The 56,218-nt window shown below is 72.2% G+C and carries 51 protein-coding genes and 1 tRNA gene; 34 read left to right on the forward strand and 18 right to left on the reverse strand.

Going from position 1 to position 56,218, the window contains the following annotated elements:
- Positions 1–206: 206 nt before the first annotated feature.
- From AB0912_RS10955 to kynU, 7 genes are all read left to right on the forward strand, one after another.
- Positions 207–1,001, forward strand: a complete 795-nt coding sequence (locus AB0912_RS10955) for an aldose 1-epimerase (protein WP_366698203.1) — start codon at positions 207–209, stop codon at positions 999–1,001.
- Positions 1,002–1,010: 9 nt separating this feature from the next.
- Positions 1,011–1,559: an orotate phosphoribosyltransferase gene (gene pyrE / locus AB0912_RS10960; RefSeq protein WP_366697998.1), complete on the forward strand. Its 549-nt coding sequence runs from the start codon at positions 1,011–1,013 to the stop codon at positions 1,557–1,559.
- Positions 1,560–1,719: 160 nt separating this feature from the next.
- Entirely contained in the window at positions 1,720–2,742 is a 1,023-nt protein-coding gene (gene fbaA, locus AB0912_RS10965; RefSeq protein WP_366698000.1) for a class II fructose-bisphosphate aldolase, read from the forward strand.
- Positions 2,743–2,812: 70 nt separating this feature from the next.
- Entirely contained in the window at positions 2,813–4,549 is a 1,737-nt protein-coding gene (locus tag AB0912_RS10970) for an MFS transporter (RefSeq protein ID WP_366698002.1), read from the forward strand.
- Between the two features lie 81 nt (positions 4,550–4,630).
- Positions 4,631–5,044, forward strand: a complete 414-nt coding sequence (locus AB0912_RS10975) for a DUF3151 domain-containing protein (RefSeq protein WP_366698004.1) — start codon at positions 4,631–4,633, stop codon at positions 5,042–5,044.
- Between the two features lie 168 nt (positions 5,045–5,212).
- On the forward strand, positions 5,213–6,058 hold the full coding sequence (locus tag AB0912_RS10980; RefSeq protein WP_366698006.1) for a tryptophan 2,3-dioxygenase: 846 nt from the start codon (positions 5,213–5,215) through the stop codon (positions 6,056–6,058).
- Complete coding sequence (gene kynU, locus AB0912_RS10985) at positions 6,051–7,280, forward strand: kynureninase (protein WP_366698008.1); 1,230 nt, start codon at positions 6,051–6,053, stop codon at positions 7,278–7,280. The genes AB0912_RS10980 and kynU overlap by 8 nt, the downstream gene beginning before the upstream one ends.
- Positions 7,281–7,469: 189 nt before the next feature.
- On the opposite strand, the gene AB0912_RS10990 is transcribed toward kynU, so the two are convergent.
- Positions 7,470–8,087 (reverse strand): TetR/AcrR family transcriptional regulator, encoded by a 618-nt coding sequence (locus tag AB0912_RS10990; protein WP_366698010.1) that lies wholly within the window; start codon positions 8,085–8,087, stop codon positions 7,470–7,472.
- A gap of 195 nt (positions 8,088–8,282) precedes the next feature.
- Here AB0912_RS10990 and AB0912_RS10995 point away from each other — a divergent pair, with 195 nt between their 5' ends.
- From AB0912_RS10995 to AB0912_RS11010, 4 genes are all read left to right on the forward strand, one after another.
- Complete coding sequence (locus tag AB0912_RS10995; RefSeq protein WP_366698013.1) at positions 8,283–9,203, forward strand: alpha/beta hydrolase; 921 nt, start codon at positions 8,283–8,285, stop codon at positions 9,201–9,203.
- A 303-nt stretch (positions 9,204–9,506) separates the two neighbouring features.
- Complete coding sequence (locus tag AB0912_RS11000; RefSeq protein ID WP_366698205.1) at positions 9,507–10,781, forward strand: histidine kinase; 1,275 nt, start codon at positions 9,507–9,509, stop codon at positions 10,779–10,781.
- Positions 10,778–11,491 carry a response regulator transcription factor gene (locus AB0912_RS11005; protein WP_366698015.1) on the forward strand — a complete coding sequence of 238 codons (714 nt, stop codon included), beginning with the start codon at positions 10,778–10,780 and terminating at the stop codon, positions 11,489–11,491. Before AB0912_RS11000 ends, AB0912_RS11005 begins: the two co-directional genes overlap by 4 nt.
- Positions 11,492–11,593: 102 nt before the next feature.
- Positions 11,594–12,835 carry a cytochrome P450 gene (locus AB0912_RS11010; RefSeq protein ID WP_366698017.1) on the forward strand — a complete coding sequence of 414 codons (1,242 nt, stop codon included), beginning with the start codon at positions 11,594–11,596 and terminating at the stop codon, positions 12,833–12,835.
- 415 nt (positions 12,836–13,250) lie between these two features.
- Here AB0912_RS11010 and AB0912_RS11015 read toward each other — a convergent pair whose 3' ends face one another.
- Positions 13,251–14,117, reverse strand: a complete 867-nt coding sequence (locus tag AB0912_RS11015) for a diacylglycerol kinase (protein WP_366698019.1) — start codon at positions 14,115–14,117, stop codon at positions 13,251–13,253.
- 200 nt (positions 14,118–14,317) lie between these two features.
- Here AB0912_RS11015 and AB0912_RS11020 point away from each other — a divergent pair, with 200 nt between their 5' ends.
- Entirely contained in the window at positions 14,318–15,601 is a 1,284-nt protein-coding gene (locus tag AB0912_RS11020; protein WP_366698021.1) for an adenylosuccinate synthase, read from the forward strand.
- A gap of 9 nt (positions 15,602–15,610) precedes the next feature.
- On the opposite strand, the gene AB0912_RS11025 is transcribed toward AB0912_RS11020, so the two are convergent.
- Together AB0912_RS11025 and AB0912_RS11030 are read right to left on the reverse strand one after the other, a co-directional pair.
- Entirely contained in the window at positions 15,611–15,868 is a 258-nt protein-coding gene (locus tag AB0912_RS11025; RefSeq protein ID WP_366698023.1) for a DUF397 domain-containing protein, read from the reverse strand.
- A complete protein-coding gene (locus tag AB0912_RS11030) occupies positions 15,865–16,704 on the reverse strand; it encodes a helix-turn-helix transcriptional regulator (RefSeq protein ID WP_366698207.1) in 840 nt (279 codons plus the stop codon). The genes AB0912_RS11025 and AB0912_RS11030 overlap by 4 nt, the downstream gene beginning before the upstream one ends.
- A 123-nt stretch (positions 16,705–16,827) precedes the next feature.
- On the opposite strand from AB0912_RS11030, the gene AB0912_RS11035 reads away from it, so the two are divergent.
- Complete coding sequence (locus AB0912_RS11035) at positions 16,828–17,271, forward strand: hypothetical protein (protein WP_366698025.1); 444 nt, start codon at positions 16,828–16,830, stop codon at positions 17,269–17,271.
- Here AB0912_RS11035 and AB0912_RS11040 read toward each other — a convergent pair.
- The 3 genes from AB0912_RS11040 to AB0912_RS11050 form a co-directional block, all read right to left on the reverse strand.
- Positions 17,264–17,914: a hypothetical protein gene (locus AB0912_RS11040; protein ID WP_366698027.1), complete on the reverse strand. Its 651-nt coding sequence runs from the start codon at positions 17,912–17,914 to the stop codon at positions 17,264–17,266. The two genes, AB0912_RS11035 and AB0912_RS11040, sit on opposite strands and share 8 nt — an antisense overlap.
- A 111-nt stretch (positions 17,915–18,025) precedes the next feature.
- The gene (locus AB0912_RS11045; protein WP_366698029.1) at positions 18,026–18,721 is read right to left on the reverse strand and encodes a GntR family transcriptional regulator; all 696 of its coding nucleotides are present in this window, start codon (positions 18,719–18,721) and stop codon (positions 18,026–18,028) included.
- A 232-nt stretch (positions 18,722–18,953) separates the two neighbouring features.
- Entirely contained in the window at positions 18,954–20,309 is a 1,356-nt protein-coding gene (locus AB0912_RS11050; RefSeq protein ID WP_366698031.1) for an aspartate aminotransferase family protein, read from the reverse strand.
- Between the two features lie 403 nt (positions 20,310–20,712).
- On the opposite strand from AB0912_RS11050, the gene AB0912_RS11055 reads away from it, so the two are divergent.
- Positions 20,713–22,920, forward strand: coding sequence for a serine/threonine-protein kinase (locus tag AB0912_RS11055; RefSeq protein WP_366698033.1), 2,208 nt, complete (start codon positions 20,713–20,715; stop codon positions 22,918–22,920).
- A 125-nt stretch (positions 22,921–23,045) separates the two neighbouring features.
- Positions 23,046–24,578: a substrate-binding domain-containing protein gene (locus AB0912_RS11060; protein WP_366698035.1), complete on the forward strand. Its 1,533-nt coding sequence runs from the start codon at positions 23,046–23,048 to the stop codon at positions 24,576–24,578.
- 104 nt (positions 24,579–24,682) lie between these two features.
- On the opposite strand, the gene AB0912_RS11065 is transcribed toward AB0912_RS11060, so the two are convergent.
- Positions 24,683–25,420 carry an SLATT domain-containing protein gene (locus AB0912_RS11065; protein WP_366698037.1) on the reverse strand — a complete coding sequence of 246 codons (738 nt, stop codon included), beginning with the start codon at positions 25,418–25,420 and terminating at the stop codon, positions 24,683–24,685.
- Between the two features lie 276 nt (positions 25,421–25,696).
- On the opposite strand from AB0912_RS11065, the gene AB0912_RS11070 reads away from it, so the two are divergent.
- The 7 genes from AB0912_RS11070 to AB0912_RS11100 all read left to right on the forward strand — a co-directional run bounded on the left by AB0912_RS11070 (position 25,697) and on the right by AB0912_RS11100 (position 32,681).
- Positions 25,697–26,041, forward strand: coding sequence for a YbaB/EbfC family nucleoid-associated protein (locus AB0912_RS11070; RefSeq protein ID WP_366698039.1), 345 nt, complete (start codon positions 25,697–25,699; stop codon positions 26,039–26,041).
- A 96-nt stretch (positions 26,042–26,137) separates the two neighbouring features.
- Positions 26,138–26,737 (forward strand): recombination mediator RecR, encoded by a 600-nt coding sequence (recR, locus tag AB0912_RS11075; RefSeq protein ID WP_351419838.1) that lies wholly within the window; start codon positions 26,138–26,140, stop codon positions 26,735–26,737.
- Entirely contained in the window at positions 26,730–27,389 is a 660-nt protein-coding gene (locus AB0912_RS11080) for a DUF5063 domain-containing protein (RefSeq protein WP_366698041.1), read from the forward strand. The genes recR and AB0912_RS11080 overlap by 8 nt, the downstream gene beginning before the upstream one ends.
- 245 nt (positions 27,390–27,634) lie before the next feature.
- Positions 27,635–28,927, forward strand: a complete 1,293-nt coding sequence (locus AB0912_RS11085) for an aspartate kinase (RefSeq protein ID WP_366698043.1) — start codon at positions 27,635–27,637, stop codon at positions 28,925–28,927.
- Entirely contained in the window at positions 28,924–29,982 is a 1,059-nt protein-coding gene (locus tag AB0912_RS11090; RefSeq protein ID WP_366698045.1) for an aspartate-semialdehyde dehydrogenase, read from the forward strand. Before AB0912_RS11085 ends, AB0912_RS11090 begins: the two co-directional genes overlap by 4 nt.
- A gap of 519 nt (positions 29,983–30,501) precedes the next feature.
- Positions 30,502–31,170, forward strand: a complete 669-nt coding sequence (locus AB0912_RS11095) for a SigE family RNA polymerase sigma factor (RefSeq protein WP_366698047.1) — start codon at positions 30,502–30,504, stop codon at positions 31,168–31,170.
- 542 nt (positions 31,171–31,712) lie between these two features.
- Complete coding sequence (locus AB0912_RS11100; protein WP_366698049.1) at positions 31,713–32,681, forward strand: hypothetical protein; 969 nt, start codon at positions 31,713–31,715, stop codon at positions 32,679–32,681.
- Between the two features lie 179 nt (positions 32,682–32,860).
- Here AB0912_RS11100 and AB0912_RS11105 read toward each other — a convergent pair whose 3' ends face one another.
- Positions 32,861–33,739: an SURF1 family protein gene (locus AB0912_RS11105; protein WP_366698051.1), complete on the reverse strand. Its 879-nt coding sequence runs from the start codon at positions 33,737–33,739 to the stop codon at positions 32,861–32,863.
- A 188-nt stretch (positions 33,740–33,927) separates the two neighbouring features.
- On the opposite strand from AB0912_RS11105, the gene AB0912_RS11110 reads away from it, so the two are divergent.
- Positions 33,928–35,757 (forward strand): prolyl oligopeptidase family serine peptidase, encoded by a 1,830-nt coding sequence (locus AB0912_RS11110; RefSeq protein ID WP_366698053.1) that lies wholly within the window; start codon positions 33,928–33,930, stop codon positions 35,755–35,757.
- 182 nt (positions 35,758–35,939) lie between these two features.
- On the opposite strand, the gene AB0912_RS11115 is transcribed toward AB0912_RS11110, so the two are convergent.
- Positions 35,940–38,027, reverse strand: coding sequence for an NAD-binding protein (locus AB0912_RS11115; RefSeq protein ID WP_366698209.1), 2,088 nt, complete (start codon positions 38,025–38,027; stop codon positions 35,940–35,942).
- 328 nt (positions 38,028–38,355) lie between these two features.
- Here AB0912_RS11115 and AB0912_RS11120 point away from each other — a divergent pair, with 328 nt between their 5' ends.
- The 3 genes from AB0912_RS11120 (at position 38,356) to AB0912_RS11130 (ending at position 40,628) form a co-directional block, all read left to right on the forward strand.
- Positions 38,356–38,829: a carboxymuconolactone decarboxylase family protein gene (locus AB0912_RS11120; protein ID WP_366698055.1), complete on the forward strand. Its 474-nt coding sequence runs from the start codon at positions 38,356–38,358 to the stop codon at positions 38,827–38,829.
- Between the two features lie 382 nt (positions 38,830–39,211).
- Positions 39,212–40,111 carry a nuclease-related domain-containing protein gene (locus AB0912_RS11125; protein ID WP_366698057.1) on the forward strand — a complete coding sequence of 300 codons (900 nt, stop codon included), beginning with the start codon at positions 39,212–39,214 and terminating at the stop codon, positions 40,109–40,111.
- Positions 40,112–40,193: 82 nt separating this feature from the next.
- Complete coding sequence (locus AB0912_RS11130; protein WP_366698059.1) at positions 40,194–40,628, forward strand: VOC family protein; 435 nt, start codon at positions 40,194–40,196, stop codon at positions 40,626–40,628.
- A 105-nt stretch (positions 40,629–40,733) separates the two neighbouring features.
- Here the strand turns inward: AB0912_RS11130 and AB0912_RS11135 are convergent, their stop codons facing one another.
- Positions 40,734–41,720 carry a CU044_5270 family protein gene (locus tag AB0912_RS11135; protein ID WP_366698060.1) on the reverse strand — a complete coding sequence of 329 codons (987 nt, stop codon included), beginning with the start codon at positions 41,718–41,720 and terminating at the stop codon, positions 40,734–40,736.
- On the reverse strand, positions 41,717–42,316 hold the full coding sequence (locus AB0912_RS11140; RefSeq protein ID WP_366698062.1) for a sigma-70 family RNA polymerase sigma factor: 600 nt from the start codon (positions 42,314–42,316) through the stop codon (positions 41,717–41,719). Before AB0912_RS11140 ends, AB0912_RS11135 begins: the two co-directional genes overlap by 4 nt.
- 482 nt (positions 42,317–42,798) lie before the next feature.
- Here AB0912_RS11140 and AB0912_RS11145 point away from each other — a divergent pair, with 482 nt between their 5' ends.
- Entirely contained in the window at positions 42,799–43,941 is a 1,143-nt protein-coding gene (locus AB0912_RS11145) for a hypothetical protein (RefSeq protein WP_366698064.1), read from the forward strand.
- Positions 43,942–44,094: a hypothetical protein gene (locus AB0912_RS11150; protein WP_366698066.1), complete on the forward strand. Its 153-nt coding sequence runs from the start codon at positions 43,942–43,944 to the stop codon at positions 44,092–44,094.
- A gap of 94 nt (positions 44,095–44,188) precedes the next feature.
- Here the strand turns inward: AB0912_RS11150 and AB0912_RS11155 are convergent.
- From AB0912_RS11155 to AB0912_RS11165, 3 genes are all read right to left on the reverse strand, one after another.
- Positions 44,189–44,262 (reverse strand) — tRNA-Pro (locus AB0912_RS11155).
- Positions 44,263–44,290: 28 nt separating this feature from the next.
- Positions 44,291–45,091, reverse strand: a complete 801-nt coding sequence (locus AB0912_RS11160; RefSeq protein ID WP_366698068.1) for a Pr6Pr family membrane protein — start codon at positions 45,089–45,091, stop codon at positions 44,291–44,293.
- Positions 45,092–45,540: 449 nt separating this feature from the next.
- On the reverse strand, positions 45,541–46,467 hold the full coding sequence (locus AB0912_RS11165; RefSeq protein ID WP_366698070.1) for a metallophosphoesterase: 927 nt from the start codon (positions 46,465–46,467) through the stop codon (positions 45,541–45,543).
- A 267-nt stretch (positions 46,468–46,734) separates the two neighbouring features.
- On the opposite strand from AB0912_RS11165, the gene AB0912_RS11170 reads away from it, so the two are divergent.
- A complete protein-coding gene (locus tag AB0912_RS11170) occupies positions 46,735–47,199 on the forward strand; it encodes a GatB/YqeY domain-containing protein (RefSeq protein ID WP_366698072.1) in 465 nt (154 codons plus the stop codon).
- Between the two features lie 285 nt (positions 47,200–47,484).
- On the opposite strand, the gene AB0912_RS11175 is transcribed toward AB0912_RS11170, so the two are convergent.
- Positions 47,485–49,812, reverse strand: coding sequence for a transglycosylase domain-containing protein (locus tag AB0912_RS11175; protein ID WP_366698074.1), 2,328 nt, complete (start codon positions 49,810–49,812; stop codon positions 47,485–47,487).
- A gap of 406 nt (positions 49,813–50,218) precedes the next feature.
- On the opposite strand from AB0912_RS11175, the gene AB0912_RS11180 reads away from it, so the two are divergent.
- A complete protein-coding gene (locus AB0912_RS11180) occupies positions 50,219–50,557 on the forward strand; it encodes a WhiB family transcriptional regulator (RefSeq protein ID WP_366698211.1) in 339 nt (112 codons plus the stop codon).
- A 397-nt stretch (positions 50,558–50,954) separates the two neighbouring features.
- Here the strand turns inward: AB0912_RS11180 and AB0912_RS11185 are convergent, their stop codons facing one another.
- Together AB0912_RS11185 and AB0912_RS11190 are read right to left on the reverse strand one after the other, a co-directional pair.
- The gene (locus AB0912_RS11185) at positions 50,955–52,442 is read right to left on the reverse strand and encodes an ArsA-related P-loop ATPase (protein ID WP_366698076.1); all 1,488 of its coding nucleotides are present in this window, start codon (positions 52,440–52,442) and stop codon (positions 50,955–50,957) included.
- Positions 52,439–53,416: an ArsA-related P-loop ATPase gene (locus tag AB0912_RS11190; protein ID WP_366698078.1), complete on the reverse strand. Its 978-nt coding sequence runs from the start codon at positions 53,414–53,416 to the stop codon at positions 52,439–52,441. The genes AB0912_RS11185 and AB0912_RS11190 overlap by 4 nt, the downstream gene beginning before the upstream one ends.
- Before the next feature lie 164 nt (positions 53,417–53,580).
- Between AB0912_RS11190 and AB0912_RS11195 the strand changes: the two genes are divergently transcribed.
- The 4 genes from AB0912_RS11195 (at position 53,581) to AB0912_RS11210 (ending at position 56,128) form a co-directional block, all read left to right on the forward strand.
- Positions 53,581–53,742: a DUF4177 domain-containing protein gene (locus AB0912_RS11195; RefSeq protein WP_075033571.1), complete on the forward strand. Its 162-nt coding sequence runs from the start codon at positions 53,581–53,583 to the stop codon at positions 53,740–53,742.
- Positions 53,739–54,209, forward strand: coding sequence for a RidA family protein (locus AB0912_RS11200; RefSeq protein WP_366698080.1), 471 nt, complete (start codon positions 53,739–53,741; stop codon positions 54,207–54,209). Before AB0912_RS11195 ends, AB0912_RS11200 begins: the two co-directional genes overlap by 4 nt.
- Positions 54,210–54,431: 222 nt before the next feature.
- A complete protein-coding gene (locus AB0912_RS11205; protein ID WP_366698082.1) occupies positions 54,432–55,301 on the forward strand; it encodes an NUDIX hydrolase in 870 nt (289 codons plus the stop codon).
- On the forward strand, positions 55,298–56,128 hold the full coding sequence (locus AB0912_RS11210) for an MBL fold metallo-hydrolase (RefSeq protein WP_366698084.1): 831 nt from the start codon (positions 55,298–55,300) through the stop codon (positions 56,126–56,128). The genes AB0912_RS11205 and AB0912_RS11210 overlap by 4 nt, the downstream gene beginning before the upstream one ends.
- Positions 56,129–56,218 lie beyond the last annotated feature (90 nt).

Consider the following 56,218-nt stretch of genomic DNA (forward strand, 5'->3'; position numbering starts at 1 on the left):
CCCGGTCCGGAGGCCCTCACCCCCGACCCCCGGTCCGGAGGCCCTCACCCCCGACCCCCGGTCCGGAGGCCCTCACCCCCGACCCCCGGTCCGGAAGCCCTCACCCCCGGCCCCGGTCCGGAAGCCCTCACCCCTGACCCCCAGTCGGCCAACCCTCCCCGGGTCCGCCCCCACCCCCCACCCCGACCAGTAGGGTCGGGCCCGTGGTGAGTAACGGAGAGATCGCGTTGGCCGCGGGTGACGCGGAGGTGGTTGTGGCGCCTGGGAACGGGGGGCGCCTTGGGAGTTTGCGGGTCGGGGGTGTGGAACTGCTGCGGCAGGGGGCCAAGTTCGGGTGCTTCCCGATGGTGCCGTGGTGCGGGCGGATTCGGGACGGGCGGTTCCTCGACGGGGCGACCGTCCGGCAGATGCCGCTCAACTCCCCGCCGCACGCCATCCACGGCACCGCCCGCGACGGCGCCTGGCGCACGGCCCGCGTCGCCGCCGACGAGGCCGTGATCACGTACGACCTGGTGGAACCCTGGCCGCACCCCGGCCGGGTCACGCAGGCCTTCGCCCTCACCGGGGACGCGCTGACGGTCACGCTGTCCGTGGAGACGTACGGGGACTCGTTCCCCGCGCAGGTCGGCTGGCACCCCTGGTTCAACCGGAACCTGGGCGACGGCGGCGCGGACGCGCGGCTCGACTTCCTGCCCGCCTGGCAGGAGGAGCGCGGCGACGACCACCTGCCCACCGGCCGCCGCGTCGACCCCCGGCCCGGCCCCTGGGACGACTGCTTCGGCATGCCCGACGGCGTCGACGTCACCCTCACCTGGCCGGAGCGCCTGGAGCTGAAGGTCACCAGCCGCGAGCAGTGGGCCGTCGTCTACGACGAGCAGGAGGCCGCCGTCTGCGTGGAACCGCAGACTGGCCCGCCGAACGGCCTCAACACCCTCCCGCGCCTGGTCACCCCCATCGAGCCCCTCGAAGCCGCCATGACCTGGACCTGGCGGCGCCTCTAAGCTGGCGGCATGAGTGACGTACGCGGCGCGCTGCTGCAGCAGATCAAGGACAAGGCCGTGGTGCACGGCAAGGTGACCCTCTCCTCGGGTCTGGAAGCCGACTATTACGTGGACCTGCGCCGGATCACGCTGGACGGCGAGGCCGCCCCCCTCGTCGGTCAGGTCCTCCTCGACCTGACCGGGCACCTCGACTACGACGCGGTCGGCGGCCTCACCATGGGCGCCGACCCCGTCGGCACGGCCATGCTGCACGCCGCCGCCGCGCGCGGCCGCAAGGTCGACTCGTTCGTGGTCCGCAAGGCCGCCAAGGCGCACGGCCTGCAGCGCCGCGTCGAGGGCCCGGAGATCAAGGGCCGGCGCGTCCTCGTGGTCGAGGACACCTCCACCACGGGCGGCTCCCCGCTCGAAGCGGTCCAGGCGGTCCGGGAGGCGGGCGCCGAGGTCGTCGCCGTCGCGACGATCGTGGACCGCGCCACCGGCGCCGCCGAGAAGATCGAGGCGGGCGCCGGAGTCCCGTACCTCTTCGCCTACTCCAAGGACGAGTTGGGCCTCGGCTGACGACGCCCGCCCGGGACCCCGCCGGACGCGGGGTCCCGTATGCCGGACGCGGGGTGCGGCACATCCGGGCACGTCTGGAAAGATGGGGCCGACGATGACGTCGCCCCAAGTCCGTACGGCAGCAGCAGTACGCAGACCCGCACATACAAGGAGCGGACAGATGCCCATCGCAACCCCCGAGGTCTACGCCGAGATGCTCGACCGGGCGAAGGCAGGCAAGTTCGCCTACCCGGCCATCAACGTGACCTCGTCGCAGACCCTGCACGCTGCGCTGCGCGGCTTCGCGGAGGCGGAGAGCGACGGCATCATCCAGATCTCCACCGGTGGCGCGGAGTTCCTGGGCGGCCAGTACAACAAGGACATGGTGACCGGCGCCGTCGCCCTCGCCGAGTTCGCGCACATCGTCGCCGCCAAGTACGACATCACGGTCGCGCTGCACACGGACCACTGTCCCAAGGACAAGCTCGACGGCTACGTACGCCCGCTGCTGGAGGTCTCCGCCGAGCGCGTCGCCCAGGGCCGCGACCCGCTGTTCCAGTCGCACATGTGGGACGGCTCCGCCGAGACCCTCGCCGACAACCTGGCCATCGGCCAGGAGCTGCTCGCCAAGGCCGCCGCCGCGAAGATCATCCTCGAGGTGGAGATCACCCCCACCGGCGGCGAGGAGGACGGCGTCAGCCACGAGATCAACGACTCGCTGTACACGACCGTCGAGGACGCGCTGCGCACCGCCGAGGCCCTCGGCCTGGGCGAGAAGGGCCGCTACCTGCTGGCCGCGTCCTTCGGCAACGTGCACGGCGTGTACAAGCCGGGCAACGTCGTGCTCCGCCCCGAGCTGCTCAAGGACCTCCAGGAGGGTGTCGCCGCCAAGTACGGCAAGGCGAACCCGTTCGACTTCGTCTTCCACGGCGGCTCCGGCTCCACCGCCGAGGAGATCGCCACCGCGCTGGAGAACGGCGTCGTGAAGATGAACCTCGACACCGACACCCAGTACGCCTTCACCCGCCCGGTCGTGGACCACATGTTCCGCAACTACGACGGTGTCCTGAAGGTCGACGGCGAGGTCGGCACCAAGTCGAAGTACGACCCGCGCACCTGGGGCAAGCTCGCCGAGGCCGGCATGGCCACGCGCGTCACCGAGGCCTGCGCCGCGCTGCGCTCCACGGGCACCCGCCTCAAGTAGCGGTCGCCGGTCGTCCACGGAAGGGCCCGGTACCCGGCGCGGTACCGGGCCCTTCCGTATGCTCCGAGGTATGGCTGTGCCCGAGCGGGACGACGCGTCGGCCGTGCGGATCGCCTCCCCGGCGGGGAAGTGGGTCCTGCTGACCACGGTGCTCGGCTCCAGCATGGCCCTGCTGGACTCGACGGTCGTCAACGTCGCCCTGCCGGCCATCGGCCGCGACCTGGACGCGAGCCTCGCCGCGCTCCAATGGACCGTCAACGGCTACATGATCACGCTGGCCGGGCTGATCCTGCTCGGCGGCTCGCTCGGCGACCGGTTCGGGCGCCGGAAGGTCTTCGTCATCGGCGTGGTGTGGTTCGCCGCCGCCTCCCTGGCCTGCGGACTCGCGCCGAACGTGGACGTGCTCATCGCGGCCCGGGTCCTCCAGGGCGTCGGCGGGGCGCTGCTCACCCCCGGCTCGCTGGCGATCATCCAGGCCTCCTTCCATCCGGACGACCGGGCGCGGGCCGTCGGCCTGTGGTCGGGGTTCGGGGGCGTCGGGGCCGCCGTCGGGCCCTTCCTCGGCGGCTGGCTGGTGGACGGGCCGGGCTGGCGCTGGGTCTTCCTGCTGAACATCCCCGTCGCGCTGCTCTGCGTGCCGGTCGCCCTGCGGCACGTCCCCGAGTCGGAGGGCACCGGCGCCATGGGCGTCACAGGCGGTACGGGTGTCGGCGGTGGTACGGAGGCCGGCGGCGGTACGGGTGTCAGCGGTGGTACGGCGGCCGGCGGCGGTACGGGCGTCACCAGTGCCGCCGGTGGCACAGGCGTCCCCGGTGCCACAGGTGCCGCAGGTGGCACAGGCGTCCCGAGTGCCACAGGTGCCCCGGGTGCCCCGGGTGTCCCGCCGCACCGCCGGTTCGACGTGCTCGGCGCGGTCCTCTGCGCGCTCGCCCTCGCCCTCGTGACGTACGCGCTGATCGAGGCGCGCGGCGGCTCCGTGCTCGTGCCGGTGACCGCCGTGGCGGGGGTGGCGGCGGGGGCGGCCTTCGTACGGGTGGAGCGGCGCCGGCCCGATCCGATGATGCCGCCGGACATCTTCGCGTCCCGCCAGTTCACCGCCGTGAACCTGGTGACCCTGTGCGTCTACGCGGCGTTCGGCGGCTTCTTCTTCCTGACCGCCCTCCAGCTCCAGGTGGTCGCCGGTTACTCCGCGCTCGGCGCCGGTACGGCCCTGCTGCCGACCACCGTCCTGATGCTGCTGTTCTCCGCCCGCTCCGGCGAACTCGCCCAGCGGATCGGGCCGCGTATCCCGCTCACGGCGGGGCCGCTGCTGTGCGCGGCCGGGATGCTGCTGATGCTGCGGGTGGGCGAGGACGCCTCGTATCTCGCGGACGTGCTGCCCGCGCTGCTGGTAATGGGCCTCGGGATGGTCACCCTGGTCGCGCCGCTGACCGCGACGGTGCTGGCCTCGGTGGACACCGGGCGGGCCGGTCTGGCGAGCGGGATCAACAACGCGGCGGCGCGCGCGGCCGGGCTCGTCGCGGTGGCCGCGCTGCCGGTGCTCACCGGGATGAGTTCGGAGGCCTACCGCTCGGCGGACGCGTTCGACGCGGCGTTCCGGCGGGCGATGCCGTTGTGCGCGGGAGTGCTGGTGGTCGGCGCGGTGCTGGCGTTCACGACGGTGCGCCGTCCGACGCCGGGCTGCCGCCGCCCCGAGTGCCACACCCACGGCTCGGTCCTGGCACCCCCACTGGAACCCCGGCACGCCTCCCGGGACACTCTCGGAACCCCGGGCCCGGCGGCTCCCGGCACCGGCGCGACCCCCTGACCCGGCCCCGGCTTTCCCGGGAGGACGTCCGCCCCGCCGCCGAGGACGGCCGACGGGACCGTATGGGCCAGACTGGAACCCATGACGATTCACGAGAACCTCCTCGGGGGACCGCCCCCGACCCATCTGCCCGACGATCCGGAGCCGCGTGAGCTGCTGGCGAGTGGTGCGGCGCCCGCCGATGTCGCCGCCAAGTACCCCACCTCCTCACTCGCCTGGGCGCAGCTCGCCGACGAGGCGTTCGAGCGGGGCAGCGTCGTCGAGTCGTACGCCTACGCCCGTACGGGCTACCACCGTGGTCTGGACTCCCTGCGCCGCAGCGGGTGGAAGGGGCACGGGCCGGTGCCCTGGGAGCACGAGCCGAACCGCGGCTTCCTGCGCGCCCTGCACGCCCTCGCCCGCGCCGCGCAGGCGATCGGCGAGCAGGAGGAGTACGAGCGGTGCAGCCAGTTCCTGAAGGACTCCTCGCCGACGGCGGCCCAGACGCTGGGCTAGCAGGAGCCGCCCGCCGGGGGCGGCGCTGACGCGGGTCCGCCTGGTGTGACCAGGCGGACCTTGCGGTTTCGGGGCACGATTGTGGAGGATGCCCGATGGGGACCGGGGCCCCCGTGTCGGTAACGGCAGGGGCGGACCGCTACCCGGAGCACATTGCAGGAGACAGCGATGTCCCACCAGGCTCAGCCCGCGCCGGCTCAGGAGCCCGAGACCCCGCATCTCGACTTCCAGGGCACGACCCCGTACGAGGACTACGTACAGGCCGACGTGCTCACCCACCTCCAGCACACCCTCTCCGACGACCCCGGAGAGATGGTCTTCCTGGTGACGACCCAGGTCATGGAGCTGTGGTTCACGGTCATCGTCCACGAGTGGGAGACGGCCGCGCGCGCCCTGCGCTCGGACGACATCCCCGTCGCGGTGGCCGCCCTGAAGCGTTCGGTACGGGAGCTGGAGGCGCTGAACGCGTCCTGGCGGCCCCTCGGACAGCTCACCCCCGCCCAGTTCAACTCCTACCGCTCGGCCCTCGGCGAGGGCTCCGGCTTCCAGTCCGCGATGTACCGCCGCATGGAGTTCCTGCTCGGCGAGAAGTCCGCGTCGATGCTCGTCCCGCACCGGGGCGCCCCGAGGGTGCACGCCGAGCTGGAGAAGGCGCTGCACGAGCCGAGCCTCTACGACGAGGTGCTGCGCCTCCTCGCCCGGCGCGGCCACCCGGTCCCGGCCGCCGTGCTGGAGCGCGACGTGTCCCGGCGCTACGAGCCCTCCCCCGAGGTGGAGGCCGTCTGGACGGCGCTGTACGCGGGCGAGGAGAGCGACGAACTCGCCCGTCTCGGCGAGGCGTTGACGGACGTGGCCGAACTGGTGTGGCGCTGGCGCAACGACCATCTCGTGGCCACCCGCCGCGCGATGGGCTCGAAGACCGGCACGGGCGGCTCCGCCGGGGTCGCCTGGCTGGAGAAGCGCGCGCAGAAGAACGTGTTCCCCGAGCTGTGGACGGCGAGGTCCCATGTCTGAGCGAGCCCCCGAGTCCCTGGCCGAGCGCGCGGCGGCGCTGGACGCCGCCGACGAACTCGGCAAGCTGCGCGAGCGGTTCGTCCTGGACGACGTGGTGTACCTGGACGGCAACTCGCTGGGCGCGCTGCCGGTGGACGTGCCTGGCCGGGTCGAGGACGTGGTCCGCCGCCAGTGGGGCGAACTGCGCATCCGCTCCTGGGAGGAGAGCGGCTGGTGGACGGCGCCGGAGCGGATCGGCGACCGGATCGCCCCGCTCGTCGGCGCCGCGCCCGGCCAGATCGTGGTCGGCGACTCGACCAGCGTGAACGTCTTCAAGGCCCTGGTCGGCGCGGTCCGGCTGGCCGCCGAGGGCCGGGACGAGATCCTGGTCGACGCGACGACGTTCCCCACCGACGGCTACATCGCCGCGTCCGCCGCCCGCCTGACGGGGTGTCAGCTGCGGCCGGTGGAACCGTCCGAGGTCCCCTCCGCCCTCACCTCCCGCACGGCGGCGGTCCTCCTCAACCACGTCGACTACCGCACCGGCCGGCAGTACGACCTGCCCGGTCTCACGGCGGCGATCCACGCGGCCGGCGCGCTCGCGGTCTGGGACCTGTGCCACAGCGCGGGCGCCCTGCCGGTCGGCCTGGACGAACACGGCGTGGACCTGGCGGTCGGCTGCACCTACAAGTACCTGAACGGCGGCCCCGGTTCACCGGCGTACCTGTACGTGCGCGCCGGTCTCCAGGACCGTTTCGACTCCCCGCTGCCCGGCTGGAACTCGCACGCCGAGCCCTTCGGCATGAGCCCCGCCTACGAGCCCGCGCCGGGCGCCCGGCGCGGCCGGGTCGGCACGCCGGACATCCTGTCGATGCTGGCCCTGGAAGCGGCACTTGAGGTGTGGGACGGCGTCTCCGTCGAGGCCGTCCGCGCCAAGTCCCTCGCGCTGACGGACTTCTTCCTGGAGTGCGTCGCCGCGTACGTCCCCGAGGGCCGCGTCGAGCCGGTGACCCCGTCCGCCCACGCGGAACGCGGCAGCCAGGTCGCCCTGCGCTGCGCGGACGCCGGCCCCGTGATGAAACGCCTCGTCGCCCGGGGCGTGGTGGGCGACTTCCGCCACCCCGACATCCTCCGCTTCGGCTTCACGCCCTTGTACGTGGGCTTCGCGGAAACGGAACGGGCGGCACGGATCCTGGCGGAAGAACTGGCCGAGGCTGAAGAACCCAGCCGAGAGCCCAGCTAAGGATCCAGCCAAGAACCCAGCCGAGAACGCAGCCAAGGATCCGGCCGAGAACGCAGCTCCTCCGGCGAGAAATCCAGCCCCTCCGGCGTTTGAGGAGCGGGGTCCGGGGCGGAGCCCCGGGGGTCGGGAAGGGTAGGGGCGGCGGGGGCGAAACCCCCCTCGCCCGCCCCAGCCCGGGGCCACCGATACTCACCCGCGTACGACGAACACCCCCGCCTGAGCGGCGGCCACCGCCGCACAGGCAGCCCCCTCCGCATCGGCGACACCCGGCACCACCCCCCGGGTGAGCAACCCGTAATACAGCGGAGCGGAAACCGCCCGGACGACCGCCGCCGCATCCGTCCCCTCCGGCAACTCCCCCCGAACAACGCCCTGTTCGACACAGGGCGCCCACTCGGCGACCCGCACCTCGTAGAACCTCCGCACCGCCTCCGCGGTCCGCGCGTCACAGGCCCCCGCGGCGATCACGGCCCGGAACAGCGCCCCCTGCCGGGGATCGGCAAGCGTCCGCCGGACGAGATCGGCGTTGGCCCGCAGATCGCCGAGCACGCTCCCGGTGTCCGCGCGGGGCACCGACTGCTCGGCCATGTCCCCGAGGAGATCGGCGACCAGCGCGGACACGGTCCCCCAGCGCCGGTAGACGGTCGTCTTGCCGACGCCGGCCCGCCGGGCGACGTCGGCGAGGTCGAGATGGGCGAAACCCCGCTCGGCGAGCACGTCGCCGGCGGCCCGCAGGACGGCCGCGCGGACACGGGCGGTGCGCCCGCCGGGACGTACGGTGCCGGGCTCGGCGGACTCGGCGGACATGTCGGTCTCCTTCGCGGATCACGGACGGGCGGCGCGGGTGCGGACCGCCAGCGTAACGAAACGGCAGAACCGTTTAACCCTCACCGAGCGTGACAACCCCGTGTCGGCGCACGTCACCGGCCTGATACCGTCCCGGCCAACGGCCGAATTCTTCCCTGGTCCGCCAAATCCGTTTCGCCGCTGAGAGGTTGGAGCATGCAGGACGACGCCGCACCGCGGGACCGCTCCGAGGCCGAAGAGGCGTCGGCCTTCTCCCACCCGGCCGTGGACCCCGACGTCACCCTGGCGTACGGCGACCACCCCGACCAGGTGATCGACTTCTACGCCCCGCGCGACCCCGCCCCCGGGATTCCGGTGCCGCTCGTGGTCGTACTGCACGGGGGCGCGTGGCGGGCGCCGTACGACCGGCGGCACGTCACCCCGTTCGCGGACTTCCTGGCCCGGCGGGGGTTCGCCGTGGCGAACGTCGAGTACCGGCGCGGGGAGGCTGTGCCGGCCGGGTCGGGCGGGCCGATTCCCGCGCAGGGCGGGCCGGTGACCACCGGGGACCCCGTGGCCGGGCGCTGGCCGGAGACCTTCGACGATGTGGCCGCCGCGCTGGACGCGGTGCCGGGGCTCGCGCGGGAGGCGGTTCCCGAGGCCGATGTCCGTCGCACGGTGGTCGTCGGGCACTCGGCCGGGGGGCAGCTCGCGCTGTGGGCTGCCGCGCGGCATCTGCTGCCCGAGGACGCCGTGTGGCGGACGGAGCGGGCCGTGCAGTTGCGGGGGGTGGTGGCGCTGGCTCCCATCGCGGACTTCGAGGTCGCCGAGAAGCTGGGGGTGTGTGGCGGGGCCGCGGGGCAGTTGCTTGGCGGGGAGGGCGGGTTCGCGGCGCGGGTGCCGTACGCGGACCCGGTGCGGCTGCTGCCGACCGGGATCGCCACCACCCTGGTGCAGGGGCGGGAGGATGTCGTGGTGCCGGAGGCGGTGGCCGAGGCCTACGCCGACGCGGCGGCCAAGGCCGGGGAGGTGGTCGGCCTGACGCTCCTGGAGGGCGTCGGTCACTTTCCCCTCATCGACCCGGCGGCCGACGCCTGCGCGGTAGTCGCCGAGGAGATCGCCCAACTGGCCTGGTAGTTCCCCCGCGGCCCGGGACAGCCTTTCTTCGCCCCCTCCGCCCCTACCCGTCCCGAACCCGGGGGCTCCGCCCCCAGACCCCCGCTCCTCGAACGCCGGAGGGACTGGACTTCTCCTCCGCCCCCAGACCGCCGCTCCCGGAGGGGCTGGAATAGCGCGCCCGTGTAGTACCTGAGGTGGAGGGTGCGGAACCCTTCTTGGAGGGGACGACCGGGGCGGCGTCCGGGGCCTACCGTTTCGGGCGTGACCGAGACCAGTTACTCCAGCCCCGAGTACCGCCTCCTCGCGGACCTCCGGCAGGACATGTTCCGCGACGCGTTCGCCTACCGTCCGCTCCCCCCGATGCGCACGGACGGCCCCTTCACCCGCCGCCTCTCCGGCCCCCTGCGGACGTACGCGGCCTGGACCCCGCACGCCATGGTGGCGGCGGCCGGTGCGATAGCCATGGCCGCCGGATACGCCGACGCCGACGGGACCGGCGGCTTCGGGCCGCTGCTGTGCGGCCTGCTGGCCCTGCTGCCGGTGCTGACCACGCTGGTCCGCCCGATCGGCGCGTTCTGGTTCTCGCTCGCGGCGGCCCCGGTCGTCTCGGTGTTCGGCGGCGCGTGGACCGACTGGCCGTGGGCGCCGGGGAGTTTCGTCGCGCAGGTGACGGTGATGACCGTCGTGGCGCTGCGCAGCCGCCCCCGGGTCGCCGCGTGGATGTGGCTGCTGACGGCGGCCTACAGCCTGCTGGCGGAGGCCGTGTTCGGCGGCGGCGGAGACTACAACGGCTCCAACACCTTCCCGGTGCTGTTCGTCTCCGCGCTGGCCCTGCTCGTCGTCTCGGTGCGCACCATCCGCCGGGCGGCGGAGCGGGAGGTGACCGCGCAGCAGTCGGAGACGGCGCAGGAGCGGTCGCGGCGCACGCTGCTGGAGGAGCGCACGACCATCGCGCGCGAGCTGCACGACGTCGTGGCGCACCACATGTCGGTGGTCGCGATCCAGGCGGAGGCGGCCCCCTACCGGGTGCAGAACCCGCCGCCTGAGCTGGAACAGGCCTTCGTGACGATCCGCGAGAACGCGGTCGCCGCGCTGACCGAACTGCGCCGGGTGCTGGGCGTGGTGCGGGCCGAGGACTACGAGGCCCCGGACGCCCCGCAGCCCACCCTCGCCGACCTGGACGCGCTGCTCGCCAACGTGCGGGAGGCCGGCCTGACGGTGGACAAGGCGGTCACCGGGGCCGTGCGCGAGCTGCCGCAGGGGGTGGAGCTGTCGGCGTACCGGATCGTGCAGGAGGCGCTGAGCAACGCGCTGCGGCACGCGCCGGGTGCGGCGGCCCGGGTGGAGATCGGTTACGTGCTCGGCGGGCTCGGCCTGCGGATCGTCAACGGCCCCGCGCCGGTGACGAGCCTGGCGAAGTCCCCGCTGGAAAGCTCCTCGCACGGCGCGGGTCACGGCATCACCGGCATGCGCGAGCGGGTCACCATGCTGGACGGCGAGATGACGGCGGGCGCGACGGCCGACGGGGGCTACGAGGTGACGGTGTTCCTGCCGGTGCCGGCCCCGGCGGCGCCCTCGGCGGAGGAGACGGGATGACCGGCGACACGACGGGCGGCACGCCCGGCGCGACGAGCGCCGGCGGCCCGATCCGCGTGCTGATCGCGGACGACCAGATGATGGTCCGCGAGGGTTTCTCCGTGCTGCTCGGCGCGATGCCGGACATCGAGGTGGTGGGCGAGGCGGTCAACGGCCGCGAGGCGGTGGACCGGGTCCGCGAACTGGCCCCGGACGTCGTCCTGATGGACATCCGGATGCCGGAGATGAACGGCATCGAGGCGACCCGGGAGATCGTCGCGGCGGACAGCGCGGCCAAGGTGCTGGTGCTGACGACGTTCGACCTCGACGAGTACGTGTACCAGGCGCTGCGCGCGGGAGCCTCCGGGTTCCTGCTGAAGGACGCGTCCGCGCGCCAACTGGCCGACGGGGTAAGAGTGGTGGCGGCCGGCGAGGCGCTGCTCGCCCCCTCGGTCACCCGCCGGCTGATCACGGAGTTCTCCCGGCTCGCGGACACCCCGAGGACGGCGGCGACGGCGCACGCGGCTTACGGGGACCTGACCGACCGGGAGACGGAGGTGCTGGTGCTGATCGCGCAGGGGCTGTCGAACGCGGAGATCGCCGGGCGGCTCGTCGTCGCGGAGTCCACGATCAAGACGCATGTGAGCCGCATCCTGGTGAAGCTGGGCCTGCGCGACCGTACGCAGGCGGCGGTGTTCGCGTACGAAGCCCGCCTGGTCACCCCGCGCTGACCCCGCCCCGCGCCCCGGTGCCGGGGCCCGTAGCCGATGTCACCCCTGTTCAGCGGGGGTCACCCCTGTTCAGTGGGGGTCTCCTCGGGCTAGCGTCCGGTCATGGCAGCTTTGCAGACGTCCGCCGCGCACGGCCCGGTCCCGGGGGCGTTCGACCCGTGGGACCCGGCGTTCCTGGCGGACCCGTACCCGGCGTACGAGGAACTGCGCGCCCGGGGCCGGGTGCACTACTACGAGCCGACGGACCAGTGGCTGGTGCCGCACCACGCGGACGTGTCGGCGCTGCTGCGCGACCGCAGGCTCGGCCGGACCTACCGGCACCGGTTCACGCACGAGGACTTCGGCCGGACGGCGCCCCCGCCGGAGCAGGAGCCGTTCCACGTGCTCAACGACCACGGGATGCTGGACCTGGAGCCCCCGGACCACACCCGGATCCGCCGGCTGGTGTCGAAGGCGTTCACCCCGCGCACGGTGGAGCGGCTGAAGCCGTACGTGGAGGGGCTGGCCGGGGAGCTGGTGGGCCGACTGGTCCAGGCGGGCGGCGGCGATCTGCTGGCCGATGTGGCGGAGCCGCTGCCGGTGGCGGTGATCGCGGAGATGCTGGGCATCCCGGAGGCCGACCGCGCCCCGCTGCGGCCCTGGTCGGCGGACATCTGCGGGATGTACGAGCTGAACCCGTCCGAGGAGGTCGCGGCGCGGGCGGTCCGCGCGTCCGAGGAGTTCACCGAGTATCTGCGGGCGCTGATCGAGGCCCGCCGGAAGGAACCGGCGGACGACCTGATCTCGGGGCTGATCGCGGCGCACGACGCGGGCGACCGGCTCACCGAGCAGGAGATGATCTCCACCTGCGTGCTGCTGCTGAACGCGGGCCACGAGGCGACGGTCAACTCGACGGTCACCGGCTGGTGGAACCTGTTCCGGCACCCCGCGCAACTGGCCGACCTGCGGGCCGACCCCACGCTGGTCCCGTCGGCGGTCGAGGAGCTGCTGCGCTACGACACCCCGCTCCAGCTCTTCGAGCGGTGGGTGCTGGACGACATCGAGATCGACGGGACGACGGTGCCGAGGGGCGCGGAGATCGCGATGCTGTTCGGCTCGGCGAACCGGGACCCGGCGGTGTTCGCCGCCCCGGACACGCTCGACCTGTCCCGGGCGGAGAACCCGCACATCTCGTTCAGCGCGGGCATCCACTACTGCATCGGCGCCCCGCTGGCCCGGATCGAGCTGGCGGCGTCCATGAACGCGCTGCTGACCCGGGCGCCGGGCCTGCGGCTCGCCGAGGAACCGGTCCGCAAGCCGGGCTTCGTGATCCGCGGCCTGGAGTCCCTGAAGGTCGAACTCTGAGCCGCCCCAAATCCGCTCCGATCTAATCCGCCCCGCCCGCCCGATCCGCCGAGCCCGCCAGGCCTGCACGGGCCGGTCTGATGCGCCTTGGGCCGCTCGATCCGCCGGGCCTGCTCGATCCGCCGAGGCCGCCGAGGCCGCCGAGCCCGCCGAGCCCGCATGGGCCGCATGGGCCGGTCTGATGCGCCTTGGGCCGCTCGATCCGCCGGGCTTGCTCGATCCGCCGAGCCCGCATGGGCCGTACGGGCCGGTCTGATGTGCCTTGGGCCGCTCGATCCGCCAAGCCTGCTCGATCCGCCGGGCCCGCCCGATCCGCCGAGCCCGCCCGATCCGCCCGGCTCCCCGGCCCGGCCCGTACGGGCCGGTCTGACGCGCCCCGCCCCCGCCCCTCCGGCCCGCCCCGACCGCCCGCCCCTCACCCCGCCCGTGACGGGAGGGTCAGGCCCCAGGCCGATTCGCGGACCGTCCACGTCCGGGTCCGCACCGGGCCGCTGACCACGGAGTCGGCGCGGTAGCGGAAGTCGGCGCCGGAGACGGTGACCCGGTGGCCGGTTAGCCGGAGAGGGGCGGCCTCAGCGCCCACCGACACCGGGCGGACCTCGATCTCGGCGCCGGTCCCGGCCGCGCCGGGCGTCACCGACACCGTCTCCACGGGCTGGTCCAGGTCCACCACGCACACCCCGTCGACCTCGATCCGCAGCCGCGAGGGCCCGCGCGCGCCGCCGGGCGCCGGCCGGGACGGGCGGGAGGCCAGCGTCCGCACCAGCGACTGGCAGGTCCGCAGCCAGGGGTGCGCGCCGTGCTCCCCGGCCTCCCCGCCCGGCCGGGTGCCCAGCGCGGCGGCGGGCCGGGCGGGCAGCGACGGGATGCGCAGCCCGCCGAGCACCACCCCGTCGCTGTCGTCCACCAGCAGGTCGAGACGCCGCTCCGCGCCGTCGAGGACCGCGCGGGCCGCGGCGACCGCGCCCGTCGGCACCCCGAGCGCCCGGGACAGCGACAGGGCGCCCCCCACGGGCACCAGGGACAGTCCGCATCCGGCCAGTTCCCGTCGCCGGTGGAGGAGGGCCACCGCGCGCAGCAGGGCGGCGTCGTCCCCGACCACGACGGGCCGCCGCGCGCCCCGGCGGGTCAGCGCGCGGGCGAATTCCTCGGGTCCCTCGGGAAGGCACACCTTGGTCGCCGCACCCGCGCTGAGCACGTCTTTCGCGATGCGCACGGACTCGCCGTCGGTCCGCCGGGCGGCCGGGTCGATGACCACCAGAAGCTGGTCGGAAGCCGCCACCTCGGTCCTGCCTCGCTTCCTCGGGTAGCATCTTTGTGCAAGAGCCCCTTGCGCTATTGCGCCAGGGGCTTCGTCTATTCCGGGGCATCCGGTCGGACGGTCGCGGCCAAAGGTGGTCGCCGGCGCGCGCAGCCGCATCCAGAAGCAGCGGCGTACGCCCCCGACCTTGGACATGCCCCGCCCGGAAGGGGTGTACGCCTGTGCCCGCACTTGTGCTGCTCGGTGCTCAGTGGGGTGACGAAGGCAAGGGAAAGGCCACCGACCTGCTCGGTGGATCCGTGGACTATGTGGTGCGCTACCAGGGCGGCAACAACGCCGGCCACACGGTAGTCGTGGGCGATCAGAAGTACGCCCTCCACCTCCTCCCTTCCGGAATCCTCACGCCGGAGTGCACTCCGGTGATCGGCAACGGAGTCGTCGTCGACCCGTCGGTCCTGTTCTCCGAGCTGAACGGACTGAACGAGCGCGGTGTCGACACCTCCAAGCTGCTGATCAGCGGAAACGCTCACATCATCACGCCGTACAACGTCACCGTGGACAAGGTGACGGAACGCTTCCTCGGCAAGCGGAAGATCGGCACCACCGGCCGTGGCATCGGCCCGACCTACGCGGACAAGATCAACCGCGTCGGCATCCGCATCCAGGACCTCTACGACGAGTCGATCCTCGTCCAGAAGGTCGAGGCGGCCCTTGAGGTCAAGAACCAGCTCCTCACCAAGCTCTACAACCGGCGCGCCATCGAGGTGAACCAGGTCGTGGAGGAGCTGCTCGGCTACGCGGACCGGCTCAAGCCGTACGTCGCGGACACCGTGCTGGTGCTGAACCAGGCGCTGGAGCAGGACAAGGTCGTGCTCTTCGAGGGCGGCCAGGGCACGCTGCTGGACATCGACCACGGCACGTATCCGTTCGTCACCTCGTCCAACCCGACGGCCGGCGGCGCCTGCACGGGTGCCGGTGTCGGCCCGACGAAGATCAGCCGGGTCATCGGCATCCTCAAGGCGTACACGACCCGGGTCGGCTCGGGCCCGTTCCCGACCGAGCTGTTCGACGCGGACGGCGAGGCGCTGCGGCGGATCGGCGGCGAGCGCGGTGTGACGACCGGCCGTGACCGGCGCTGCGGCTGGTTCGACGCGGTCATCGCCCGCTACGCGACCCGCGTCAACGGCCTGACCGACTTCTTCCTCACCAAGCTGGACGTGCTGACCGGCTGGGAGGAGATCCCGGTCTGCGTGGCGTACGAGATCGACGGCAAGCGTGTCGAGGAACTCCCGTACTCCCAGAGCGACTTCCACCACGCGAAGCCGATCTACGAGACGCTGCCCGGCTGGTCCGAGGACATCACCAAGGCCAAGACCTTCGCGGACCTCCCGAAGAACGCGCAGGCCTACGTGAAGGCCCTGGAGGACATGTCCGGGGCCCCGATCTCCGCGATCGGCGTCGGCCCCGGCCGCGACGAGACGATCGAGATCAACTCGTTCATCTAGAACGGGACTTCAGACGAGGGTGCCTCCGACCGGGGGCACCCTCGCGAGGAAGGCCCCCCAGGCGTCCCCGGAGAGGGAGAGGGTGGGCCCATCGGGGTTCTTCGAGTCACGGACGTGAACAACACCGGGGCAGGGGGAGACTTCGAGGCACTGGCCACCGCTGCTGTCGCTGTAGGACGACTTGCGCCAGGTGTAGGTGGCTTCGAGGCATTGGCCGCCGCTGTCGTTGCTGTAGCTCGACTTGAACCACCGCAGTGTGCTGCTCATTGCTGGTCTTCTCCCGCCAACTTCTGGATGAGGCTCAGAGAATCGTCGGGGCTCAGAGCCTGTGTGCGGATCTTCGCATAGCGGTGGGCAAGTTGGGATGCCTTCGTGGCGTCGCTGATCAGGAGACTCTCGTCCTCGATCTCCAGGTAGACCACGTGATGGTGCTCCTTGGTCTCGACCAGGACCATGTTGCCGTTGGTGCCTGCATGACTGCCTTGTAACCCCCTTTCGAGCGGGGTCACTTGGATGCTGACATTGTCGCGCTCCGCTTCTTGCGCAAGCGACCGCAATTGTTCACGCTGGACTTCCCAGTCCGTGAACGGCCGCCTCAGCACTGACTCGTCGAGGATCAGCTCGATCATGGCGGTCGGGTTCCGGTCGAAGAGAGCCTTGCGTGCCATCCTGGCCTCGACCAGTTCCGCCACTTTCGCACCGGGGAGCCTGGGGAACCCGCCGCCGATCAGCGCCCGGGCGTAGCCTTCCGTCTGGAACAACCCGTCGACCACGTACGTCTGGTACGACGACAACGTCACCGCCTGCGCCTCCATCAAGGCGAAGTTCTGGAACTGCGGCGGGTACTTGTCCATGAGGACGTACTTCCGGGCTTCCTCGAAGAGCCCCAGCCCGCCCCCGATCACCTCCTCCAGCTTGATCAGCATCTCGTCGCTGGCCGGTTGCGCGCACGTCTCCATCGCGCTGATCGCCGAGGCCGTGTAGCCGATCAGCCTGCCCAACTCCTCCTGGGTCAGCCCGTGTTGTTTCCGGAAGGCCTTGGACATGGCCGCGACCATGCGTGCCACTCCACCCGCCTCCACCTTGTTCTCCGCCCGCGCCATCGCGGTCACCCCCGAACTCAACCGAACTCAACTGGTCACCAACAGCCCGCATCGATCCGTACCGTTGCCGGTGGTCGACACAAAGTCATGGAAACGCTAGCCCTGGCTGCGGAAACTGTCCTCATGGATACAGAAAGTGACGACGTAAACTTCGACGACCCCCCATTCATCCCTGATTGGATCCCCGTGACGGGGATCCAACTCCGCAAGGCGGGGGTCCAGTTCGACGCGATCAGGGTCGACGGGGACGCGGGCCGCAGGCTGGCGGACTCCCTCGGGCGGCTGACCGGCGGGGACCCGGGGCCGGTGGTGGAGGAGGCGAACGGGCGCCGCGCGGTCTACTTCCTCGTGGCGCCCGGCAGCACCTCGCACCGGGCGTGGCCGGACACCGTGACCCGGCTGACGGCGGGCCCGAACCGCGTCTCGTACGTGCCGGTGCCCGCGCTCGGCGGCCAGACGTGGCCGCTGAGCTGGCGGTACCGGCCGGGGGCGGACGGCCGCCTGGTGCACACGCTGCTGCTGCGCTCGGCCCTGCACGAGCTGGAGCGGGACCGGCCGGTCAGCTGAAGATGATCATCGAGCCCTGGGCGAGGCTGCGGGTCGCGGCGGCGTGCAGGCCCAGCCAGACGTGCCGTTCGCGGGCGAAGGGGCTGGCGTCGTAGGGGGCGGGGGCTGCGGGCTCCTCCAGCTCCGTCGGGGCGCTGGGGGGCTGCGGCGGGGCGGGCGGGTTGGCCGGGTCGATGCCGATGGCGGGGGCGACGAACTCGAGTTCGCGCAGCAGGGCGTGGGAGGAGCCGAGGGGGCCGCCGCCCGCGAGGAGTTCGTCGTTGGCCAGCGGGTGCGGGAAGTCGACGGGCACGTAGGCGCCGGCGTGGTCGTAGTGCCAGACGAGGTGGGACTGCTGGGCGTTGGTCTCGAACATCTCCAGCAACTGTTCGTAGTCGCCGCCGAGGGCGTCGACCGGGGTGACGGCGAGCCCGCACATCTGGAGGAGGTAGGCGCGGCGCAGGAAGTGGAGGGCGTCGTAGTCGAAACCGGCGACCGGGGCGACGTCACCGGAGAGGCCGGGCATGTACGCGTAGACCGGGACGGGCGGGAGTCCGGCCTCGGCGAGCACCTTGTCGTAGAGCGCGAGTTCCTCGGCGAAGGGGTTGTCGGGGGTGTGGCACAGCACGTCGACGAGCGGGACCAACCACAGGTCACAGGCCAACAGACGGCTCCTCTTGCTCCTTGGGGTGCACGGTGGTCAGGGCAGCGTAGTGCGCGTGGCGGTCCTGTGAAGGGGGCCGTACGCAAGTGCGTACCCGGTAGAGCGGTGGATTCATTCCGCGTCGAGGTGCTCGATGAGGGCGAGCGCGTGCTCGTTGTAGGCGGTCACGATGGCGCGCGCGGTGGCGGGGTCGCGGCGGGCGAGGGCGTCGACCAGTTCCGTGTGGCCGGACCACAGGTGGCCTTTGAGGTCGGTGATGTGGCGCAGGTGCTGGACAGTGCAGACCCAGGACTGGACGCGCAGGCGGTGCAGGAAGTCGCCGAGGTGGGGGTTGCCGTAGAGGCTGCTGAGTTCGCGCCAGAAGCGCAGGTCGTAGCCGATGAGGATGTTCAGGTCGCCGGCGGAGGCGGCGCGCTGGGCCTCCTCGCCGCGGCGGCGGACGCCGGCGAGGAGGGCGAGGGCGCGGGGGTCGTCGAACTGGCGCAGGCCGCCGGCCACGAGGTTCTGGAACATGCCCTCGGTGACCAGGCCGCGGGCCTCGATCATGCCGCGGTAGTCGGCGGCGGAGTACTCGTGGACGCGGAAGCCGCGGTGCTGGTCGGCGTCGAGCAGGCCTTGGGCGGAGAGGTCGACCAGGGCCTCGCGGACGGGGGTGGCGGAGACGCCGTACTGCTCGGCGATCTCCTTGACGGTGAACTCCTGCCCCGGCTGGAGCCGGCCCCCCAGCACCTCGTCCCGGAGCGCGTCCGCGATCTGCTGACGCAGGGTGCTCCGGGTGACGGCGCCCCTGCCGCCGGTGCCGCCCATGATGCTCGTCTCACCCTCCGTAGCCCGCCTGCCCGAGCAGGCCACCATACGCGCTGGGCGCCCGAAGAGGCGCCCGAAGAGGCGCCCGAAGAGGCGCCCGGAAGGGGCGCGGGGAACTGCGCGCCCAGCCCCCACCCACCCGCACGGGAGAAACAACCCAGGGGGGTCCGGGGGCGGAGCCCCCGGTTACGGGACGGGTAGGGGCGGAGGGGGCGAAAACAGGCTGGTCGCGTCAGACGGTGTGCTCGTCCGCCACGGACAACGCCTCGTCCAGCACGGCGAGCCCTTCCTTGACCTCGGCCTCACTGACATTGCAGGGCGGCACGACATGCGTACGGTTCATGTTGACGAACGGCCACAGCCCCCGGGCCTTGGCGGCGGCCCCGAACGCGGCCATGGGCGCGTTGGCCTCCCCCGCGGCGTTGTACGGCACAAGCGGCTCCCGCGTCTCCCGGTCCCGCACCAGCTCCAGCGCCCAGAACACCCCCGTACCGCGCACGTCCCCGACGCTGGGGTGCCGGGAGGCCAGCTCGCGCAGTCCGGGCCCGATGACGTTCTCGCCGATGGCGGCGGCCTGCTCGACGATCCCCTCCTCCTCCATCACGTTGATGGTGGCGACGGCGGCGGCGCAGGCCAGCGGGTGCCCGGAGTAGGTGAGCCCGCCGGGGTAGGGCCGCCTGGCGAAGGTCTCGGCGATCTCGGCGGAGATGGCCACGCCGCCCAGCGGGACATAGCCGGAGTTGACGCCCTTGGCGAAGGTCATCAGGTCCGGCGTCACGCCGAAGTGCTCGGCGGCGAACCACTTGCCGGTACGGCCGAACCCGGCCATGACCTCGTCCAGGATGAACACGATCCCGTAGCGGTCGCAGATCTCGCGGACCCCGGCGAGGTAGCCGGCCGGCGGGGTCATGATGCCCGCGGTGCCCGGGATCGTCTCCAGGATGAGGCCGGCGATGGTCGCCGGCCCCTCGAAGGCGATGGTGTCCTCAAGGTGCTGGAGGGCGCGCTCGCACTCCTGCGCCTCGCTGTCCGAGTGGAAGGGGCTGCGGTAGAGGAACGGCGCCCAGAAGTGGACGACACCGGCCCCGCCGTTGTCGTTCGGCCAGCGCCGGGGGTCGCCGGTGAGGTTGATCGCGGTGGAGGTGGCCCCGTGGTACGAGCGGTAGGCGGAGAGCACCTTCGGGCGGCCGGTGTGCAGCCGGGCCATCCGGATGGCGTTCTCGTTGGCCTCCGCGCCGCCGTTGGTGAAGAAGATCTTGTCCAGGTCGCCGGGGGTCCGCTCGGCGACCAGCCGGGCCGCCTCGGAGCGGGCCTCGACGGCGAACGCGGGCGCGAACGTGGTCATGCTCGCGGCCTGCTCCTGGATCGCGGCGACGACCTTCGGGTGCTGGTAGCCGATGTTGGCGAAGACGAGCCCGCTGGTGAAGTCCAGATACCGCTTGCCTTCGTAGTCCCAGAAGTACGACCCCTCCGCGCCTGCGACGGCGAGCGGGTCGATGAGATCCTGCGCGGACCAGGAGTGGAACACGTGCGCGCGGTCCGCGGCCTTCACTGCGGCGCCGGCCTGGGGGTTGGGCTGAGGGGTCATGCGCGCAGCGTAAATGTCCACGGACCGGACGCGATATCGGCGTCCTGTCTGCGGACGGGGGCTTTCCGCGACAGTCTGTCGGGCTTCCGGGACCGCGCGGACACGCTTCCGGGACCGGCCGCACGTGCTTCCGGGACCGAGCGCACGTGCTTCTGGGAACGACCGCACGTGCTTCCGGGGCGGGTGTGCGCGCGTCCGGGACCGAGCGCACGCGTGTCCGGGGCCGGGTGCGCGCGCGTCCCGGGCACCCGTGCGCGTGCTTCCCGGGCTCCGCCCGCCCGCTCGCCGTTACCGAACCGGCACGATCCGTGACGGAACCGTGCGGGTCGGGCCCGCCCGCCGCCCCGCGGAGCGCCACTATCCTCGGGCTGTTGCACACAAACGGGGAGGGGTGGGCGCTGCCATGGAGAAACTGGGGGCGGGGGACCCGCGGCGGATCGGGGCGTACCGGCTGCTGGCGCGGCTCGGGGCCGGCGGCATGGGGCACGTCTATCTCGCCCGCTCCGACCGGGGACGCACGGTCGCCGTCAAGCTCGTCCGCGAGGAACTCGCCGAACAGGAGGAGTTCCGGGCCCGGTTCCGCCAGGAGGTGCAGGCCGCGCGGCGGGTCGGCGGCCACTGGACCGCGCCCGTCCTCGACGCGGACACCGAGGCCGCGATCCCCTGGGTGGCCACGGGCTATGTCGCCGGGCCCACCCTCCAGACCGTCGTCGGGCACGACCACGGCGCGCTGCCCGAACGGTCGGTGCGCATCCTCGCCGCCGGGCTCGCGCAGGCGTTGAAGGACATCCACGCCGCCGGACTCATCCACCGCGACCTCAAGCCGTCGAACGTCCTGGTCACCATCGACGGGCCCCGCGTCATCGACTTCGGCATCGCCCGCGCCCTGGAGACGGTCACCGACGGCGGCCTCACCCGCACCGGCGCGCTCGTCGGCTCGCCCGGCTTCATGGCCCCCGAGCAGGTGCGCGGCGACCGCGTCACCCCGGCCTGTGACGTCTTCTGCCTCGGCTCGGTGCTGTCCTACGCGGCCACCGGCGCCCTGCCGTTCGGCGCCTCCAGCAGCGGGGTGCACGCGATGATGTTCCGCATCGCGCAGGAGGAACCCGACCTGTCGGGGGTCCCGGAGAGCCTTGCCGACCTGGTGCGCGCCTGCCTGCGCAAGGACCCCGCCGCCCGGCCCTCGCTCGACGAGATCCTGGCCCGTACCGGCGCCGGGGAGACCGTCGCCGACGGCCGCGTCCGCGATCCCTGGCTGCCCAGCGCCCTGGTGGCCCAACTGGGGCGGCACGCCGTGCGGTTGCTGGACACCGAGGACCCCGACGAGCGGCAGCGGCCCGCCTCCCCGGCCGGTTCGGCGCCCCCGGCCCAGCCGCCGGCGCCGGAACACCCGCTGCCCGCGGGGGAGTTCGCCAAGCCGGGCGCCGCCTCGCCCGCGCCCGGCCGCCCGGACCTGCCGCCCGCGCCCCAACACCCCGCTCCCGCGCCGGACTTGTCCGGCCCGCCGACCACCCCGCCCGCTCCGGTGGGCGGCCCCGCTCCGGCGGGACCGCCTCCCGCCGGCCCGCCCGCGCGGCCCGCCGCCTCCTCGGCGACCCCAGGCGTGACCCCCGGAACGTCCGTCGGCGCGTCCGCCGAGGCGGCCCCGGAGCACGCCCCCGCCGCCCCCGAGGACGGCACCGCCCCGCCCGCCTCCGGCGGCCCCGGCGCGGTGAACCACCTCCCGACCGTCGTCGCCGGCCCCACCCCCGCGCCGCCCGGCCCGCACCCCGCGTACGGCTATCCGCAGCAGCACCCCCAGCCCACCGGCCAGGACCCGGCCCACCCCGGCTACGGCTATCCGCAGGCCGGCTGGGGCGGCCCGCCCGGACAGCAGGCCTACGGCGCGACACCCCCGTACGGGCCGACACCCCCGTACGGGCCGACCCCGCCGTACGGCCCCGGCGGCGCCACCCCGCCCTACGGTCCGACCCCGCCGTACGGTCCCGCGCCCGTCCCGGCCGGTCCCGATCCCGCGCGCCGCAGCGGCCGGTCCACCGCCTTCCTCGTCGTGGTGGCCCTGGTCGTCGCGCTCGGCGCGGGCGGCAGCGTGTACGCGCTGATGCAGGGCGGCGGCAGCGGCGGCCACGACGACTCCAAAGCCTCCCCGGCCGCCTCCGCCGGACCCGCCTCCCCGGACGGCGGCGCCTCGCGGGCCCCCTCCGCCGACTCCGGCCCCGCCTCCGCCTCCCCGAGCGCCGACGCCTCCGGCGCCGGCACCATCCCGTCGGCCTACCTCGGCACCTGGGACACCAGCATCGACAACGCCACCGGCCACAACACCCGCCGGCTCACCATCCGGCAGGGCGAGGTCGGCGACCCCGTCCTCACCCTCACCGCCGAGGGACCGCTCGGCAACGGCACCTACCACTGCGTCTTCCAGGCCACCCTGACGAGCGCCCCCGCGGCCGGCGGAACGCTGGAGATCGGCCCCTCCGAGGTCAGCTCCGGCGAACCGCTGTCCTCCTGCTCCCCGGGTTCCGCCTCCGAGATCACCCTCCTCTCGGACGGCAGCCTGCGCCGCGTCAACACCACCTCGGGCGAGGCGCTGACCTACACGAAGAGCGACTGAGCACTCTGCGGCGCCCTCAACACCCGTAGCGCGCACGGCTGTTGAAGTTCATCCCCCGGACGCCGCCCGTTCCCGGGCCGCGCCGTACGGTGACCGCACCGCACTGCCCGGGGGAGTGACTAGCAGTGGAGTGGCTGAGCGCCGAGAACGTCGTGGCCGTCGGTACCGCCGTGATCGGTGTCGTCGCCTCCGCCGTGATGGTCTGGTACGAGCGCCGGGTGCCGCGCCGCAAGAGGCTCGGCTACCGGGTGCAGATGGACAACCCCATCGGCGACGACGTCCGCTCCGGGCGCGCGAACGTACGGCTCGGCCTGTTCGACGAGACCCCTGGCATGTCCGACGCCACCCTCGTGCTGCTGCGGATCGAGAACGACGGCTCGCAGAGCGTCGCCGGGGACGACTACACGAGCCGCGAACGGCACGGCCTGACCGCCGTGTTCACCGACCGCACCATCCGAGGCGTCTCCGTCACCCAGCCGCCCGGCACCGACCACCTGATGGACCACTTCACCGCCGCGGCGGGCCTCGGCTACGCCGACGGCACGCTGCGCATCCCGCGCGTCCCGCTCAACCGCGGCGAGCACTTCAAGCTGCTCGTCCTGCTCTCGGGCGGCGACGTGGGCTGCCCGATACGGATCGTCGGCGGCATCCGCGACGGCGAGGTCCGGCCCAACCGCAGTACGACACCGGACGACCAGCCGCCGCTGTTCAGCCGCGCGGCCCGGCTGATCACCGTGCTGCTCACGGTGCGCGTGGTCACGCTCGCGCTGATCGTCGTCCTGCGCGACGACTCCCCGCCCCCGATCGGCTGCGCGCGCGGCACCCTCACCGTCACCGGCTCCACCGCCTTCGCCCCCGTCATGCGCGAACTCGCCGAGAAGTACGAGGCGGCCTGCGCGGGCGCCGCCATCACCGTCGACGCCCACGGCAGCACCGCCGGAGTGCGCGAACTCGACGCGGCCGGACGGCGGACGAAGAACGGCTCACCGGCCGTCGTCGCCCTCTCCGACGGGCCCAAGCCCGGCGACTTCCCCCGGCTGCGGGAGAACCGGATCGCGGTGTCGGTCTTCACCCTGGTCGCAGGCGACGGCCTGCCGGTCAGGAACCTCCCGCTCGCCGACGTACGGCGGCTCTACCGGGGCGAGATCCGCAACTGGAAGCAGCTCGGCGGACCCGACCTGCCCGTCCTCCTCGTCAGCCGGGACGCCAACTCCGGCACCCGGCAGGTGTTCCAGCGGCGGGTGCTCGGCCGCGGCGAGATCGCCAACTCCTCACTGGACTGCGTCCACAAGGACGACCCGACGGCCCCGCTGGTGCGCTGCGAACTCGACTCCACCGACCAGGTCCTCGACACCGTCGCCAGACTGCCCGGTGCCATCGGCTACAGCGAGCTGAACAACGCCGTCGGGCACAAGGGCCTGCACCGGCTCGCCCTCGACGGCCACACCGCCTCCGTCGAGGACCTGGAACACGGCACCTCGGACTACCCGTACCGGGAGATCGAGTACGCCTACACCTACGGCCGCCCGCCCGCCGACTCGCTCGCCTCCAGCTTCCTGTCCTACGCCGGCCGGGGCAGCGGCCAGGACATCGTCCGCACCCACGGCCACCTGCCCTGCGGGACTCCGGTCGGGCTGCGGATCTGCGGGGCGGGGTGAGGCGGGGCGGCCCGGGGTGAGGCTGGGCGGCCTGGGATGAGGACGGGCGGCCCGGGATGAGGACGGGTGGCGCACGGGCCGAGCCGGACGGGGGGAGCGGGGTTCTAGCGGGGCTCGGGCGGGCGCTGGCGGGGCATGTTCGGGCGGGCGCCCGGCGGGAGCGGGGCGCGGCCGTTGAGGTGGACCCCGTCGACCCGGGGCGCGCCCACCGCCGAGGACTGGATGCCGAGCGGCGCGGGCCCCGTACGGAACTCCACCATCCAGTCCGCCGTCTCCGTGCGCACCAGCTCCGTGACGTCCTCCGAGAACTTCCGCAGCACCCCGAGACACCGCTCGGCCGCCTCACCGGCGGTCCCGTCCGTCGGCCCCAGGACCTCCCGCACGCTCTCCGAGGCCCAGTCGAACTGAAGCACCTGAAGACGCCGCTGCACCGCCTGCGCCGTCGCCACGTCCCTTATCCAGCCGGAGGTCACCCCGAAGAACCGGTCCACGCCGACACAGGCGACGGCGAGTAACAGCGCCAGATACCCCCAGGGGGCCGTGCCGCCCACCGCGCCGGTCACGTCGAGCAGCGGCAGCGCGGCCCCGGCGACCGCCCCGGCCGCCGCCCCGCAGCGCAGCAGCCGCGCCCCCCACCGCTTCCCCGCCCGGTCGCACAGATACCAGGCCGCCGTGTCCAGGGCCCCCTGCTCCACCCAGCGGTACAGCTCGTGAAGCCGCTCGGCGGGCTCACCCCAGTCGCCGAGCGGGAACGGCCGGCCGGTCAGATCGCCCGGCCGCGGCCCCGCCCCCTCGCCGCGCCCCTGGGGCGGGCCCTCGGGCTGCATCTCCGGCTGACTCACCCGGCACTCCCTCACTGACCACCGACGACGGCGACGACAACGGACGACGCACCCTGTGACGCGTGGTGCGCGTGCGCCGCCCCCTTCCTACCGCCCAATGGGTGGCGATGGACCGGGTTTCAGGGCTTTTCCGCCCGGAAGTGGGCCTTGATCAGGTATAGGCGTCGAGACGGTGTCACTCGAAAGAGTGCTTGGGCGACGGACCGGTCGACCACGTAGGCTCGTGCTGGACAGGAAAACGGCCCCTACAGCCGTACTCGATACCAGGAGCTGATCGTGATTCCCGGTGGTGGCCAGCCCAATATGCAGCAGTTGCTGCAGCAGGCCCAGAAGATGCAGCAGGACCTGGCGAACGCCCAGGAGGAACTGGCGCGGACGGAGGTCGAAGGGCAGGCCGGAGGCGGTCTGGTCCGGGCGACCGTGACCGGTTCCGGAGAGCTTCGGGGCCTGGTGATCGACCCGAAGGCGGTCGACCCCGAGGACACCGAGACGCTCGCCGACCTCGTCGTGGCGGCCGTCCAGGCGGCCAACGAGAACGCCCAGACGCTCCAGCAGCAGAAGCTCGGCCCGCTCACCCAGGGGCTCGGCGGCGGCAGCGGCATCCCCGGTCTGCCTTTCTAAGACCGGCGGCGGCCAACTACCGTACGCACAGGGACAAGACGCAAGACGGACCCGGACGGCACCAAGCGGTACCAGGGCACTCGGAAAGGCAGTCCGTTGTACGAAGGCGTGGTTCAGGACCTCATCGACGAACTGGGGCGGCTCCCCGGCGTCGGTCCCAAGAGCGCGCAGCGGATCGCCTTCCACATCCTCCAGGCGGAGCCGACCGACGTGCGGCGGCTCGCGCAGTGCCTCATGGAGGTCAAGGCGAAGGTCCGCTTCTGCGCGACCTGCGGCAACGTGGCGCAGGAGGAGCTGTGCAACATCTGCCGCGACCCGCGCCGCGATCTCACGGTGATCTGTGTCGTGGAGGAGCCGAAGGACGTCGTCGCGATCGAGCGGACGCGCGAGTTCCGGGGCAAGTACCACGTGCTCGGCGGCGCGATCAGCCCGATCGAGGGCGTCGGCCCGGACGACCTGCGGATAAGGGAACTCCTGGCCCGCCTCGCCGACGGCACGGTCACGGAGCTGATCCTCGCGACGGACCCGAACCTGGAGGGCGAGGCCACGGCCACGTACCTCGCCCGCATGATCAAGCCCATGGGCCTCAAGGTCACCCGCCTGGCCAGCGGCCTCCCGGTGGGCGGCGACCTGGAATACGCGGACGAGGTCACGCTCGGCCGTGCCTTCGAGGGGAGACGACTCCTAGATGTCTGACGCCACGCTGCACGCGACGAGCCCCGACCCCGACGACTTCTCGGTCCAGATCGCGGACCAGGTGGAGAGCTTCCTGGTCGCCGTCACCGAGGTCGCCCGGGGCGACGAGCCGGACTCGGCCATCCCCTTCCTGCTCCTGGAGGTCTCCCAGCTCCTGCTGGCGGGCGGCCGGCTCGGCGCGCACGAGGACATCGTCCCCGACGAGCGCTACGAGCCGGACCTCGGCCCGGAGGCGGACGTGGACGAGCTGCGCGAGCGGCTCGCCCTGATGCTCGAACCGATCGACGTCTACTCCGAGGTCTTCGACCCTTACGAGCCCCGCAAGGCCCCCGTCGCCTGCCGGATCTCCGACGACCTCGCCGACGTCATCACCGACCTGCGGCACGGCATGGCCCACTACCGGGCCGGCCGCACCACCGAGGCCATGTGGTGGTGGCAGTTCTCCTACTTCTCGAACTGGGGCTCCACCGCCTCCGCCGCCCTGCGCGCCCTCCAGTCCCTGGTGGCGCACGTCCGGCTGAACCAGCCCCTGGACGATCTGAACGGCCTCGACACCGACCAGGACCTCGGCGAGGACGCCCTCGCGGAGGAGGCGGGGCAGGTCATGGCCCAGGAGATCGCCGGACCGCTCGGCCTGCGCACGGTCAAGTAGCCCGTGGCGTGAAACAGCCCCTGGCGCGGATGTGACACCGGGCACTTTCCGAGTGGCCGGGGCGCGGGGCGGGCAGGTGCCGTCTCGGAGCGGCCGGATGTCCCTTGCTGACCTGACATCCCGGGTGATCACCTTGTGAGCGGGACATCTCACGATGCGATACCCCGGAAGGGAAATCCGGCCGCTCGTTAGACTGAGCCGACCGCAGTTGTGCGGTGCAGAGACGGATTGAGCGAGGAGCGCACGTGGGCCTTGTCGTGCAGAAGTACGGAGGCTCCTCCGTAGCCGATGCCGAGGGCATCAAGCGCGTCGCCAAGCGAATCGTGGAAGCGAAGAAGAACGGCCACCAGGTGGTCGTGGTCGTTTCCGCGATGGGCGACACGACGGACGAGCTGATCGATCTCGCCGAGCAGGTATCTCCGATGCCGACCGGACGAGAGTTCGACATGCTGCTGACCGCCGGAGAGCGGATCTCCATGGCCCTGCTGGCGATGGCGATCAAAAACCTGGGCCACAGCGCCCAGAGCTTCACCGGCAGCCAGGCCGGCGTCATCACCGACTCGGTCCACAACAAAGCCCGGATCATCGACGTCACCCCCGGCCGTATCCGTACGGCGCTGGACGAGGGCAACATCGCCATCGTCGCCGGGTTCCAGGGCGTCTCGCAGGACAAGAAGGACATCACCACGCTCGGCCGCGGCGGGTCCGACACCACGGCCGTCGCGCTGGCCGCCGCGCTCGACGCCGAGGTCTGCGAGATCTACACCGACGTGGACGGCGTGTTCACCGCCGACCCGCGCGTGGTGAAGAAGGCGAAGAAGATCGACCGGATCGCCTTCGAGGACATGCTGGAGCTGGCCGCCTCCGGCTCCAAGGTGCTCCTCCACCGCTGTGTGGAGTACGCCCGCCGCTACAACATCCCGATCCACGTGCGCTCGTCCTTCAGCGGACTCCAGGGCACCTGGGTCAGCAGCACGCCACTCGCCGGAAAGACACAGCAGCAAGGGGACCAGAAGGTGGAGCAGGCCATCATCTCGGGTGTCGCTCACGACACCTCCGAGGCCAAGGTCACGGTCGTCGGCGTCCCGGACAAGCCGGGCGAGGCCGCCGCGATCTTCCGCGCCATCGCCGACGCCGAGATCAACATCGACATGATCGTGCAGAACGTGTCGGCGGCGACCACCGGCCTGACGGACATCTCCTTCACCCTCCCGAAGACCGAGGGCCGCAAGGCCATCGACGCCCTGGAGAAGGCGAAGGCCGTGATCGGCTTCGAGTCGCTGCGCTACGACGACCAGATCGGCAAGATCTCCCTGGTCGGCGCCGGCATGAAGACCAACCCGGGCGTCACCGCGGGCTTCTTCGAGGCCCTCACCGACGCCGGCGTCAACATCGAGCTGATCTCGACCTCCGAGATCCGCATCTCGGTGGTCACCCGCGCGGACGACGTCAACGAAGCCGTCCGCGCCGTGCACAGCGCCTTCGGACTCGACTCCGACAGCGACGAGGCCGTCGTCTACGGAGGCACCGGGCGATGACCGGACGACCGACGCTCGCGGTCGTGGGTGCGACCGGAGCCGTCGGCTCGGTCATGCTCCAGATCCTGTCCCAGCACGCGGACATCTGGGGCGAGATCCGTCTGATCGCCTCGCCCCGCTCGGCCGGCCGCAAGCTGGCCGTGCGCGGCGAGGAGGTCGAGGTGGTGGCCCTGTCGGAGGAGGCCTTCGACGGGGTCGCCGTCGCCATGTTCGACGTACCGGACGACGTGGCCGCCCAGTGGGCGCCGGTCGCCGCCGCCAAGGGCGCGGTCGTCGTCGACAACTCGGGCGCCTTCCGGATGGACCCGGACGTGCCCCTGGTCGTCCCCGAGGTCAATCCGCACGCCGCGCGGACGCGCCCGCGCGGGATCATCGCGAACCCGAACTGCACCACCCTCTCCATGATCGTGGCGCTCGGCGCGCTGCACGCCGAGTTCGGCCTGCGTGAGCTGGTCGTCTCCTCGTACCAGGCGGTCAGCGGCGCGGGCCGGGCCGGCGTCGAGACCCTGCGCCGGCAGATGTCCCTCGTCGCCGGTACGGAACTGGGCACCAGCCCCGGTGACGTCCGCCGCGCGGTGGGCGACGGCACGGGCCCCTTCCCGGAGCCGGTCGCGCTGAACGTGGTGCCCTGGGCCGGGTCGCTCGCCGAGGACGGCTGGTCCTCGGAGGAGATGAAGGTCCGCAACGAGACCCGCAAGATCCTCGCCCTGCCGCAGCTCAGGGTCGCCGTCACCTGCGTCCGCGTCCCCGTCGTCACCACCCACTCGCTGACCGTGCACGCCCGCTTCGAGGGCGAGGTCACCGTCGACAAGGCGCGCGAGATCCTCGCCACCGCGCCCGGGGTGGTGCTCTTCGACAACCCCGCCGCCGGGGAGTTCCCCACCCCCGCCGACGTGGTGGGCACCGACCCGACCTGGGTCGGCCGGGTCCGCCGCGCCCTGGACGATTCGACGGCCCTCGAACTGTTTGTGTGCGGCGACAACCTGCGCAAGGGTGCTGCTTTGAACACCGCTCAGATCGCCGAGCTGGTCGCGGCGGAGATCTCCGGGGCGTAGACCTGCGGCGGAAATTCCGGTGGCCGCCCGGGGAGACCTTTGTAGGATCCGTTTTGGTCCAGTGATCAATTTAATGGTCCGGACCACTTGAACCCGTCTGTGTGGGCGTCCGATGATTTCCCTCCCCGTTCTCCGCAACCGCGCGGAGGGCGGGGAGCGTCTTTGCGGTCGCCGTTCAGGGGCGTCGGGGGCAGCAGGCACATGGGGCACAGGGGAAGAGCTGGTACGCATGAGGGCATCTAGTGCACCGTCGCGCACGCCGTACGGCGTCCCGACGGGCGAGCCGACCGGCGTACCGGAGGGTGGTGTTCAGGTTCCTGGGGGGTCCGCCGGGGATGGGTATCCGGCTCGCGGGGGGTCCGGCGGAGGCGATACGCGGGCCGCTGGGGTGCCCTGCGGGGGTGATACGCGGGCCGCTGGGGGGTCCGCCGGGGGTGGGTTTCCGGCCGTTGGGGCGTGCGACGCGAATGTGACGCCCGTCGCGTACAACCCTCCTGGGGGGACGCGTGTCCAACTGGCGTGGCAGAGGTACTCGAATTCACCGCGGTACAGACGAGGGGCACCGCCCTGCGTCCACCCCGCCGACTCCGCAGCCCCGGTGCGCCCGGCGGCATGCCGGTGATCGCGCCCATGCCCGCAGCGCGGCCCACCCGCGTCCCGAGCCAGCGTGACGGCGCCGAGGACACCCCGGCGGCCGGCACGACCGTCGACCACCTCACCGAGACGTACCGGGCGCACTACCGCTCGCTCCTCGGTCTGGCGGCACTCCTCCTGGACGACACCGCCTCCTGCGAGGACGTCGTCCAGGAGGCCTTCATCCGGGTGCACTCGGCGCGCAAGCGCGTGCGCGACCCGGAGAAGACGCTCGCCTATCTGAGGCAGACGGTCGTCAACCTGTCGCGCTCGGCCCTGCGCCGCCGCATCCTCGGCCTCAAGCTCCTGTCGAAGCCGATGCCCGACATGGCGAGCGCCGAGGAAGGCGCCTACGACCAGTTGGAGCGCGACGCGCTGATCAAGGCGATGAAGGGACTCCAGCGCCGCCAGCGCGAGGTCCTGGTCCTGCGCTACTTCGCGGACATGACCGAGGCCCAGGTCGCCGAGACGCTCGGCATCTCCCTGGGCTCGGTGAAGGCGTACGGCTCGCGTGGCATCGCCGCGCTCCGCGTCGCCATGGAGGCCCCGGCATGAGTGCGTCCGACGACCGGCGGCGTCCCGAGCACCCGGGACGCCCGGAAACTGAGCACAAGCAATCGCACGCTGGGAACGGAACTGTGAAACACGGCCCAGACGAACACCCCGAAACCCAGGGCCCGAACGAAGAAGCCGCGACCCCGGGGCGGGTCGAGGACCCCGAGAACCGGGGGCCGGAGGAGGACTCCGGGAACCCGGGGCGGGTCGAGCGGTCCGCGACCCCGGATCAGGGCGAACGCCCCGGGAACCGGGGGCTTGAGAAGGGCTCCGGGACCCCGGATCAGGGCGAACGCCTCGGGAACCGGGGGCTTGAGAAGGGCTCCGGGACCCCGGATCAGGGCGAACGCCTCGGGAACCGGGGGCTTGAGAAGGGCTCCGGGACCCCGGTGCAGGTCGAGCGGTCCGAGACCCGGGGGCGGGGCGAGCAGCCCGGGACCCCGGGGGAGGCCGGACTCTCCGCGGGCCGGCCGGAGACCCTGAGGCAGGCCGAAGGGCCCGTAGGACAGGCGCCGGGCGGGCCGGAAACCGACGGGTTCGGTGTGGACGAGCGGGCCTTGCGCCGGCTGCTGCACCAGGCCGTCGAGACCATCGAGCCCGCCGACGGCACCCTGGCCCACCTGCGGCGCGCCGTACCGGCCCGCCGCGCCCGCAAGCGCCAGGCCCTGGTCGGCATGGCCGCCGCGGCGCTCTTCATGGGCACGGCGATCCCGGCGGCCGTCCACGTCTCCAACGCCACCGGTTCCAACGCCGACCCGTCCATCGCGGGCAACAGCTCAGCCGCCCAGGGCGGCGCGAGCCAGGACAAGGGCCCGGGCGGCGACGGCAAGCGGGCCGGCGGCCCGGCCGGCACCTCCACGGAGAAGGCCACCGACGGCCACACCGAGAAGCCGGACAAGGACAAGGGCGGGGGCCCCGGAGCCGCCACGGGCGGCGCCGACCCGTCGGCGTCTGCCCTGAACGCGACCGCCTGCACGGCCCAGCAGCTCGGCGGAGCCTCCGGCACCGCCGCCGGCCCGGACTCCACCGGCGCGGTCTACGGCTCCTTCACCGTCTCGAACATCTCCACCACGGCCTGTACGGTCACCGGCCCCGGCACGTTCGGCGCCGTGGCCCAGGGCGCGGCCGAGCAGTCCAAGATCGGCGTGGCGACCCATGTCGCGGGCGACCCGGCGGCCGGGCTGCCGGACCCCTCGGCGGAGGCGGCCTCCCTGGTCCTCCAGCCGGGCGAGTCGTACGTGGTGAAGTTCGCCTGGGTTCCCTCGGAGACGTGTCCGACGGCCCAGCCCTCGCCGGACCCGACGCCCACCGAGGGCGCCACGGACACCGGCGGCACGACGACGGGGGAGGGCGGCAGCCCGGCGGTCCAGCTCCTCACCGAGGACGGCGTGCAGGACGGCAGCGTGCTTGTGTCCAGCACGGCGGCGACGGGCACCGCCTCCGCCTCGGTGACCGTGCCCAACGCCTGCGCCGGCACGGTCATCCACACGGGGATTCTGACGTCGGCGTGAGGCTGTCGGAGCCGTCGGCGTGAGGGTGCCCGAGCCGCCGGTCTGAGGCTGCCCGAGCCGCCGGTCTGAGGCTGCCCGAGCCGTCGGCGTGAGGCTGTCGGAGCCGTCGGTCTGAGGCTGCCCGAGCTGCCGGTCTGAGGCTGTCGGAGGGGGCGAGCCGCCCGGCGCGGTCTCGCTCGCTAGGCGGTAGCGGAAGGGGTCGTCTCGGGGGCGGCCCCTTCGGCGTCGGCGGCCCTCTCGGCGTCGGCGGCCCTCTCGGCGGGGGCGGCTTCTGCGTGGGCGGCCTCTCCGACGCCGGCCTCCGGGAACAGGCCCAGCTCGGCGTCGCGGGCGAACTCCACCTCGCGGCGCAGCAGCCGGAACCACATGAAGACGACGAAGCCCGCGAAGACGAACCACTCACCGGTGTAACCGAGGTTCTGGAACGCCTTCAGGTCGAGCCCGGTGTTCTGCGGGGCGGCCGGCGGCACGGCCTTCATCCCGGCGTCGGCCTTGTCGAGCGTGATCCACGCGTCGTACGGGGTGTACGGCACGAGGTTCACCAGGGACGCGGCGCTGATCGCGGCGGTCTGCCCCGGGGGAAGCCCGCCGGCGCTGCTGACGCCGTTGGACCCGGGGCTCTCCGAGGCCTGGAGCGCGCCCGTGACGGTGACCTCGCCGCGAGGAGCGGCGGGCGCCTTCGCCGGGTCGGCGGCACCGGGCAGCCAGCCCCGGACCACGGGCAGCGCCTTGCCGCCGTCGACGCGCAGCAGCGTGAGCACGTAGAACCCGCTCCTGCCGTCGAGTTCGCGGCCGGGCACGAGGAGCTGCTTGCCGTACCGGCCGGTGGCGACGGTCTGCTTGCCGGAGGTCCGCGTGGTCACCGGCAGCATCTTCGCCAGCGGCCTGGCGGGGTCCGTCTTGGCGGCCGAGGCCGCCTCGCTCGCCGTCCGGTGGTCCTGCACCCGGTCCTCGAAGCGCCCCAACTGCCATGACCCCATGAAGACGCAGAAGGGGATGGCCAACAGCACGAAGACGTTGATCCCCCACCAGCGGGGCGTCAGCAGGAACCGGTACACACCGACCACGGTACGGTGCCGCCCGTCCGCACTCGGCCTCGGGGCCCGCCCGGAGCGGGCCCCGGCGCCCGGTGGACCCGGGTTGTCCACAGGGTGCCGCGGGGCGTCGCGAGGTGCCGCGGGGGGAGTTGTCCACAGGCTGGGGATCCCGTCGGCGCGCCGGGGGCGGGGCCAGGCACTATGGGGCCATGACTGACAGCAGCAGGTCCATCGAGCAGCGGCAGACCGACATGCCCGACTGGGAGAAGCGCTTCCGGGCACCCCGGGTGTCCCTGCCGGACTGGGCGGAGGACGCCCCGCACCGTTCCCTGTTCGTCTCGAACGCGACGGGGACGTACGAGCTGTACTCGTGGGACCGCGCGACCGGTGAGCAGCGCCAGGTGACCCACCGGGCGAACGGCACGACGGACGGCGTCCTCACGCCCGACGGCGCGTGGATCTGGTGGTTCGACGACAAGGACGGCGACGAGTTCGGCATCTGGCGGCGCCGTCCCTTCGACGCCCCGCTGACCGAGGGCGTGACCGACGAACCGGCCGTCCCCGGTCTCGACCCCTCCTACCCGGCGGGCCTGGCGATCGGCCGCGACGGACGGACGGCCGTGGTGGGCCGCTCGACCGACGACGACGGCTCGACGATCCACCTGGCGCGCGCCGGCGAGCAGCCCGTGGAGATCTACCGGCACCGCGAGTCCGCCGGCGTCGGCGACCTCGCGCACGACGGTTCGCTGATCGCCATCGAGCACACCGAGCACGGCGACGCGATGCACTCGGCGCTGCGCGTGCTGCGCCCGGACGGTTCCACGGTCGCCGAGCTGGACGACACCGAGGCGGGCACGGTCGAGCTGGGCCTCGAAGTGCTGGGCTTCGCCCCGGTGGACGGGGACACGCGGCTCCTCATCGGCCATCAGCGCCGGGGCCGCTGGGAGCCCATGGTGTGGGACGTGGCGACGGACGAGCGGACCGACCTGGCGCTCGACCTGCCCGGAGACGTGGCCGCCGAGTGGTATCCGGACGGCTCCGCCCTGCTCATCGCGCACAGCTTCGAGGCCCGCAGCGACCTGTGGCGCTACGACCTCGCCTCCGGCGAGCTGACCCGGGTCCCGACCCCGCCGGGCACGGTCTCCGGGGCCTCGGCGCGGCCCGACGGCACGGTGGAGTACCTGTGGTCCTCGGCCGCCGAGCCCTCCGCGGTCCGCTCCACGACCGGCGAGGTCGTCCTTGACCCGCCGGGCCTGAAGTCCCCGGGTTCGGTCCCGGTCGAGGACGTGTGGGTCGAGGGACCCGGGGGCCGCATCCACGCCCTGATCCAGAAGCCTGCCGGTGCCACGGGCCCGCTCCCCACCGTCTTCGACATCCACGGCGGCCCGACCTGGCACGACAGCGACTCCTTCGCCGCGGGCCCGGCGGCCTGGGTCGACCACGGCTACGCGGTCGTCCGGGTCAACTACCGGGGTTCCACGGGCTACGGCCGCGCGTGGACGGACGCGCTCAAGCACCGGGTCGGCCTCATCGAGCTGGAGGACATCGCGGCGGTCCGCGCGTGGGCGGTGGACTCCGGCCTGGCCGACCCCGAGCGGCTGATCCTCACCGGCGGTTCCTGGGGCGGCTACCTCACCCTCCTCGGCCTGGGCACCCAGCCCGACGCGTGGGCCCTCGGCATCGCCGCCGTGCCGGTCGCCGACTACGTGACGGCGTACCACGACGAGATGGAGGCGCTGAAGGCGATGGACCGCACGCTGCTCGGCGGCACCCCGGAGGAGGTCCCCGAGCGCTTCGAGGCGTCCTCCCCGCTGACTTACGTCGACGCGGTGAAGGCCCCGGTCTACATCTCGGCGGGCGTGAACGACCCGCGCTGCCCCATCCGCCAGATCGACAACTACGTCACCCGCCTCGCCGCCCGCGGCGCCCCGCACGAGGTGTACCGCTACGACGCGGGCCACGGCTCCCTGGTCGTGGACGAACGCATCAAGCAGGTGCGGCTCGAACTGGACTTCGCGGAGAGGTATTTGGGGAAGTAGGGAGGGTGCTTCGGGAAGTGGGGGAGCGGTGACGGTGAAGGGTGAGTAGGGGCGCCCGGGGCTGAGGGGGGCCCGGCGCCGGGAGGCCGGGGGCCGGGGCTGGGGCCGGGAGGCTGTGGGCCGGGGCTGGGGCCCGGGCCGGCGCTGGGGAGGGCGGGGCCTTGCCTTGGACCCGGCCGGGGTTAGGACCCGGCCCGGTGTTGGGGGCGCCGTCGGCCGAGGAGTTCCGCGAGGCCGCGCCGGGTCGCCGCGAGCACCACGCGGTCCTCGGACTTCAGGACGTACGTGGCGGGCAGGTCCCACACCAGGCTGGGGCCGCGCGAGGCCGTCGCCGAGGCCGTCCGGCGCTCTCCGGGCGGCGCGGTGTCCAGGGCGAGCACCCGCCAGGCCCCGGCCCGGAACGCCTCGCCGACCGTGCGCCCCTCCAACTGCGGATGGCCGCCGACGTCCACGGCGGCGAACAGCAGCACGCGCCGCTCGACCGGAATCGCCCCGAGGATCTGCCGCCCCATCATCGCCCCGGCGAACGCCGGCGCGGCCAGATGGGACACGCTGCGGCTCCGGGTGAGCGCGCCCGGGTGCGCGGCCCGCAGGGTGCGGTACACGGCGGTCGCGAAGTCGTCGTCGTACAGCCGCAGGACGACCCGTAGACCGGGCTGGACCGTGCGGGCGTACAGCGCGGCCTCCAGGTTGGTGGTGTCCACGCTGGTGAGCGCGAGGAGCGCGTGGGCCCGCTGGATCTTGGCGGCCTCCAGTACGCCTTCCTGTGTCACGTCCCCGAGCACGACGGGCACGCGCAGCCGCCGGGCGAGCGCGAGTCCGCGCGCGTCGGGATCGGCCTCGACGCACACCACGGGGATGTGCAGTTCCCGCAGCCGGGCCAGCACCCGGGTGCCGATCTTGCCGACGCCGAGCAGGACCACGTGTCCGGACAGCCCGCGCGGCGGCTTGCGCAGCGCGGACCCGTTGCGGAAGGTGCCGAGCGCCTCCAGGACGGCGGCGAGCAGCACCGGCAGGAGCAGCAGCCCGATCAGGCCGGAGCAGAGCTGGAGGATCTGGCGCCCGAGCGGCTGGCCCACGGCGGGGTCGTTGATGGCGAAGAGGTCGAGGAGCGTCAGATAGGTCGCCTGGAGCGGGCGTTCCCCGGTGACCAGCATCGAGGCCACGGCGAGCCCGACCACGCAGGCGACGAGTCCGGCGAACGACCAGCGCAGCCGCCGTGACAGCAGCGAGCCGAACAGCGGCATGACGCTGCGTCCGGCGGACAGTTCGGGACCGGCGTAGGAGACGTTCTCCAGGACGACGGTGGCCCGGCCGGTGGCGTCGGCCACCGCGCTTTCGTCGGGCAGGAGTTGGGGTCCCTGGTCCCCGCTGTTGTCCGAACCCTCGGACCCCGCCGGGTCGTTGGTGGTGGCGGACAGCAACGCGAGCGTGCACAGGCCGGGATCGGCGACCACGCCGGGGGCGGGCGGCGGACGCTCGACCGCGCGGAGCATCAGCCCGTCGGTCTGCACGACCTTGCTGGTGCCGGCCACGGCGGTGGCGGCCAGCGCGGGTGCGGCGGTGTCGGCGTCGGAGAGGACGGTGGTGGAGGCGTCGTAGAGGTCCCGGCCGGGAGCGGGGCCGGTGCCGGGGCCTTGACCGGAACCGGGGCCGGGGCCGGGGCCGCGGACGGGGCCGGGACCAGGACCGGGCTCTCCGGAGGGACCCGGCCGGCCGCTTGGCCGCGCGTTCGGCCGGCCGGCGTCCGGCAGGTCGACGGCGGCGCCGCCCCGGAGCGGGGCGCCGGCCAGGGCGGAGGCCTGGTCGAGAAGGGCCTCGATGTGCTGGCCGAGACGCCGGTTGTAGAGCCGCAGGACGAGCCGGATACGCGGGTTGAGCCGCCGGGCGGTGAGGGCGGCACGGATGTTGGTCTCGTCGTCGTCGTACACGAGCGCCAGCGCGGCGGCCCGTTCGATCCCGGCGTCACCGAGCACGTCCTCGGTCGGCTCACCGGCCTCCACGACCCGCTCGCCCCCGGCAGCCTCTCCCGTACCCCCGCCACCGCCACCGGGCAGGCCCCCGCCGCCTTCGCCTCCACCGTTCCCGGAGGCCCGGTTGACGGCGGCGGAGACCCGGTCGAACAGGGCGGTGGCTCGCGTCCGCCCGACCACCGGCGGCCGGACACCGCGCTGCGCGGGCGGTACGACGAGGGTCACCTGCTCGCCGTAGACCCCGCGCAGCTCGGCGGCCAGCCGGTGCGCCAGGGCGTCGTCACCGGCCACCACCATGTGAGCGGCGGCGGCGAGGTCGGGCGAGGCGCTCTGCGACGGAAGGTTCCCCACGGGAGAGAAGAGTGCCGTACGGGCACGAGCGGTTCCAGTGGCCGGCCCGGCCCGGTCGCCGCCCGTTGATCAGCGGGGCCGAGACGCGGGTCACACGCGGCGATGTCACAAAGGACGGCACCCGATCCGTCCAAGGGGTTGAAGCACCAGGCAAGCCACCACGCCCGAAGCAAGGGACTCAGGACCCGTAGCAGCGGACTCAGGACCCGAAGCAGGGGACTCAGGACCCGAAGCAGCGGAACTCAGGACCCAAGCAGGGAACTTAGGAGAAGTTATGGAAGCCCGTCTGAACCTCTTCGCCAGCCCGGCCGCCGCGAAGTTCACGAAGCACCTCGTCGCGGCGGGCACGGCGCTCGCGGACTCGACACTGCCGGCCTCGACCCAGGAACTGGTCAAGCTCCGCGCCAGCCAGATCAACGGCTGCGGTTTCTGCACCGACATGCACACCAAGGACGCCGAGCACGCCGGGGAGACGTCGGTACGCCTCAACCTGGTCGCGGCCTGGCGGGAGGCCACGGTGTTCACCGAGGCGGAGCGCGCCGCGCTGGAACTGACGGAACAGGCCACCCGTATCGCCGACGCGGCGGGCGGCGTGACGGACGAGTGCTGGGAGAACGCGGCCAAGCACTTCGACGAGGAGCAACTCGCCACCCTGGTCTGCGTCATCTCGCTCATCAACGCGTTCAACCGGGGCAACGTCATCGTCCGACAGCCGGCGGGCGACTACCGCCCGGGACAGTTCGCCTGACGGAGGGTCGGCTCGGTTCGCCCGACAGGGGCTGAGCCCAGTTCGCCTGACGGGGGCTGAGCCCAGTTCGCCTGACGGGGGCTGAGCCCAGTTCGCCTGACGGGGGGCTCGGCCTGGTTCGCACGGCAGGGCCCCGGCCCGGTTCGCTGGTAGGGCCCCGGCCTGGTTCGCTTGGCGGGGGCTCGGCCCGGTTCGCTTGGCGGGCTCGGCCCGGTTCACCCGAGGGGGGCACGCCCGTATCCACAGGGCGGCCCCCTGCTCCGGCTTGCTCCCCGCCCGACTCCCCACCCGCCCCCGACGCGCCCTTGTGCGTCCGGACCGGCCGCTGCTGCCATGACGACATAGGCACGCATGAACCATGAACACTGCGGAGGGGGCAACCATGCTTCAGCTCACGGTCGTTCGATGGAAGCGGTACGGGCACGACCGTCTCTACGCCAATCTCCCTGACGGCACGGCGGCGGGCTGGGCGGACTGCGCGACGGGCACGATCACGGTCCTGCTGAAGGAGTACGGCCCCCCGGTGACGACGGCGCTGGAACCCCACTTGACCGGCCGGCCGACGACACCGGAGCGGACACCGGCAGCCCTCCCCCTCCTCCCACCCCTGACGGCATCCGACGACCTGGCGGGAAACGTGCGGGGAAGGGCAGGACACCCGCACCGGCAGCCGCAGCCGCAGCCGCACCGGCACCGGCATTCGCATCCGCATCCGCATCCGGACGAGTCCGCGTCCGGCCTGGTGACAGGCGCGCTGGCCCGCCTGCTCGGCCGCCCGGCGGAGGGGGACGGGCGGCGCAAGGGCACGGCCGGCGAACGCCGGGTGGGCGCCGAACTGGACCGGCTGCGCAGGCACGGCTGGCACGTCCTGCACTCGATACCGCTGCCGGGTGAGGCGGACCTGGACCACTTGCTGATCGGCCCGGGCGGGGTGTTCAGCGTCAACGCCAAGGACCACCCGGGAAAGTCGGTCCACGTGGGGGACGACATGGTGAAGATCGACGAGGCGGACTTGCGCCCGTACGCGCGCGAGAGCCGGTCGGAGGCGGAACGGGTCCAACGCGTCCTGAGCCACTACTGCGGACACCCCGTCCCGGTGGAACCGGTGCTGGTGTTCGTGGGTGTCACGGACCTGGAGGTGGCGGCGACGCAGCTCAAGGTGAGGGTCTACCGAGAACGCGAGGTCTCCGCCCTGGCCCCCCTGACAGGCGTCTGGACCCCGGCCGAGGCAACCCGGATATACACGGTCGCCCGGCACCGGAGGGCATGGCTGGAGGCCTGACCGATGAATTCTCCCGACGACCCCGGTCTAACAGGACGCAAGCACGCCACCGAGCGCCCGCCCCACTGACCGGAGACCCGCCATGACCACTCCCGCACACCCCGGCCGCATGCTGTTCGTGAACCTCCCGGTGGTGGACCTCGAACGCAGCAAGGCGTTCTTCACCGGTCTCGGGTTCACCTTCAACCCGAAGTTCGCCGACGAGTCGTCCGCGTGCATGCTGGTGGGTGAGCAGGCCTTCGTGATGCTGCTCAGCCGCGAGAAGTTCGCCCAGTTCTCGAAACTCCCGCTGGCCGACCCCGCGACGCACGCGCTGTCCCTGTACTGCTTCAGCGTGTCCTCCCGCGAGGAGGTCGACAAGGTCAACGCGGCGGCCCTGGAAGCGGGCGCCACGAAGGCGGACGACGCCGAGGACTACGGCTTCATGTACTCCCGCAGCTTCTTCGACCTCGACGGCCATGGCTGGCAGATCATGTGGATGGACCCGAAGGCAGCGACCGAGGGCCCGCAGGCATAAAACCCCCACGCCCCCACGCCCCCACACCCGACAACGCCAAAGAACTGTGGGGGGCGCGGTCCTGGGCCTGGGCCTGGGCGTGGGCTGTGGCGGCCCCGGCGGATCTCAGGGGCGGTCGCCCTTGCGGTCGACGATTCCCGTGGCCAGGAGCGCGCTCTGGAACATCACGTCGCCCACCTTCCAGGGCCGGTCAGGGGTGTCGTCGGCGCCCGGGAACGTGTCCTTGTAGTCCTGGACGACCAGTTGTCTGTCGCCGAGGTACTGGTAGGTGCGCGGGTCGATCAGGATCTCGCGGCGGATCTTCAGCCCCTTCTCGTCGTGCCCGACCGCGAGGACGTCCCGGCCCGCGAGGTCCCGTACGAGATGGTCGGTGACCTCGACGCCGGGGACCGCGGCCAGCGCGCGGTACAGCTTGGCGAGCGCCGGCGGCGGGATGGGCTGGGACGCGAAGAGCACACTCAGCGCTCCCATGTCCTGCTCCGCCTCGGAATCTTGGCTGTTCCTCCCGGCCGGGTAGTAGGCGCGGACCTTCTTGAGCACGGTGGCCGGATCGTCCGGCAACTCGTCGAGGAAGCGCAGCCGTTCGCGCATGGAGCGGTCGTCGCCCTCCTTGCCGTTCTCGAAGCGCGGGTCCGCGTACCGCGTCCAGTGCTCCTTGGGCTTCGGTTCCGGCTCCGGCTCGGGCCGGGCGGTGGCGCTGTCGGGCCAGATTCCGGGACTGGACGAGAACTTCTTCACGTAGACCCACTGGCCCGCGTGCGGCGTGGGCGGCGGATCGGCCCGCTCCACCGTGGACGCGGCCCGCTCCAGCAGCTCCTGCACCGACCCCGGCACCGTCCGGCTGGTGGCCGGCCCCGTGCGATCCGCACCACTGTGGCCGTCCCGGCCGAGACCGGACACCAGCACGGCCACCGCGGTGAGCGCGGCGGCGGCCCCGACCGCCGCGAGCCGCCAGTCGGCCCACAGCCCGCGCCGGGGGCCACGATCCGCGGCGCTGCTCAGCCGCTCCCGCCCCTCGGCGAGCCGCGCCCGGTCGGGCTTCGGCGCCCCGGCCCGGAACTCGCGTACATCCTTCATCTCGTCCACGTTCACGGCCGGACCACCTCCGCCACTTCGCCCAGAAACGCCGGGTCGGCACCCAGCGCGGCCCGTACCTTGCGGCGGGCCCGGTTGAGCCGGGACCGCACGGTCCCGACGGGTATGCCGAGCGCCTCGGCGACCTCCTGGTACGTCAGGTCGGCCCAGGCCACGAGCAGCAGCACATGCCGGTCGGCGGCGGACAGCGCGGCGAGCGCGTCCGCGAGCGGGGCGCGGTCGGCGACCAGGTCCGCGGTGTCCTCGACCCAGCCGGCCGCGACGGGGTCGTGGCCGGTCCTGGCCAGCGCCCGCAGTCCGCGCACTTCCTTACGGCGCTGCTTGCCGATGAGGTGCGCGGCGATCCCGTACAGCCAGGGCCGGGCACTGGCCCGCGAGGCGTCGTAACGGGCACGCACCCGGAACGCGGTCAGGAACGTGTCGGCCGTGACGTCGTCCGCCGCGTGGTCGCCGAGGCGCCGGGCGGCGTACCGGTGGATGTCGGGTGCGTACCGGTCGTAGAGCCGGGCGAACAGTTCCGGATGTTCCATGGACTGCGCGATGACATGGCCGTCGCGCTCGTCACCGGGGTCGGGCGCCGGTGGTCCGGTCACGGGTCCTCCGTCATCGGATGGGGTTGAACGTGTCACCCGTTGTTCCCCGCTGCCCCATGAAGAGTTCACGGCCACACAGGATTTCCTCAGGGACCGGACGCGACCCTACGGGACCAGCCGGTCCGGCATTCCCACGCACACCCGCCGTCGTACACCCCACCGACCTCAACCCGAGGTGAACCCCCAAGACCTCCCCCCGACTTCTCCCAAACGCCCCTGACAAAAGCGCAAGGACCCGACCCGAGATGCGCATCAGGCCCCTGAGCTGGCGTTTCACTGTCGGGGTGGCGGGATGGCTCCCAGGTGGTACGTCCTGCCTTCAAGGCTCGCAGGGGGAGGGGGCAGGGAGTGGGGAGTCAGTCGCACGACCTCCGGCGCTGTGATGCAGGTCACTCAAGTTTCCGGGTGGGGATTGCCGGTTCGGGGCGTTCGGGCGCCCGAGAGGGGACAGGCTCGCTCATCATCTGCCGGAGGCACCACCCATGACGCCCGAAGCTCTCGAAGAACCGCAGGCACTGGAAGCGGCGGCACCGCCTGTGACCGTCCCGCCCCGTAAGACCGACGTGTCGGGGACGGGAGAAGCCGAGGACCTCGACGCCTATTACGCGCGTTACGGCCTGGTCAGGCGGTGGCGCGTACTGCCTGCGCCGAAGCCCGTACCCATTGATCCACTGTCCACTCACGGCCTCCCTGTATTGGGTGAGGGCGACCTCATCGCGTACGGGGGCGATGGGGGAGTCCGCGACAGTTCCTACTTCTATTTCGGCAACGAAAGGGACGGTGGACGACTGCTGGCAGGACGCTTGTTCCTGGACAGCCCTCGACTCGAACCTTGGCAAATCGTGCAGACCTGGACAGAGGGGGAGATCGACCGCCCATGGAGTGGAGCGGCCGTCGCCGCGAAGCACAGCTCCCCGGAGGCTCGTGCAGAGGCCCGTGAGGCCAGGCTCGCGGCACGCGCCGTGGAAGCACGGAACGAGGCGGCGCTCGGCAACACCGAGCTCATCGAGAAGTTCATGGCCCTCGACCTCGGCCTGTGGCGGGGAGCCCGCTGGCAGGAACCGGTGACCACGGCTCTCCTTGGCGACTGGGCGGGCACCCTGTACACGCACGGCACCATCCGCCGGGGGGCTCTCTCCCGGCTGATGCGTGAGGTGAGGGAGATCCACCGACAGCTCACGCCACTGTGGCGTCGGCGCTGCGCCGGAGAGCGGGTGCTCAGCCTTGATGTCCCCGTTCTGGAGAATGGGGTGACTCTCGCCGACCTCGTAGCAGGAGGGCCCGACCCGGCCGACATCCTTACGGGGATGCTGCCTGATGATCCGCGTGTGCTCGGCGTGCTGGAGCAGATGTTCCCGATCGAGAGAGCCGTCGCGTTCGCCTGGTCCCGTTCGGGGACGTCGAGTTGGACCGAGGCGGCCGTCACGGTGTTGGCCCTCACCTCGCAGGCGTACGTGCAGGGTGACGCCGAGGCTCTGGGTGAGCGAGTACGCCGCAAACTCAAGCGGCTCGGTCGCCGCGCGCGTCACAGTCGGGACGGTGATGAGACGTCCCGTTTCCGAGCGGCCCAGTCGCCTGCTGTTGGTCGAGCCGATGACCGCACAGCGGAGGCGCGGGAGGCGTGAATGCCTGACACATTGACTCTCGCCCTGATCGCCATGGTCGGTTGCTTCGTCGTGCGCGAATCTCGGCGCGACGAACGACTGGGCGCTGCGCTCTTGGTCGGTGTTGCCGTTGCGGCACTGATGCTGACGCTGTACGGGGCAGGTCCTGGCTGACAGCGGTCGGCTGAAGCCCACTTGGCTGCCGGCGCAAAGCCGACAGGGGCCTGACCCGCGATGCGGGTTAGGCCCCTGACCTGGTACTTCACTGTCGGGGTGGCGGGATTTGAACCCACGACCTCTTCGTCCCGAACGAAGCGCGCTGCCAAGCTGCGCTACACCCCGATCGTCGCTGCTCTCGCGGCGACGTCGTTTACTTTAGCCCACTGGTGCCCGGAGACGAAATCCGGTTTTCGAGGCCTCGTACCCGGCGTCGGACCGGGTCCGGGCGGACGTGGTCGGCGGTGACGATGAGCAGGGCCAGGGCGTAGAAGGCGACGCCGAGGATGGCGGTGTTGCCGAGGACGCCCGCGTATCCGTGGCGGTCCACGTCCACGAAGGGGTACAGATAGCGCGCCGGGCTCCCCGGCGACATCGCCGCCCCGCGGGCCAGGCAGAACACCAGGTAGGCGAGCGGGTAGAGCAGCCAGGTCACCGCGTTGCGGAACGCCAGCGGGGCCGGCCGGGTCAGCAGCAGCCAGTCGATCACCACCGCGATCGGCGTCACCGTGTGGAGGAGATGGTTCGCCACCGCGTGCCAGCCGGACTGCGTGTCCACGCCTCCGGTCATGGAGAACGGGCTGGACTCGTTCGCCAGGAGCAGGTGGTACACCAGGCCCGTGATCGAGATGTAGATCAGCGTGCCGCCCGTCAGTACCCCGGGCAACGGGCGGCGGGCCGACCATGCCCGGCGGGCCGACGCCGCGAAGACCACCGCGACCAGCAGGTTCGTCTGGATCGTGAAGTAGCTCAGCACCCGTAGCGGGCTGCCCAGCTTCAGGTCGATGGCCACGCCCGCGGCCGCCGCGAGGGCCACCAGGACGCGGAAGACCGCCGTGAACGGGCGACGGGTGGGCGTGACCACCGCCGTCGCCGGGACGAAGGAGACGATCGGCGGCGAGATACCCGGTATCGCGGGGAGATCGGGTATGTCCCGGGGCATGGGGGTGATCATGGCCCCACGCTAAGCGGGTCGGGCGAATCGGGCGATATGGGATGCGGCGTGTGGGTGGCCGGGACGGGAGGGGAGGAGGTCGGGAGGGAGATGTCGAGAGAGGGGGGGGAGACGGTACCTCTGTTTCCTTGGCCGCCCCTGTCTGTCTCCCTGTCTCCCTGTCTCTGCGGGCGGTCCCTCGGCCTACCGGGCGGCCATCGGCGGAGGCCCCGCTTCAAGCTGAGCAAGCGGGCCAAGCCAAGCCGGGCCGGTTAGGGCTGGGCCGGGCCCAGCCGAGCCAAGCCGATCCGGACCCAGTCGAGCCAAGCCGAGCCGGTGCAGTCGAGCCCAGTCGGGTCGGGCCGGCGCCCAGGGGGCCCCACGTCCGCCCCGCCCCGGCCCGTGTCCCTGGCCGGCGCCCCCCACTCGCCCCTCGGCGACCCCCCGCTTCTCCGACTCCCCCTACCCCCCTACTCCCGCCCCACCAACGTAAGCAACGACGCCTCCGGCGGGCACGCGAAGCGGACCGGGGTGTAGCGGTTGGTGCCGCAGCCCGCTGAGACGTGCAGGTAGGAGGTGTGGCCCTCCGCCGTGTGGGTGGAGAGGCCCTTCACGCGGTCCGTGTCCAGGTCGCAGTTGGTCACGAACGCCCCGTAGAAGGGGAGGCAGAGCTGCCCGCCGTGCGTGTGGCCCGCCAGGACCAGGGGGTAGCCGTCGGCGGTGAACGCGTCCAGCGTACGCAGGTACGGCGCGTGCACGACGCCCATCGAGAAGTCGGCGGACTCGGACGGGCCGCCGGCCACGCGCGCGTACCGGTCGCGCTTGATGTGCGGGTCGTCGAGACCGGTCAGCTCGATCTCCGCGCCCTCTATCTTCAGCGTCCCCCGGGTGTTCGTCAGGTTCAGCCAGCCCGCGGTGTCGAAGCCGTCCCGCAGGTCCTCCCACGGGTTGTGGACGGCGCCCACCACCGGCTTGTTGCCGTTCAGCCCGTGCCGGCCCTGGGCCTTCTCGAACAAGTACCGCGCGGGGTTGCGGAGTTTGGGGCCGTAGTAGTCGTTCGACCCGAAGACGTACGCCCCCGGGAACTCCATGAGGGGGCCCAGCGCGTCGAGTACCTCGGGCACGCCTTCCGGGTCCGACAGGTTGTCCCCGGTGTTGATCACGAAGTCGGGGCGCAGGCCCGCCAGGGAGCGCAGCCAGCGCTGCTTCTTGCGCTGACCGCTCACCATGTGGATGTCGGAGACCTGGAGGACGCGCAGGGGGCGCATGCCCGGCGGCAGGACCGGCACCGTCACCCGTCGCAGGCGGAAGGAACGGGCCTCGATCCCCGCCGAGTACAGCAGACCGGCGGCGCCCACCGCCGTGATTCCCAGGGGTACTCCGTATAGCGCGCGCATACGCCCATCGTGTCAGACCCCGCCAAGTCCGCGTGACCCCCTGTGGACAACCCCGTACCGGCAGCCCCCGGCCGCCGTCCGGGCGTAGTCCCGGCCCGGCGCCGCCTGGCCATCCCGGCCCGGCGCCGCCTGGCCATCCCGGCCCGGCGCCGCTCGGCCACCCCCGACCGACGCCGCCTGGCCACCCCCCGGCCGGCGCCGAGTGCCCGTCGGGCGCGCTGGAAATCAACGGGCGGCGACCTCGCAGCACCTGCGACACTTGACGGCATGACCACGCTCAAGTCGAAGTTGCAGGAAGACCTCAACGCCGCGATCAAGGGGCGCGACGAGCTGCGCTCCTCGACGCTCCGGCTCACCCTCTCCGCGATCACCAAGGAAGAGGTCGCGGGTAAGACCAAGCGCGAGCTGTCCGACGACGAGGTGCAGAAGGTGATCACGCGCGAGGCGAAGAAGCGGCGTGAGGCCGCCGAGGCCTTCGCGCAGGGCGGGCGTACCGAGTCGGCCGAGCGGGAGAAGGCGGAGGGCGAGGTCCTCGCCGCGTACCTGCCCCAGCAGCTTTCCGACGACGAGCTCCGGCAGATCGTCGCGCAGGCCGTCGAGGAGGCGAAGGCGGCCGGCGCCGAGGGGCCGCGTGCCATGGGCCAGGTCATGAAGATCGTGAACCCGAAGGTGGCCGGCCAGGCCGAGGGCGGGCGCGTCGCCGCCATGGTGAAGCAGCTTCTCGCCGGCTGATCTCGGCACGGGTCGTCCCGCGATCGCCGGCCCGCCACCGGCCCTCGACGCTACGGCAGCCGGGCAGCCGGGCAGCCAGCCAGCCGGCAACGGGAGCGGGAGCCGCAGCCAGCAGCGGCAGCGGGCAACGGAAAGGGCACCTCCGGGAGCGAGGAAGGAAGCGTACGTTCCGCTTCCCCTCCCGCCCCGAAGGTGCCCTTTCCGCGAAGGTGCCCTTTCGCGAAGATGCCCTTTTCCGTGACCGACCTCGGCGTCACCCCGACGCCGGAGCGTCAGAGCTACGGCTCAGCGCTGACCGCCATCCCCGTTGCCGCCACCGGCCCGTCCGTTCCCCCCGTTGCCGTTCCCCTGGAGGAAGCCCTCGGGGAGGGAGAACGTGGGGGACGGGAACGTGCCGCCGCCGTTGCCCTGGCCGCTGATGGTGTTGCCGAAGGTGGTCGCGCCGTTGGCGGTCCCGCCCGGGTTGCCGTTCGGGTCGCCGTTGTTGCCGTCGGTGTTGCCGTCGTCGTGGCCCTTGTCCCGGTCGCGGTTCTTGTCCTTGTCGAGGTCAGGGATGTCGACCTTGTTGAAAGACGGGGCGTCCTTGCCGACCAGCGCGCCCGTCATCAGGTCCCGCCAGATCGGTCCGGGGACCTCACCGCCGTACACCTTGTCGTGGTAGACGCCGCCGATCGAGATACCCACCATGTGGACCCGCTGCGAGGCGCTGCCGACCCAGACGGCGCCCGACAGGTTCGGCGTGTAGCCCACGAACCAGGCGTTCTTGCGCTCGTCGGTGGTACCGGTCTTACCGGCGTTGGCGCGGTCGGTGAGGCCGGCCTGGCGGCCCGTACCGGAGTCGATCACGCCGCTCAGCAGGGTGCTGATGGTGTCCGCGGTCTTCTCGGACATGGCCCGCGAACAGGTCGACTTGGGCACTTCGAGGGACTTCTCGCGGTCGCCGACCTGCTGGCTGATCGACTCGATGGCGATCGGCGTGCAGTACATGCCGCGGGAGGCGAAGGCGGCGTACGCCGTGGCCATCGTCAGCGGGGAGATGCCCTTGGCGCCCAGCGCGATGGACGGCACCTGGGGGAGCTTGTCGCCGTTGCCCTGGACGACGCCGAGCTTGTCGATCTGGTTGATCACCGGGCAGAGGCCGATGTCGGAGATCATCTGCACGAAGTACGTGTTGACCGACTTCGCCATCGCCTCCTTCAGCCGGTAGGGGCCGATCTCGGAGGCGCTCTCGTTCGGGACGACCTCGTTCGACTGGTTCGTCCACGGCTTGCTGCCGCAGGTCTGTACGGGGCTGGGGTAGGGCATCTTGTTCGGCGACGAGTACTCCTGCGTCGCCGGCTTGCCCTGCTCCAGCGCCGCCGCGGCCACGAACGGCTTGAACGTCGAACCGGTCGGGAAGCCGTAGTTCGAGCCGCCCATGCCGTAGTTCACCGAGTAGTTGTACTCGGTCTCGTTCTTCCCGTAGCCGTACGGCTTCGACTGGCCCATGCCGAGGATCTTGCCGGTGCCGGGCTCGACCAGCGTGCCCGCCGCCGCGACCTTGTCGGACTTGTTGACGTGGTCCTTTATCGACGCCTGGATGGATTCCTGGGACTGCGGGTCGAGCGTCGTACGGATGGTCAGACCGCCCTGGTTCCACACCTTGGAGCGGGCCTCGCGGGTCTTGCCGAAGACCGGGTCGCTCTTGAAGACGTTCTCCACGTACTTGCAGAAGAAGCTGGCGCCCGCGACCGCGGTGATGCAGCCGTTCTTCGGCTGGCTGACGTGCAGGCCGAGCTTGGCGGCCTTCGCGGTGTCCGCCTCCTGCTGGGAGATGTCGTGCACCTCGGCCATGCGCTGGAGCACGGTGTTGCGGCGCTTGGTGGCCTCCTCCTCGTCGTTCACCGGGTCGTACCGGCTGGGCGACTGGACGATGCCCGCGAGGAGCGCCGACTCCTGGAGGTTCAGGTCCTTGGCGTGCTTGGAGAAGTAGCGCTGGGCGGCGGCCTCGATGCCGTAGGCCTGCTCCCCGAAGAACGTGATGTTCAGATAGTTCTCGAGGATCTTCTTCTTGCCCAGCTTCTCTTCGAGCTGGATCGCGTACTTCAGCTCGCGGATCTTGCGGCCGATGGTCTGCTGGGTGGCCTGCGCGACCTTCGTCGGGTCGTCGCCGGCCTCCTCCACGAAGTAGTTCTTCACGAGCTGCTGGGTCAGGGTGGAGGCACCCTGGGCCACCCCGCCGTTCTGCGCGTTCTGATTGACCGCGCGCAGGATGCCCTTCAGGTCCACCGCGCCGTGCTGGTAGAAGCGCGAGTCCTCGATCGCGACGATCGCCTTCTGCATGTAGGGCGAGATGTCCTTGAGGTCGACCACCGTGCGGTCACGGGAGTAGACCGTGGCGATCTGGCCGCCCTTGCTGTCCAGGATCGTGGTCCGCTGGCTCAGCGCGGGGCTTTTCAGGTTGTCCGGGATGTCGTCGAATCCCTGGACCGAGCCCTTGGCCGCGAGACCGAGCGCGCCCGCGGCGGGCAACGCGATTCCGGCCATGACGGCGCCCGCGAGCACGCTGACACCGAGGAACTTGGCGGCCTGCTGCGTAGGGGACAGACCACCGCCCGAGCGCTTCTTTGGCATGAGGGCAGCCTACGTTCTCATTCGCCGGACACGCGTATATGCCTTGGCCTAAGCTGCTCTCAACTGTCACAGCAGTGCGGCTACGTATCAATACGTCCGGCGACCCCGAATCGTTCCGGATGTTCCACGATTTCTGTGGAGGGCGTGTCCGAATCGGCCTTGTGTGTCACCCGGCGTCCGTTGTGGCTCAACTGAACTGTCCCGGTTTGCCGGGATACTCACGCATGTCCTCGGCTCACTCCCCCGGGTGATCTGCCGCTTACGCATAGTCCGTTCGGGCCATTCAAGATTGGGCCCGAAGGGGGTGTTGCGCTGTGCCCGCCTTCCGTAACGTCCTCAACTGGCGGCGGTGAATATGCCGCTGCCGCCGTGGGGGAGCCTCGATTCGGGAGAGGACGGCGCCGGTATGGGCTGGGTAACCGACTGGAGTGCGCAGGCGGCCTGCCGCACTACCGATCCAGATGAACTGTTCGTTCAAGGAGCAGCGCAGAACAGGGCCAAGGCAGTGTGCACCGGATGTCCGGTCCGCACGGAGTGCCTCGCCGACGCGCTCGACAACCGCGTCGAATTCGGCGTGTGGGGTGGCATGACCGAGCGGGAGCGCCGCGCCTTGCTGCGCCGCCGGCCGACCGTCACGTCGTGGCGTCGCCTGCTGGAGACCGCGCGTATCGAGTACGAGCGCGGAGCGGGCCTGCTGCCGCTGGACGAGGAAGAGGTGTACGAGCGCTACGCGGCCGTGGGCTGAGGGTCCGCGCGTTCGGGGGTGGTCACGTTCGAGGGATGGGCACGTTCGAGGGATGGGCACGTTCGCCCCGCGCGGCGAACGGACCCGATCCCGAGGTCTCCGGCGTTCCGACGGCTGCGGCGTTCCGAGGCCTTCAGCGTTCCGGCGCCTCCGATGTGCCGGACGTTCCGATGCGCCGGTCGGGCGCTGCGCCGTGCCGCGCTGTGCCGCGTCGTGTTCCGACACGCCGTGCTGAGACCCGTTGTACTGCGACTCGCCGAGCACTACGGGGTGCGTGTTCCGGTCCGCCCGGGTGGCGGCCGGCCCGGCACCGCCGTCCGCTCGCCTCGCGAAGCCGCTCGCCTCGCGAAGCCGCCCGGCTCGCGAAGCCGCCCGGCTCGCGGAGTCGCCGCCGCGCTCAGCTCTCGGGAAGCTCCGGCTGATGGGCCGCGAGCCGGTTCCCGATGTCCCGTAGTCCCGCCAGATCGTGTACATCGCCGGGGAGCGCCGCCACCTCCGCGACCGCCACCTCGGGATGGCGCGCGGCGAAGCGGTCGCGCGTGCGCTGCTCGCGGGAGAGCAACTGCATGCGCTCCGCGTGCAGCCTCAACAGACCTGCGGTGAGCTGGTCGACGGAGCGCTCGGGGTCCGTGGCGGCGGTCCCTTCCGTGCCGGGGGTGCTGTCCGAGACGGCCGTCCTGGGCGGGGCGTCGGGGGAGCCTTCGTCAGGAGCTGATGTCTCGGAAGCCGTGGAGTCTGAACTGCCGTACGTGTCGGGAGAGTTACGAACTCCAGCTTTCCCGTCCCCCTGATCGACAATGCCGACGGTTTCAAGATTTTCTACGGCGGCGGATTCCCCGTCCTCCCGAGGAGCGGATACCCCGTCCTCCTGGGGGACGGATTCGCCGTCCTCCTGGGCGGCCGGCCCCTCGCCCTCTTCCTGGGTGACCGGCTCCTCGTCCTCCTGGGGGGCCGCGTCGAGATCCTCGGCGGCGGAGAGGGCGCGCTCGGCGGACAGTTGGGCCGCGCCGCTGCCGTGCACCCGGTTGAGCACCAGACCGGCGAACGGCATGTCCTCGGCGGCCAGCCGCTCGACGAAGTAGGCCGCCTCGCGCAGCGCGTCCCGCTCCGGGGCCGCCACCACGAGGAAGGCCGTGCCGGGCGCCTGGAGCAGCTTGTACGTGGCGTCCGCGCGGGTGCGGAAACCGCCGAACGTGGTGTCCATGGCGGATACGAACGTCTGCACGTCCTTGAGGAGTTGACCCCCCAGGACCTTGCCCAGGGTGCCGGTCATCATCGACATCCCGACGTTCAGGAACTTCATCCCCGCCCGGCCGCCCAGCTTGGCCGGCGCCGTCAGCAGCCGGATCAGCCGCCCGTCCAGGAAGGAACCGAGCCGCTTCGGGGCGTCCAGGAAGTCCAGTGCCGAGCGGGACGGCGGCGTGTCGACCACGATCAGGTCCCACTCGTCGCGCGCCCGCAACTGGCCCAGCTTCTCCATCGCCATGTACTCCTGCGTGCCCGCGAAGCCCGCCGAAAGCGACTGGTAGAAGGGGTTGTTGAGGATGGCGGCGGCCCGCTCGCCGTCCGCGTGCGCCTCGACGATCTCGTCGAACGTGCGCTTCATGTCGAGCATCATCGCGTGCAGCTCGCCGGTGCCCTCGACGCCCTTCACCCGCCGGGGTGTGTTGTCGAGCGAGTCGATGCCCATGGACTGCGCCAGCCTGCGCGCGGGGTCGATGGTGAGCACGACCACCTTGCGGCCGCGCTCGGCGGCACGCAGCCCGAGAGCCGCCGCCGTGGTCGTCTTGCCGACGCCGCCCGAGCCGCAGCACACCACGATGCGCGTCTTCGGATCGTCGAGCAGCGGGTCGAGATCGAGGACACGAGCGGGGTCCAGACTCATGACATCCCTTGCTTCCGCAGCAGTTTGGCCAGTTGGTACAGGCCTGCCAGGTCCATGCCCTCGGCGAGCAGCGGCAGTTCGTGCAGCGGCAGGCCCTGCTCGGCGAGGACGCCGCGCTGCTCGGCCTCCAGGGCGTGCCGCTCGGCGTACTCCCCGGCCTGCTGGAGCAGCGGGTCCACGAGCCGCTCGGCCAGTCCGCCGCGGCGCGCCCCGCCGAGTCCGGCCGAGGACAGCGACTTGGCGATCGCCGTGCGCGGCGCGGTCTCCACGAGGGCCAGATCGGTGTCGTCGAGCAGCGCCGGGCGCACCATGTTCATGACGATCCGGCCCACGGGGAGCTTCGCGGCACGCAGCTCCGCGATCCCGTCCGCGGTCTCCTGGACGGGCATCTCCTCCAGCAGCGTCACCAGGTGGACCGCCGTCTCCGGCGACTTGAGGACCCGCATGACGGCCTGCGCCTGATTGTGTATCGGACCGATCTTCGCTAGGCCGGCGACCTCGTCGTTCACGTTCAGGAAGCGGGTGATGCGGCCCGTGGGGGGCGCGTCCATCACCACGTAGTCGTACGTGAAGCGGCCGTTCTTCTCCTTGCGCCGCACCGCCTCGCAGGCCTTGCCGGTGAGGAGGACGTCACGGACGCCGGGCGCGATGGTGGTGGCGAAGTCGATCGCACCGAGCTTCTTCAGGGCCCGGCCGGCGCCGCCGAGTTTGTAGAACATCTGGAGGTAGTCCAGCAGCGCCAGTTCCGCGTCGATGGCGAGGGCGTACACCTCCCCGCCGCCCGGAGCGACGGCGATCTTCCGCTCCTCGTAGGGCAGCGCCTCCGTCTCGAAGAGCTGTGCGATGCCCTGTCTGCCCTCGACCTCGACGACGAGGGTGCGCTTGCCCTCCGTAGCGAGGGCGAGCGCGAGGGCCGCGGCCACCGTGGTCTTGCCGGTACCGCCCTTGCCGCTGACGACCTGGAGCCTGCTCACGTATTCGAGCCTAACCAGTCCGCGCCCGGAGTACGCAGGAGGCTGTGGACAAGCTGCGCGCGGCACGGGGACGAGGTGGCCGCGCGGGGCGGGGACGAGGTGGCCGCGCGGGGTGGGTCACCGGGGGCGGGAAGCGATCCGCGGCAGCGGATACAGTCGGCCACATGACCAAGTGGGAATACGCAACCGTGCCGCTGCTCGTCCATGCCACGAAGCAGATTCTGGACACCTGGGGCGAGGACGGCTGGGAGCTCGTCCAGGTCGTGCCCGGGCCGAACAACCCCGAGCAGCTCGTGGCCTACCTGAAGCGCGAGAAGTCCGCATGAGCGGGGCGGTCGAGGCGAAGCTCGCCGAGCTGGGGCTGACGCTGCCGGGCGTCGTCCCGCCGCTCGCGGCCTACCAGCCCGCCGTGCAGTCGGGCGTGTACGTGTACACCGCCGGCCAGCTTCCGATGGTGGACGGGAAGCTTCCGGTCACCGGGAAGGTGGGTGCCGAGGTCACCGCCGAGGAGGCCAAGGAACTGGCCCGGACGTGCGCGCTGAACGCGCTGGCCGCCGTGAAGTCGGTCGTGGGCGACCTGGACCGCATCGCGCGGGTCGTGAAGGTGGTGGGCTTCGTCGCCTCCGCCGCGGACTTCACCGGGCAGCCGGGCGTGCTGAACGGGGCGAGCGAGCTGCTGGGCGCGGTGCTCGGCGAGAAGGGCGTGCACGCGCGGAGCGCGGTCGGCGTGGCCGTGCTGCCGCTGGACGCGCCGGTGGAGGTCGAGATCCAGGTGGAACTCACCCGCGCGTAGCCCTCCGGGTGGGTGCGGTGGGCGGTACCTGTCCGGCACGGCCCCTCCCGCCGGCCGCCGGGTGCGGGCCGTGCGGGGCTGGTTTTCAGCCCCTCCGGCGTTTGAGGAGCGGGGTCCGGGCCGGAGCCCCGGGTTCGGGTCGGGCCGGGGCGGAGGGGGCGAAAAGGGCCTGTGGGGCGGTGGGGTCTCGAACATCCGCCCGGCTCGGGATAGCCTCCGGCCATGGGGAATGGGCAGTGGTTTCCGGCGGACTGGCCGGAGCGGATCCGGGCTCTCACGGAGGGCACGCTGACACCGGTCACCCCCCGGCGCGCGGCCACCGTGATCCTCGTCAAGGACACCAGGACCGGCCCCATGGTGCACATGCTCCGCAGACGCGCCTCCATGGCCTTCGCCGGAGGCGCGTACGCGTATCCCGGCGGCGGGGTGGACCCCCGCGACGACGAGCGCCAGATCGCCTGGGCAGGCCCCACGCGCGCGTGGTGGGCCGAGCGCCTGGGCGTGGACGAGACCTCGGCGCAGGCCGTCGTCTGCGCGGCCGTACGGGAGACGTACGAGGAGGCGGGCGTCCTGCTCGCTGGCCCCACCCCGGACACCGTGGCCGGGGACACGACCGGCGACGACTGGGAGGCCGACCGGGCCGCCCTGGTCGCCAGGGACCTGTCCTTCGCCGAGTTCCTCGCCCGCCGGGGCCTGGTGCTCCGCTCGGACCTGCTCGGGGCGTGGGCCCGCTGGATCACCCCCGAGTTCGAGTCCCGCCGCTACGACACGTGGTTCTTCGTGGCCGTCCTCCCGGAGGGCCAGCGCACGCGCAACGCCTCCACGGAGGCCGACCGGACCGTGTGGATCCGCCCCGCCGACGCGATCGCCGGCTACGACAAGGGCGAGCTGCTGATGATGCCGCCCACCATCGCGACGCTCCGGAGTGTCGCCGAGCACCGGAGCGCCGCCGCCGCCCTCGCCGCCGCCGCTGCCCGTGACATGACCCCCGTTTTGGCGTCGGCGCGCCTGGAGGACGGCGAGGTCGTCCTCTCCTGGCCCGGACACGACGAGTTCACGAAGCACATCCCGACGGGCGGAGCCTCCGCATGACCGACGCAGCCGCCCTCCCCGGACAGCCCCGAGGCGCCGTCCTCTCGGGCCCCGCCACCGCGCGCGCGGTGAACGTCCTCGCCCCCAACCCCTCCGCGATGACCCTGGACGGCACGAACACCTGGATCGTGTCCGAGCCGGACTCCGAACTCGCGGTGGTCATCGACCCCGGGCCCCTGGACGACGTCCACCTGCGGAACGTGCTCGACACGGCCGAGAAGGCCGGCAAGCGCGTCGCGCTGACCCTCCTGACGCACGGACACCCCGACCACGCCGAGGGCGCGGCCCGGTTCGCCGAGCTGAGCGGTACGAAGGTGCGGGCCCTGGACCCGGCGCTGCGGCTGGGCGACGAGGGGCTCGCCCCGGGCGAGGTGATCACCGTCGGCGGACTCGAACTCGGTGTCGTCGCCGCCCCGGGCCACACCGCCGACTCGCTGTGCTTCCATCTCCCGGCCGATCAGGCCGTACTGACCGGGGACACCGTCCTCGGGCGCGGTACGACCGTGGTGGCCCACCCCGACGGCCGCCTGGGCGACTATCTCGACTCGCTGCGCCGGCTGCGGTCCCTCACGGTCGACGACGGCGTCCACACGGTGCTGCCCGGACACGGCCCGGTACTGGAGGACGCCCAGGGCGCCGTCGAGTTCTACCTCGCCCACCGCGCCCACCGGCTCGCCCAGGTCGAGACGGCCGTCGAGGACGGTCACCGCTCCCCGGAGGCGGTCGTCGCCCACGTCTACGCGGACGTCGACCGCTCCCTGTGGCCCGCCGCCGAACTCTCCGTCCGGGCCCAGATGGAGTACCTGCGCGAACACGGGCTCATCTAGCCGCCCACCCCCGGCGGCCTCATCTAGCCGCCTACCCCGGGCGGGCTCATCCGGCTGCCCACCCCGGGGGCGGACGATGGGAACGGCGAC

The organism is Streptomyces sp. NPDC007084 (genome assembly GCF_040703595.1).
GTDB lineage: Bacteria > Actinomycetota > Actinomycetes > Streptomycetales > Streptomycetaceae > Streptomyces.

Coding starts and splice junctions, on each gene's coding strand:
- pyrE (WP_366697998.1), top strand. CDS start 1,011: ATGAGTGACGTACGCGGCGCGCTGCTGCAGCAGATCAAGGACAAGGCC.
- fbaA (WP_366698000.1), top strand. CDS start 1,720: ATGCCCATCGCAACCCCCGAGGTCTACGCCGAGATGCTCGACCGGGCG.
- AB0912_RS10970 (WP_366698002.1), top strand. CDS start 2,813: ATGGCTGTGCCCGAGCGGGACGACGCGTCGGCCGTGCGGATCGCCTCC.
- AB0912_RS10975 (WP_366698004.1), top strand. CDS start 4,631: ATGACGATTCACGAGAACCTCCTCGGGGGACCGCCCCCGACCCATCTG.
- AB0912_RS10980 (WP_366698006.1), top strand. CDS start 5,213: ATGTCCCACCAGGCTCAGCCCGCGCCGGCTCAGGAGCCCGAGACCCCG.
- kynU (WP_366698008.1), top strand. CDS start 6,051: ATGTCTGAGCGAGCCCCCGAGTCCCTGGCCGAGCGCGCGGCGGCGCTG.
- AB0912_RS10990 (WP_366698010.1), bottom strand. CDS start 8,087: ATGTCCGCCGAGTCCGCCGAGCCCGGCACCGTACGTCCCGGCGGGCGC.
- AB0912_RS10995 (WP_366698013.1), top strand. CDS start 8,283: ATGCAGGACGACGCCGCACCGCGGGACCGCTCCGAGGCCGAAGAGGCG.
- AB0912_RS11000 (WP_366698205.1), top strand. CDS start 9,507: ATGTTCCGCGACGCGTTCGCCTACCGTCCGCTCCCCCCGATGCGCACG.
- AB0912_RS11005 (WP_366698015.1), top strand. CDS start 10,778: ATGACCGGCGACACGACGGGCGGCACGCCCGGCGCGACGAGCGCCGGC.
- AB0912_RS11010 (WP_366698017.1), top strand. CDS start 11,594: ATGGCAGCTTTGCAGACGTCCGCCGCGCACGGCCCGGTCCCGGGGGCG.
- AB0912_RS11025 (WP_366698023.1), bottom strand. CDS start 15,868: ATGAGCAGCACACTGCGGTGGTTCAAGTCGAGCTACAGCAACGACAGC.
- AB0912_RS11030 (WP_366698207.1), bottom strand. CDS start 16,704: ATGGCGCGGGCGGAGAACAAGGTGGAGGCGGGTGGAGTGGCACGCATG.
- AB0912_RS11035 (WP_366698025.1), top strand. CDS start 16,828: ATGGATACAGAAAGTGACGACGTAAACTTCGACGACCCCCCATTCATC.
- AB0912_RS11045 (WP_366698029.1), bottom strand. CDS start 18,721: ATGGGCGGCACCGGCGGCAGGGGCGCCGTCACCCGGAGCACCCTGCGT.
- AB0912_RS11050 (WP_366698031.1), bottom strand. CDS start 20,309: ATGACCCCTCAGCCCAACCCCCAGGCCGGCGCCGCAGTGAAGGCCGCG.
- AB0912_RS11055 (WP_366698033.1), top strand. CDS start 20,713: ATGGAGAAACTGGGGGCGGGGGACCCGCGGCGGATCGGGGCGTACCGG.
- AB0912_RS11080 (WP_366698041.1), top strand. CDS start 26,730: ATGTCTGACGCCACGCTGCACGCGACGAGCCCCGACCCCGACGACTTC.
- AB0912_RS11090 (WP_366698045.1), top strand. CDS start 28,924: ATGACCGGACGACCGACGCTCGCGGTCGTGGGTGCGACCGGAGCCGTC.
- AB0912_RS11110 (WP_366698053.1), top strand. CDS start 33,928: ATGACTGACAGCAGCAGGTCCATCGAGCAGCGGCAGACCGACATGCCC.
- AB0912_RS11115 (WP_366698209.1), bottom strand. CDS start 38,027: ATGGTGGTGGCCGGTGACGACGCCCTGGCGCACCGGCTGGCCGCCGAG.
- AB0912_RS11120 (WP_366698055.1), top strand. CDS start 38,356: ATGGAAGCCCGTCTGAACCTCTTCGCCAGCCCGGCCGCCGCGAAGTTC.
- AB0912_RS11125 (WP_366698057.1), top strand. CDS start 39,212: ATGCTTCAGCTCACGGTCGTTCGATGGAAGCGGTACGGGCACGACCGT.
- AB0912_RS11130 (WP_366698059.1), top strand. CDS start 40,194: ATGACCACTCCCGCACACCCCGGCCGCATGCTGTTCGTGAACCTCCCG.
- AB0912_RS11145 (WP_366698064.1), top strand. CDS start 42,799: ATGACGCCCGAAGCTCTCGAAGAACCGCAGGCACTGGAAGCGGCGGCA.
- AB0912_RS11150 (WP_366698066.1), top strand. CDS start 43,942: ATGCCTGACACATTGACTCTCGCCCTGATCGCCATGGTCGGTTGCTTC.
- AB0912_RS11160 (WP_366698068.1), bottom strand. CDS start 45,091: ATGATCACCCCCATGCCCCGGGACATACCCGATCTCCCCGCGATACCG.
- AB0912_RS11165 (WP_366698070.1), bottom strand. CDS start 46,467: ATGCGCGCGCTATACGGAGTACCCCTGGGAATCACGGCGGTGGGCGCC.
- AB0912_RS11170 (WP_366698072.1), top strand. CDS start 46,735: ATGACCACGCTCAAGTCGAAGTTGCAGGAAGACCTCAACGCCGCGATC.
- AB0912_RS11175 (WP_366698074.1), bottom strand. CDS start 49,812: ATGCCAAAGAAGCGCTCGGGCGGTGGTCTGTCCCCTACGCAGCAGGCC.
- AB0912_RS11180 (WP_366698211.1), top strand. CDS start 50,219: ATGGGCTGGGTAACCGACTGGAGTGCGCAGGCGGCCTGCCGCACTACC.
- AB0912_RS11185 (WP_366698076.1), bottom strand. CDS start 52,442: ATGAGTCTGGACCCCGCTCGTGTCCTCGATCTCGACCCGCTGCTCGAC.
- AB0912_RS11195 (WP_075033571.1), top strand. CDS start 53,581: ATGACCAAGTGGGAATACGCAACCGTGCCGCTGCTCGTCCATGCCACG.
- AB0912_RS11200 (WP_366698080.1), top strand. CDS start 53,739: ATGAGCGGGGCGGTCGAGGCGAAGCTCGCCGAGCTGGGGCTGACGCTG.
- AB0912_RS11205 (WP_366698082.1), top strand. CDS start 54,432: ATGGGGAATGGGCAGTGGTTTCCGGCGGACTGGCCGGAGCGGATCCGG.
- AB0912_RS11210 (WP_366698084.1), top strand. CDS start 55,298: ATGACCGACGCAGCCGCCCTCCCCGGACAGCCCCGAGGCGCCGTCCTC.